This window comes from Crenobacter oryzisoli, assembly GCF_030385785.1.
GTDB classification, from domain to species: Bacteria; Pseudomonadota; Gammaproteobacteria; order Burkholderiales; family Chromobacteriaceae; genus Crenobacter_A; species Crenobacter_A oryzisoli.
On sequence record NZ_JAUEDK010000005.1, the window covers coordinates 111,666 to 169,173 of the forward strand.

General features: G+C 62.3%; 54 protein-coding genes (2 of these 54 only partly in view). 22 read left to right on the forward strand and 32 right to left on the reverse strand.

Going from position 1 to position 57,508, the window contains the following annotated elements:
* On the reverse strand, window positions 1–967 hold the beginning of the coding sequence (tssM, locus tag QU481_RS04460; protein WP_289828690.1) for a type VI secretion system membrane subunit TssM. 2,816 nt of this gene lie to the left of the window's left edge; only the first 967 of its 3,783 coding nucleotides appear in the window; its start codon is at window positions 965–967; its stop codon lies beyond the left edge, outside the window.
* Window positions 968–1,006: 39 nt separating this feature from the next.
* A complete protein-coding gene (locus QU481_RS04465) occupies window positions 1,007–1,876 on the reverse strand; it encodes a M15 family metallopeptidase (RefSeq protein WP_289828691.1) in 870 nt (289 codons plus the stop codon).
* Window positions 1,877–1,904: 28 nt separating this feature from the next.
* On the opposite strand from QU481_RS04465, the gene tssJ reads away from it, so the two are divergent.
* The 13 genes from tssJ (at window position 1,905) to tssA (ending at window position 17,784) form a co-directional block, all read left to right on the forward strand.
* Window positions 1,905–2,579: a type VI secretion system lipoprotein TssJ gene (gene tssJ, locus QU481_RS04470; RefSeq protein WP_289828692.1), complete on the forward strand. Its 675-nt coding sequence runs from the start codon at window positions 1,905–1,907 to the stop codon at window positions 2,577–2,579.
* Between the two features lie 91 nt (window positions 2,580–2,670).
* Window positions 2,671–4,020: a type VI secretion system baseplate subunit TssK gene (gene tssK, locus QU481_RS04475; RefSeq protein WP_289828693.1), complete on the forward strand. Its 1,350-nt coding sequence runs from the start codon at window positions 2,671–2,673 to the stop codon at window positions 4,018–4,020.
* A 7-nt stretch (window positions 4,021–4,027) separates the two neighbouring features.
* A complete protein-coding gene (gene icmH / locus QU481_RS04480; protein ID WP_289828694.1) occupies window positions 4,028–4,732 on the forward strand; it encodes a type IVB secretion system protein IcmH/DotU in 705 nt (234 codons plus the stop codon).
* The gene (gene tssE / locus QU481_RS04485; RefSeq protein WP_289828695.1) at window positions 4,732–5,217 is read left to right on the forward strand and encodes a type VI secretion system baseplate subunit TssE; all 486 of its coding nucleotides are present in this window, start codon (window positions 4,732–4,734) and stop codon (window positions 5,215–5,217) included. Before icmH ends, tssE begins: the two co-directional genes overlap by 1 nt.
* 25 nt (window positions 5,218–5,242) lie before the next feature.
* Window positions 5,243–8,128 carry a type VI secretion system Vgr family protein gene (locus QU481_RS04490; protein ID WP_289828696.1) on the forward strand — a complete coding sequence of 962 codons (2,886 nt, stop codon included), beginning with the start codon at window positions 5,243–5,245 and terminating at the stop codon, window positions 8,126–8,128.
* A gap of 21 nt (window positions 8,129–8,149) precedes the next feature.
* On the forward strand, window positions 8,150–8,788 hold the full coding sequence (locus tag QU481_RS04495; protein ID WP_289828697.1) for a hypothetical protein: 639 nt from the start codon (window positions 8,150–8,152) through the stop codon (window positions 8,786–8,788).
* Between the two features lie 8 nt (window positions 8,789–8,796).
* Window positions 8,797–9,234, forward strand: coding sequence for a hypothetical protein (locus tag QU481_RS04500; protein WP_289828698.1), 438 nt, complete (start codon window positions 8,797–8,799; stop codon window positions 9,232–9,234).
* A gap of 161 nt (window positions 9,235–9,395) precedes the next feature.
* Window positions 9,396–11,255 (forward strand): type VI secretion system baseplate subunit TssF, encoded by a 1,860-nt coding sequence (gene tssF, locus QU481_RS04505; protein ID WP_289828700.1) that lies wholly within the window; start codon window positions 9,396–9,398, stop codon window positions 11,253–11,255.
* Window positions 11,219–12,247: a type VI secretion system baseplate subunit TssG gene (gene tssG / locus QU481_RS04510; protein ID WP_289828701.1), complete on the forward strand. Its 1,029-nt coding sequence runs from the start codon at window positions 11,219–11,221 to the stop codon at window positions 12,245–12,247. Before tssF ends, tssG begins: the two co-directional genes overlap by 37 nt.
* A 35-nt stretch (window positions 12,248–12,282) precedes the next feature.
* Window positions 12,283–14,916, forward strand: a complete 2,634-nt coding sequence (gene tssH / locus QU481_RS04515; RefSeq protein WP_289828702.1) for a type VI secretion system ATPase TssH — start codon at window positions 12,283–12,285, stop codon at window positions 14,914–14,916.
* Window positions 14,917–14,929: 13 nt separating this feature from the next.
* Window positions 14,930–16,384: a hypothetical protein gene (locus QU481_RS04520; RefSeq protein WP_289828703.1), complete on the forward strand. Its 1,455-nt coding sequence runs from the start codon at window positions 14,930–14,932 to the stop codon at window positions 16,382–16,384.
* On the forward strand, window positions 16,381–16,644 hold the full coding sequence (locus QU481_RS04525) for a PAAR domain-containing protein (RefSeq protein WP_289828705.1): 264 nt from the start codon (window positions 16,381–16,383) through the stop codon (window positions 16,642–16,644). Before QU481_RS04520 ends, QU481_RS04525 begins: the two co-directional genes overlap by 4 nt.
* 45 nt (window positions 16,645–16,689) lie before the next feature.
* Window positions 16,690–17,784, forward strand: a complete 1,095-nt coding sequence (gene tssA / locus QU481_RS04530; RefSeq protein ID WP_289828706.1) for a type VI secretion system protein TssA — start codon at window positions 16,690–16,692, stop codon at window positions 17,782–17,784.
* Window positions 17,785–17,868: 84 nt separating this feature from the next.
* Here tssA and QU481_RS04535 read toward each other — a convergent pair whose 3' ends face one another.
* A complete protein-coding gene (locus tag QU481_RS04535; RefSeq protein WP_289828707.1) occupies window positions 17,869–18,897 on the reverse strand; it encodes an NADP-dependent oxidoreductase in 1,029 nt (342 codons plus the stop codon).
* Between the two features lie 93 nt (window positions 18,898–18,990).
* On the opposite strand from QU481_RS04535, the gene QU481_RS04540 reads away from it, so the two are divergent.
* Window positions 18,991–19,917: a LysR family transcriptional regulator gene (locus QU481_RS04540; RefSeq protein WP_289828709.1), complete on the forward strand. Its 927-nt coding sequence runs from the start codon at window positions 18,991–18,993 to the stop codon at window positions 19,915–19,917.
* A 281-nt stretch (window positions 19,918–20,198) separates the two neighbouring features.
* On the opposite strand, the gene QU481_RS04545 is transcribed toward QU481_RS04540, so the two are convergent.
* From QU481_RS04545 to QU481_RS04680, 28 genes are all read right to left on the reverse strand, one after another.
* A complete protein-coding gene (locus QU481_RS04545; RefSeq protein ID WP_289828710.1) occupies window positions 20,199–20,357 on the reverse strand; it encodes a hypothetical protein in 159 nt (52 codons plus the stop codon).
* A gap of 9 nt (window positions 20,358–20,366) precedes the next feature.
* Window positions 20,367–21,473 (reverse strand): S-(hydroxymethyl)glutathione dehydrogenase/class III alcohol dehydrogenase, encoded by a 1,107-nt coding sequence (locus tag QU481_RS04550; protein ID WP_289828711.1) that lies wholly within the window; start codon window positions 21,471–21,473, stop codon window positions 20,367–20,369.
* 143 nt (window positions 21,474–21,616) lie between these two features.
* Window positions 21,617–22,678, reverse strand: coding sequence for a GNVR domain-containing protein (locus QU481_RS04555; RefSeq protein WP_346432420.1), 1,062 nt, complete (start codon window positions 22,676–22,678; stop codon window positions 21,617–21,619).
* Window positions 22,679–22,849: 171 nt separating this feature from the next.
* Window positions 22,850–23,110, reverse strand: coding sequence for an acyl-CoA-binding protein (locus QU481_RS04560; protein WP_289828712.1), 261 nt, complete (start codon window positions 23,108–23,110; stop codon window positions 22,850–22,852).
* Between the two features lie 309 nt (window positions 23,111–23,419).
* On the reverse strand, window positions 23,420–24,160 hold the full coding sequence (locus QU481_RS04565) for a DsbC family protein (RefSeq protein WP_289828713.1): 741 nt from the start codon (window positions 24,158–24,160) through the stop codon (window positions 23,420–23,422).
* Between the two features lie 52 nt (window positions 24,161–24,212).
* Window positions 24,213–25,367: a UbiH/UbiF family hydroxylase gene (locus tag QU481_RS04570; RefSeq protein WP_289828714.1), complete on the reverse strand. Its 1,155-nt coding sequence runs from the start codon at window positions 25,365–25,367 to the stop codon at window positions 24,213–24,215.
* 21 nt (window positions 25,368–25,388) lie between these two features.
* Window positions 25,389–26,573 (reverse strand): FAD-dependent oxidoreductase, encoded by a 1,185-nt coding sequence (locus QU481_RS04575; RefSeq protein ID WP_289828715.1) that lies wholly within the window; start codon window positions 26,571–26,573, stop codon window positions 25,389–25,391.
* A 16-nt stretch (window positions 26,574–26,589) separates the two neighbouring features.
* Entirely contained in the window at window positions 26,590–27,882 is a 1,293-nt protein-coding gene (gene pepP / locus QU481_RS04580) for a Xaa-Pro aminopeptidase (protein WP_289828716.1), read from the reverse strand.
* A 293-nt stretch (window positions 27,883–28,175) separates the two neighbouring features.
* Window positions 28,176–28,385, reverse strand: coding sequence for a dioxygenase (locus QU481_RS04585; protein ID WP_289828717.1), 210 nt, complete (start codon window positions 28,383–28,385; stop codon window positions 28,176–28,178).
* 94 nt (window positions 28,386–28,479) lie between these two features.
* Entirely contained in the window at window positions 28,480–29,205 is a 726-nt protein-coding gene (locus tag QU481_RS04590; RefSeq protein ID WP_289828718.1) for a YebC/PmpR family DNA-binding transcriptional regulator, read from the reverse strand.
* Between the two features lie 88 nt (window positions 29,206–29,293).
* A complete protein-coding gene (gene fliR, locus QU481_RS04595) occupies window positions 29,294–30,076 on the reverse strand; it encodes a flagellar biosynthetic protein FliR (protein ID WP_289828719.1) in 783 nt (260 codons plus the stop codon).
* On the reverse strand, window positions 30,076–30,345 hold the full coding sequence (gene fliQ, locus QU481_RS04600; protein WP_289828720.1) for a flagellar biosynthesis protein FliQ: 270 nt from the start codon (window positions 30,343–30,345) through the stop codon (window positions 30,076–30,078). Before fliQ ends, fliR begins: the two co-directional genes overlap by 1 nt.
* Window positions 30,346–30,467: 122 nt before the next feature.
* Entirely contained in the window at window positions 30,468–31,211 is a 744-nt protein-coding gene (gene fliP, locus QU481_RS04605; protein WP_289828721.1) for a flagellar type III secretion system pore protein FliP, read from the reverse strand.
* A complete protein-coding gene (gene fliO / locus QU481_RS04610; RefSeq protein ID WP_289828722.1) occupies window positions 31,208–31,660 on the reverse strand; it encodes a flagellar biosynthetic protein FliO in 453 nt (150 codons plus the stop codon). Before fliO ends, fliP begins: the two co-directional genes overlap by 4 nt.
* Window positions 31,660–32,247 carry a flagellar motor switch protein FliN gene (gene fliN / locus QU481_RS04615; RefSeq protein ID WP_346432417.1) on the reverse strand — a complete coding sequence of 196 codons (588 nt, stop codon included), beginning with the start codon at window positions 32,245–32,247 and terminating at the stop codon, window positions 31,660–31,662. The genes fliO and fliN overlap by 1 nt, the downstream gene beginning before the upstream one ends.
* Window positions 32,240–33,250 (reverse strand): flagellar motor switch protein FliM, encoded by a 1,011-nt coding sequence (gene fliM, locus QU481_RS04620; protein ID WP_289828723.1) that lies wholly within the window; start codon window positions 33,248–33,250, stop codon window positions 32,240–32,242. The genes fliN and fliM overlap by 8 nt, the downstream gene beginning before the upstream one ends.
* Before the next feature lie 3 nt (window positions 33,251–33,253).
* A complete protein-coding gene (locus QU481_RS04625; protein ID WP_289828724.1) occupies window positions 33,254–33,769 on the reverse strand; it encodes a flagellar basal body-associated FliL family protein in 516 nt (171 codons plus the stop codon).
* 86 nt (window positions 33,770–33,855) lie between these two features.
* The gene (locus QU481_RS04630; protein WP_289828725.1) at window positions 33,856–34,983 is read right to left on the reverse strand and encodes a flagellar hook-length control protein FliK; all 1,128 of its coding nucleotides are present in this window, start codon (window positions 34,981–34,983) and stop codon (window positions 33,856–33,858) included.
* Between the two features lie 59 nt (window positions 34,984–35,042).
* Window positions 35,043–35,576: a flagellar export protein FliJ gene (fliJ, locus tag QU481_RS04635; protein WP_289828726.1), complete on the reverse strand. Its 534-nt coding sequence runs from the start codon at window positions 35,574–35,576 to the stop codon at window positions 35,043–35,045.
* Window positions 35,521–36,912, reverse strand: coding sequence for a flagellar protein export ATPase FliI (fliI, locus tag QU481_RS04640; RefSeq protein ID WP_289828727.1), 1,392 nt, complete (start codon window positions 36,910–36,912; stop codon window positions 35,521–35,523). Before fliI ends, fliJ begins: the two co-directional genes overlap by 56 nt.
* Window positions 36,896–37,696 (reverse strand): flagellar assembly protein FliH, encoded by an 801-nt coding sequence (locus QU481_RS04645; protein WP_289828728.1) that lies wholly within the window; start codon window positions 37,694–37,696, stop codon window positions 36,896–36,898. The genes fliI and QU481_RS04645 overlap by 17 nt, the downstream gene beginning before the upstream one ends.
* On the reverse strand, window positions 37,677–38,675 hold the full coding sequence (gene fliG, locus QU481_RS04650) for a flagellar motor switch protein FliG (protein WP_289828729.1): 999 nt from the start codon (window positions 38,673–38,675) through the stop codon (window positions 37,677–37,679). Before fliG ends, QU481_RS04645 begins: the two co-directional genes overlap by 20 nt.
* The gene (gene fliF, locus QU481_RS04655; protein ID WP_289828730.1) at window positions 38,668–40,398 is read right to left on the reverse strand and encodes a flagellar basal-body MS-ring/collar protein FliF; all 1,731 of its coding nucleotides are present in this window, start codon (window positions 40,396–40,398) and stop codon (window positions 38,668–38,670) included. Before fliF ends, fliG begins: the two co-directional genes overlap by 8 nt.
* 165 nt (window positions 40,399–40,563) lie before the next feature.
* Window positions 40,564–40,884, reverse strand: a complete 321-nt coding sequence (gene fliE, locus QU481_RS04660) for a flagellar hook-basal body complex protein FliE (protein ID WP_289828731.1) — start codon at window positions 40,882–40,884, stop codon at window positions 40,564–40,566.
* A complete protein-coding gene (locus QU481_RS04665) occupies window positions 40,881–42,248 on the reverse strand; it encodes a sigma-54-dependent transcriptional regulator (RefSeq protein ID WP_289828757.1) in 1,368 nt (455 codons plus the stop codon). Before QU481_RS04665 ends, fliE begins: the two co-directional genes overlap by 4 nt.
* Window positions 42,249–42,263: 15 nt before the next feature.
* Complete coding sequence (locus QU481_RS04670; protein WP_289828732.1) at window positions 42,264–42,950, reverse strand: CheB methylesterase domain-containing protein; 687 nt, start codon at window positions 42,948–42,950, stop codon at window positions 42,264–42,266.
* Window positions 42,947–47,032: an EAL domain-containing protein gene (locus tag QU481_RS04675; RefSeq protein ID WP_289828733.1), complete on the reverse strand. Its 4,086-nt coding sequence runs from the start codon at window positions 47,030–47,032 to the stop codon at window positions 42,947–42,949. The genes QU481_RS04670 and QU481_RS04675 overlap by 4 nt, the downstream gene beginning before the upstream one ends.
* Window positions 47,033–47,036: 4 nt before the next feature.
* Window positions 47,037–47,513, reverse strand: coding sequence for a low molecular weight protein-tyrosine-phosphatase (locus QU481_RS04680; protein ID WP_289828735.1), 477 nt, complete (start codon window positions 47,511–47,513; stop codon window positions 47,037–47,039).
* Window positions 47,514–47,904: 391 nt separating this feature from the next.
* Between QU481_RS04680 and QU481_RS04685 the strand changes: the two genes are divergently transcribed.
* From QU481_RS04685 to QU481_RS04710, 6 genes are all read left to right on the forward strand, one after another.
* Complete coding sequence (locus tag QU481_RS04685) at window positions 47,905–49,146, forward strand: DUF1615 domain-containing protein (protein WP_289828736.1); 1,242 nt, start codon at window positions 47,905–47,907, stop codon at window positions 49,144–49,146.
* Between the two features lie 91 nt (window positions 49,147–49,237).
* The gene (locus tag QU481_RS04690) at window positions 49,238–49,864 is read left to right on the forward strand and encodes a paraquat-inducible protein A (protein WP_289828737.1); all 627 of its coding nucleotides are present in this window, start codon (window positions 49,238–49,240) and stop codon (window positions 49,862–49,864) included.
* A complete protein-coding gene (locus QU481_RS04695) occupies window positions 49,849–50,481 on the forward strand; it encodes a paraquat-inducible protein A (RefSeq protein ID WP_289828738.1) in 633 nt (210 codons plus the stop codon). The genes QU481_RS04690 and QU481_RS04695 overlap by 16 nt, the downstream gene beginning before the upstream one ends.
* The gene (locus QU481_RS04700) at window positions 50,474–52,093 is read left to right on the forward strand and encodes a PqiB family protein (RefSeq protein ID WP_289828739.1); all 1,620 of its coding nucleotides are present in this window, start codon (window positions 50,474–50,476) and stop codon (window positions 52,091–52,093) included. Before QU481_RS04695 ends, QU481_RS04700 begins: the two co-directional genes overlap by 8 nt.
* Complete coding sequence (locus tag QU481_RS04705; protein ID WP_289828740.1) at window positions 52,090–52,680, forward strand: PqiC family protein; 591 nt, start codon at window positions 52,090–52,092, stop codon at window positions 52,678–52,680. The genes QU481_RS04700 and QU481_RS04705 overlap by 4 nt, the downstream gene beginning before the upstream one ends.
* A 30-nt stretch (window positions 52,681–52,710) precedes the next feature.
* Window positions 52,711–52,986 carry a hypothetical protein gene (locus QU481_RS04710; protein WP_289828741.1) on the forward strand — a complete coding sequence of 92 codons (276 nt, stop codon included), beginning with the start codon at window positions 52,711–52,713 and terminating at the stop codon, window positions 52,984–52,986.
* 207 nt (window positions 52,987–53,193) lie between these two features.
* On the opposite strand, the gene uvrB is transcribed toward QU481_RS04710, so the two are convergent.
* Complete coding sequence (uvrB, locus tag QU481_RS04715; RefSeq protein ID WP_289828742.1) at window positions 53,194–55,206, reverse strand: excinuclease ABC subunit UvrB; 2,013 nt, start codon at window positions 55,204–55,206, stop codon at window positions 53,194–53,196.
* Window positions 55,207–55,431: 225 nt separating this feature from the next.
* Between uvrB and QU481_RS04720 the strand changes: the two genes are divergently transcribed.
* Window positions 55,432–56,310 (forward strand): serine hydrolase, encoded by an 879-nt coding sequence (locus QU481_RS04720; RefSeq protein WP_289828743.1) that lies wholly within the window; start codon window positions 55,432–55,434, stop codon window positions 56,308–56,310.
* A 228-nt stretch (window positions 56,311–56,538) separates the two neighbouring features.
* Window positions 56,539–57,508: the 5' portion of an ArnT family glycosyltransferase gene (locus QU481_RS04725; protein ID WP_289828744.1), read on the forward strand. 746 nt of this gene lie beyond the right edge of the window; 970 of the gene's 1,716 nt are visible here — the first part of the coding sequence; the start codon lies at window positions 56,539–56,541; its stop codon lies off the right edge, out of view.

Sequence of the window (57,508 nt, forward strand, 5' to 3'; positions counted from 1 at the left end):
CCTGGCTGCCGCGGTACTGAACCAGCTTTTCCTCGCCGATCTGCACCAAGCCGCGGTACAGCAACTCGAACTGCTGGCCCGTTACGGTGGCGATGTCGAAACCCGCGCCTTGGTCGGCGCTGAAGGTTGCACCCCAGACTCCGGTGCGTGCTTCTTCGCTGAAGTCCTCGAAGAACTGGGCGAAACCGCCTAGCAGGTCGAGCTTGGTGAACACCAGATAGATGGGCACTTGCAGGCCGAAAGTGGCGCCGATCTCGTGGATGCGCTCGCGGATCTGGCGGGCGTAGAGGGCGAACCCCTCGCTATTGTGCTGCGACAGTTCCGGCAGGCTGATCGCCACCAGGATGCCGTTGACCGGCGCGCGCGAACGGTGCTTCTTGAGCAGCTTCAGGAACTCCAGCCACTCCACCCGGTCCTCGCTCTGCGTGGCATAACGCCCGGCGGTATCGAGCAGCACCCCCTCGGTGGAAAAGAACCAGTCGCAGTTGCGCGTTCCGCCGACACCCTGAATGCCGCTCTTGTCGCTGAATGGAAAGGTCAGGCCCGACTGCAGGATGGCGGAACTCTTCCCGGCTGCCGGATGGCCGATGATCATGTACCAGGGCAGCTCGTAAAGCGCCGCACTGCCGCGGGCCGTGCCGATCTTCGACTTTTTCAGCGTATCGATGGCCCCCAGCAGGCGCTGGCGCAGCAACGTGACTTCGGCCCGCTTCTCGGAGCTGGCATTGATCACCGCCTCGTCAGCTTGTTTACGCAGCATGCCCTCGATCAGACCGCCGGCTCGGCGCGCCAGCAACTGACCGACCAGCAGCGTCGCCACCCACAGCAGCATGACGCCAACGATCCAGCCAAGGCGTGCCTCGACCGAAGCCAGCCCGAGCCATGGCCCCAGAAACCAGATCAGTGCGATCAGGATCAGAAACCCTATCGCTGAAGCCATCTTGGCGTTACGCAGCCAACCTTTCATAACCTACAACCACCTTCCCTTGAAAAAGCCGTTCCCGCACTAGTTACGTGCCTGTGCCAACCGCCTGACCGAACCAGGCCGCTCAATGTGTCCGTAATCCTTGAAGCTCCAGCGCCCACCCCAGGTCAGGCCAGCCGCCTCAGCCTCTTCACCCAGGACCTGGTAGGCCTGCATCGCCCAGGGGTCGCGCTCAGAAATCACCACCCTACCGTTGCGAATCGGCGCCAAGTCGACCGCCAGTCCGTACTGGTGCTTGCTCTGCCCTCCCCGGGCCCGAGTCACATGGTTTCCCTGCTCGGCCAATGCGTCCTGCCGCTCCGGGCTTCGATACCCTTCCAGCAGCACCAGGGGATAGCCTCGCACCTTGCATTTCTCCAGCACGGCCAACACCTCCGGCACAAAAGTCGGGGTCAGCTTGCTCCAATCGCGGTCCGCTGAACTTAGGTTTGGTCGCTCAGTAATCGCATTGATGAAAGCCTCAGGAGGAAGCGGAGGCGGTGGCACCAGTTTTTCTTCCATCAGCGCCAGCTTGATGTGCTCACCTGCCACATAAGCCCTCGGCTCAAACGAAGTGCCACGGTGATAGCGGTTCAGCAGCAGCGTTGCAGTGACGATGCCGCCAACAGCCACCAGGGTCAGCACTGGCCAGAGGGCCTGGCGACGCATCCGAGCACTTTTTGTCCAAGTCGAGACAAGCAATCTCACCCAGCGTGAGAACAACCGCCCCCTGACCAAGTCCGCCCTTGAAAAACCTTGCTCGCCTGGGCTTTCCCTCTTTTTCAGGGAGTGGCTTAACGATCTTGACTGAACCGCCCCAGCCCCTCCTGCAAGGAAGAAGCGCCAGCCGACCCAGATCATCAGAAGCATGACCAGCAGGAAAATCAGAAAAACGTAATATTTATATTGCATTCAAATTTCTATCGCCACGACACCATCCATGCTGATAGCATTTTTAGCAAAGCTGGCAATTTTACACAAATTTCATATGACAATGTGCTTTAAGCTACAATCGCACCAAAAAATTTTTGAGACTTTCGATAGCAAACGGTTACGAGTCGGCTCAAAGAACCTATCAGCAATGGATCTCAAGAAGATTCGAAGCGCTTGCCACCGCATGGCCGCACTAATTTGCATGGCATTTTTTGCAGGCTGTGCAGGCCCCAAAGACGTCAACGTTGTCGGGGAAGCCGCACCAGGCATCAACAGGAATGCTCAAGGCCAGCCCCTGTCTGTACTGCTACGCATATACCAGCTGAAGTCGTCGCAGGCGTTCAGCTACATGACATTTGACAGTCTCGCTAGCGGCAAACCTGAGAGCGAGTTACTGGGAAACACATTGATCAGCATGAAGGAAATGTTGCTGCTGCCCGGCGGCAAGGTGACCCTGCCAGACACACTGCAGGAAGAGACTCAATACGTTGGTGTAGTCGGACTTTTCCGCAGACCCGATGCCCATCACTGGCGGTTTCTGGTCTCTGCGGATGACGTTCGCAGCAAGGGACTGACTTTCCGGGTCCAGGACTGCTACCTGCAGCCAATCAAGCCAAAAAAGCAGCCGATTCCAGGGCAGCCCTCCGTCGTCAAGGCCCAATGTGAGTCACCGTACCGGTGATAGAAGCCAGACGCCCCGTACGTCGGATGAACTCCAGTCCCTATCAATGTTTCAGCAGGCCTAGGGCCTGAATAGATTGAGTGCACACGCAATGCCAAAAGCAAGACGAATTCTTTGGGGAGAGGGTATGTTCCTCCGCCCCCAGCACTTCCAGCAACAGACCTTGTTCCAGGATCAGCGCCTTGCCAAGGCGCTACAAATCAGCATGCGGCATGGCTGGGGGGTCCAGGAACTCGCCATAGACGAAACGGCCCTGCGCAGCGGCCAATTACGGGTCAACGCCCTGGCTCTTCAGTTTCGCGATGGCACCCTCTATCAGGCCCCTGGCGAGGAGCCATTGCCCTTGGCAAGAGACCTGAACTCCTTGCCGCAGGCAGGCGTTAGCACCGTGCTCTATGCTTGCCTTCCCCAATTACAGCCCTACGGGGGCAATACCTACTCAGGGGAGGGCTCTCCAGCTCGGCCGACTCGCTACCGCAGCGCCCAAGCCGATGTTGCGGACCTGTACACCCAGGCTTTGGAAACAGACCTGACCACGCTGGAACTCGATGTCAGGCTGATGCTGGAACAGGAAAATCGTGACGGCTATGACGCGATCCCCCTGGCTAGGCTGGAGAAGGACGCGACAGGCCAATGGGCTGTCGCCGGCGACTATCTACCGCCGCTGATGAACATCGAAGCCTCGACGGAACTGGGGCTGATACTGCGTCGCCTACTGGACATCTTGCTGGTTAAGAGCCAAGCGCTGGCTGGCGTACAGCGCGAACGCGCCAAAGACGTGATGGGCTATGGCACGACCGACATCAGTTCGTTCTGGCTGCTCCATACCGTCAATCGTAACTTTGCCCGCCTGAACCACCTGGCACGCAGCACCCCATTGCACCCTGAAGAACTGTATATGGCGCTGGCGGAGTTCTGCGGTGAGCTACAGACATTCTCGACCGTCTATTCCCTGTCCGACATCCCCGCCTACCGGCACGATGCCTTGCAGGAAGTACTCCCTATACTGGACCGACAGATTCGCGAACTGCTTGAAACCGTCATTTCCGCACGTTACGCGATCATCCCACTGCACTCGCCCAAGCCGTCGTTCCATATCGGCAGGCTGGAAAGCGATCGCCTGCTCGACAACGTCGACTACTACCTGTCTGTCCAAACCGAGCAGCCGGCAGCCTATGTCATCGACAACGTACCGTTGAAACTGAAGATCGGCGCCCCGGACGATGTCGAAAAGATCCTGAACTCTGCGTTGCGCGGCGTGGCCGTGACCCATGCGCCACAAACCCCGTCGGCGATCCCGGTACGGGTCGGCAATCACTACTTCGCCCTGGAACCACACGGCGACATTTTCCAGCGCATGCTCCAGTCGCGCAGCGTCTGCATTTACGTACCCCAGACGCTGACCAACCTGTCGCTAGAACTGATCGCAATATTCCGCTGAGGCTCTCATGAACAACCAAGCCAGCACCTTGCAAGAAGATCACCCTCTCACCGTCACTACCCCGGCTGCCCCCACTCTGCGTGAACTGCTCGAAGACGGTATCTACCTGCTGTTCCTGCTCAAGGACGGCAATGCCCCGAGCAGTGCCGTGGAGTTCAACCGCCGTGTCGACCACTTCCTCGGCCAGTACGAACGCAACGCCCGCAACTTCGGCAAGGATGCCGCCGAAATCGGCCAGGCCAAATTCGCCTTCTGCGCCCTGATGGACGAGATCATCCTATCGTCGGAATTTGCGTTGCGAGACGAGTGGGAGCGCATGCCTTTGCAGTTGCGTTTGTTCGGCGAGCACCTGGCGGGCGAGAGCTTTTTCGACCGGCTTGAGCAACTGCGCTCGAACCCGGCGACGCATATCGAGGCACTCGAGGTGTTCTACACCTGCCTGCTGTTGGGTTTCCAAGGCAAGTTTCTGCTGGAGGGTGAGGAAAAACTCGGCTACCTGACCCGCCGTGTCGGCCAGGAAATCCAACAGGTACGCGGCGGCAAGGCGGAATTCGCCCCCAACTGGCAACTGCCGCAACGCTTCCAGGCCTTCGTGCGCCACGAGCTGCCAATGTGGTTGTACTTCGCCCTGCTCGCACTGGCCGGCACCGGCATTTTCATCACCTATCGCTGGCTGCTGGCCAAACAGGTCGGCGCCCTGTTCGGTGGTTGATGATGAACAGCGCACGCCGCCATGTTCAGGTCATGCCCTCGGTGCTGGATCGGCTGCTCGACGACGAGCCCGACCTCCCCCACGTCACCGAGTCCATGCTGTTCGACCTGAACCAGTTCAAACGCGCCCTGGCACGGGATCTGGAAGCGCTGCTGAACACTCGGACCATGGAGTTGGCCGAACTGTTCGAGGCGCACCCGCTCGCCAACTCGTCGGTGCTGCAGTACGGCATCCCCGACCTGAGCGGCATCAGTCTGCTGAACCCGGACGATCGCGAGTTGTTGCGTGAGCGGCTGCGCCGCGCGATCGAACTGCACGAGCCGCGGCTGTCCCGCGTGCGCGTCAACCTGGATGCGCCGCGCGAGCTGGAGCGGCACCTGCGCTTTCGCGTCGATGCCGTCCTGCGGGTGCATCCGCACAAGCCGCCCGTCACCTTCGATGCCACGTTGCAGCTGTCCTCGAATGTCTATCGAGTGCAAGGCTGACCGCTCCCCTTAATAGAGACACGACATGGATCTGAGCCCCCTGCTTGCGAGCTTCGCCGCCGCCTTCACCCAGGACGCCCGCCTGCTCACCCTGCAACTGGGCGACGGTGCCCGCTGGGCCGACAGCCTGCTGCCGCAGACCCTCAGCGGTGAGGAAGCGCTGTCCGAGGCCTACCGCTACCAACTCACCTGCCTGTCGCCCGACACCGAACTGGCGCTGAAGGACTTGCTCGGCCAGCCGGTGCGACTGGCGGTGCAGGGCGCCGACGGCGCCGAGGTGGTGCGCTGCGGGGTGGTGTCGTCGGCACAGGCGCTCGGCAGCGACGGCGGCTTCGCCCAGTACGGTCTGACCATCGAGCCGCCGCTGGCGCTACTGCGCCACCGCCGCACCAGCCGGGTGTTCCAGGACCAGACCGTCCCCGACATCGTCCGCCAGGTGCTGGCCGAACACCGGGCCGCCAACCCCGGCTTCGCGCGGGTGCAGCACTGGGACTTCCAGCTGTCCGGCGAGGCGCCGCTGCGCAGCTACTGCCTGCAGTACCGCGAATCCGACTACGACTTTATCGTCCGGCTGTTGCACGAGGAGGGCTACCACTGGCACTTCGTGCATGACGGCGACGAGGGCGTGACCGAGCGAGGTAGCGCAGCGTCGCGAGGGAAGATGCCGCAAGTGACGCTGGTGGTGGCCGACGACCCCTACCGGCTGCCGGCCGCCCCACTCACCCGGGTGCGCTTCCACCGCAGCGATGCCACCGAGGCCGAGGACGGCCTGACCGACTGGACCGGCAGCCGCCAGATCGTGCAGGGGCGGGTCAGCCTCGCCAGCTTCGACTACCAGCCGGTGACCACCCAGCACAGCGGCGACACCTCCTCCGTCGAACAGGGCGACGGCGGGGCCGCGCTGCAGGCCAGCCTGGAGGACTACGATCCGCAGGGGCTCTACTACGCCGCCGACACCGAGCAGCTCGGCCGCTACGCCCAGCTGCGCCAGCAGGCCCACGACGCCCAGGCCAAGTCGTTCGACGGCGCCGGCTCGGTGCGCGGCCTGCTGGCCGGCGCCTGGTTCCGCCTCGACGGCCACCCGGCCCACGACGCCGACCCGGCCGAGCAGCGCGAATTCGTTGTCACCCGGCAGACCTTCACCGCCCGCAACAACCTGCCGGGCGAGCTGACCCGTCAGCTGCGCGCCGTCGCGCCCGGGTTGTTCGCGAATGAAACCGCCGACGCCCCGGCACCGTTCCAGACCCGTTTCCAGGCGCAGCGGCGCGGCCTGCCGCTGCCGCCGGCCTATGCGCACTCCGCCCAGGCCAAACCCACCGCCCGCGGCGTGCAGACCGCCACCGTGGTCGGCCCGCGAGGCAGCGATGCCGGATCAGAACAAGCCGCAGAGGTGCACACCGACCAACACGGCCGCATCAAGGTGCAGTTCCACTGGCAGCGCCCCGACGAGCACCCGACTATCGGCGCCCACCTCGACGACAAATCGTCCTGCTGGCTGCGCGTTGCCATGCCCAGCGCCGGCGCCGGCTGGGGCCACCAGTTCATCACGCGTATTGGCCAGGAAGTGCTGGTCGACTTCATCGAGGGCGACATCGACCGCCCGGTGATTACCGGCGTGCTGTACAACGGCAGCCACCCCACCCCCGCCTTCAGCGGCGCCGGCAGCCTGCCGGCCAACAAGACGCTGTCCGGCATCCAGTCCAAGGAACACCAGGGAGGGGCCTACAACGAGCTGCTGTTCGACGACACCCCCGGCGAAGTGCGCGCCAAGCTGTCCAGCGAACACGGCAAGACCCAGCTCAACCAGGGCTACCTGATCCACCCGAGGAGCGACGGCAAGGGCCAGCCACGCGGCGACGGTTTCGAACTGCGCACCGATCAGCACGGCGCGATCCGCGCCGCGCACGGTCTGCTGCTGACCACCGAAGCGCAGCCCTCCGCCTCCGGCAAACAGCTGGCGCGCGAGCATGCGCAGAGCCAGCTCGACGCCGCCTTGAGTCTCAGCCAGAGCCTGGCCGAGACCGCCACCGGCCAGCTGGCCGACAGCATGGAGACCGGCCCAGAGCAAACCCAACCAGACAACAGCAAAGGCGCCAAGAAAACCGATGGCCACCTGCACCACCACGCCGAGGCGCTCAAAGCCTGGGAGGCCGGCAGCAACACCGATCAGGACGGCAAGACCGCCAAAGACTCACTCCCTCACGACGCTTCGCTACCTCGTTCGGTCGCCGGCCAGCAACCGCTGCTGGTGCTGTCCGCCCCGGCCGGCATCGCCAGCGTCACCGAGCAGAGCCAGAGCGTCGCCGCCGGCACCAACCTCGACCTGGTCGCCCAGCGCGACACCAACCAGACCTCGGGTCGGCGCTGGATCCACAACGTCGGCCAGCACCTGAGCCTGTTCGTGGCGGGGGTGAAGGACGCGATCAGCCTGAAACTCATCGCCGCGAAGGGGAAGGTGCAGGTCCAGGCGCAGAGTGACAGTGTGGAGATGACCGCAGATAAGGACGTCAATCTCACCGCCATCAAGGGGCAGCAACTGTTCAACGGCAAGAAGGAAGTCCTGCTGACCTGCGGTGGCGCTTATGTACGGATCAAGGATGGAAAGATAGAGCTGCATGCGCCGGGCAAGGTGAGTTTCAAGGGAGGTAGCCATGATTGGAACAGGGGAGAGTCGCTGAGCATGCCCTACAAATCCATGCTACCAAAGCCAAAGTATGATGAAAAACTGAAACTAATACATCAAAGCACTGAGAAACCTCTTTCCGGAAAATATAAAGTCAACCTTAAAAGCGGCCACTACTTCGAAGGAATACTAGACAAAAATGGCGAAACATCTCGCATCCTTACAGACGCTGAAGAAGAAATAGCCTCTGTCGAGATTATCCCCAATGAAATTTTCCGCATCCGTTAAACTGGCAAACAATTAAATTTTATGAAAATCAGTGTTAAACAATCAAAAACAAATACAACTGACGGCTCTGTAGTCGAAGTTTATCAAAAAACAGGAAGACCATTAACTGATGGGGAAGAAAAAATGGCCAAATCTGTTTTTGGATCGCTAATCGATTACAACATAATAATCATACATAAAGAGAAATACATCTCCGTTCAAAATGATCAGGTTGCCATGACCCCTTTCGGTGAGATATTTTTTGGTGAAACACACGTTGACGATTTTTCAAAAGGAAACATCGGGGTTAAAAAACACTTCATACATGAAATGGCTCATGTTTGGCAATACCAAAGCGGCAAGATAGTTGCGGCTCGTGGTTTAGCATTGTGCGTAGGAACTGGGCTATCCGATATGATGGAAGCTGCCACAAGAAATACGCCTATTGAAAAGATAACAGACACGATTAGATCTACCATCGACCCATACATCTACTCCCTCGACCCCAGAAAAAAAATAGAAGACTACAATCTAGAGTCTCAAGCAGAAATAATTGCCGATTATTTCTGCACAATTATACTCGAACAACCACTTTATAAAGGCCTCAACAAAGAAAATCACCATAAAGCATATTTATACGAAGAGGTACTATCTAAATTTCTCGAAAAAGCGTCCATATAGGGAAAACAATGAAAAAATGGTCACTTGCATATTTTGCAGCCATTGTTTTTACCACTTACCTAGCTCTTTATTTTTTTTGCTATCTCAACCCAGACAGAACAGTAACAATAAAGAAATATGGGCCAGACTTACTCTTTGAATATAACCACCAAAGAAACATCTACAGCGTTGAAATTGTCAAAAGGGTAGACGGGAGAACCATTTCATCCACACCAACAGTAGATAGAAATGGCGATCCAATGCAATTCAGAGAATCAGTGCGATTCTTTGTTAAGAATTTAGCATCACCCCTAAAAAACAACACCGTCTACGTAGCTATGCTTAGCAACAATGAGGAGAATATTGTGGTAGGTGTATTCTGCATAAAGAACAGTACTGTACTGAACATCAAAAGAGGATGGTTCCCGGAATCAGACGAACAATTCGCTAAAAGATGTTCTTCATAACAGAACAATCAAATCACCCCCAGCTAACACACCAAGCCGTCACAATTTCAACCGACCGAAATTCAATTTCCGTACAACCACCAAAAAAATCACATCAACTATTATTTCGATAATTGAGAAAATATACACACTCTATTTTCTAAGAAATTGACATTCACTAAATGCTCGAATCCCTCCTCCCCTATTACGAACGCGAACTCGGCTACCTGCGTGAGCTGTCCGGTGAGTTCGCTCGGCGCTATCCGAAGATAGCCGGCCGCCTGCAATTGGAAGGCGACCAGTGCGAGGACCCGCATACTGAGCGGCTGATCGAGTCGTTCGCGTTTCTTGCCGCGCGCATTCACAAGAAGCAGGACGACGAGTACCCGGAGATCGCCGGCAGCTTCCTCGACGTGCTGTACCCGCATTACCAGCGGCCGGTGCCCTCCTCCACCATCGTGCAGTTTGAATGCGACCCGCAGCGGCCGGAGATCGCCAAACGCTATCGGATCGATCGTGGCCAAGCGGTGCATGCGCCGGCGATGCAGGGGGTGGTGTGCAAGTTTCGCAGCAGCTATCCGGTGGACCTGTATCCGCTGTCACTGACACAGGCCAAGCTGGAGCTGACCAGCAGTTCGGCCTACCTGCACCGCATGGCGCCCGATGCGGCGGCGGTGCTGACGATGGAGTTCCACACCCACGGTGGGCTGCCTATCGGTGACATTGGCCTCGAGTCGCTGCGCTTCTTCCTCGACGGCGAGCCGGCACTGATGCACCTGCTGTACGAACTGCTGTTGTCCGACGTGCTGCGGGTGCAGGTGGGAGACGGCAGCGAGAACCCGGCCACCACGCGTGAGCTGCCGGGCAGTTGCATTCAGCCGGTGGGCTTCGGGCGCGACGAGGGGATGCTGGAATACGACGAGCGCTCGTTCCTCGGCTACCGGCTGCTGACCGAATACTTCTGCTATCCGGACAAGTTCCTGTTCGTCGACTTCCTGCGCCTAGGCGAGGTCGCGGCGCGGCTAGACGGAGAGCGGTTGGTGATCCGCTGCTTCCTCAAGGACTATCCGGACAGCGAGCGCCATGCCCGCCTGCTGGCGCAACTGCAGGCCCAGCACCTGAAACTCGGCTGCACGCCGATCGTGAACCTGTTCGTGCAACCGGGCGAACCGATCCGCGTCACCCATCAGAAGGCGAGCTACCGCGTACTGGCCGATGCGCGCAAGCAGCAGGCGTTCGAGACCATCCAGCTGCGCCGTGTGGTGCGGGTGGAAAAATCCGGCGACAGCGAGACCAGCGAGGAGATTCCGCCCTTCTACGCGATCCGGCACGGCAGCGAGCGCAAGGCGCCGCGCTTCTACTGGCATGCCAGCCGCGAGGATTCGCCGCGAGCGGACGACAAGGGCACCGACCTGGAGCTGCATCTGGTCGATCTGGATTTCGACCCAGTGCGCCCGGCGGCCGAGGTGCTGAGCCTTGAGCTGTTGTGCAGCAACCGCGATCTGCCGGAGCAGATTCCGTTCGGCGGCAGCCAGGCGACGCAGCGCACCGACTTCTCGCTGCCGGGCCACTCGGTAGTGAAGCGCGTCCGCCTACTGCGAAAGCCCGGTGCCAGCCAGCGCAGCCCGCTCAAGCGCGGCATGCAGTGGCGGCTGATCTCGCATCTGTCGCTCAACTACCTGTCGATCATCGACACCGGCAAGGCGGCGCTGCAGGAGATGCTGACGCTGTACAACCTGACCGATTCGCCGGTGAACGTGCGGCAGATCCAGGGCATCGTCGGCATCGCCAGCCAGGCCGCGGTGACGCGGGTGGCGGGCCGGGATTTCACCGGCTTCGTGCGCGGCACCGAGGTGGAGCTGACGCTGGACGAGGACTACTACGTCGGCGGCAGCGTCTATCTGTTTGCGGCGATCCTGGAACGCTTCTTCGCACTGTACTGCGCGCCGAACAGCTTTACCCGACTGCGCGTGCGCACCGTCCAACGCAACGAGGAGGTAGCCTCATGGCCAGCCCGAGCCGGCGAAGCCCTCGTGATCTGAGCGCGGAGCTACACGCCGACGCCAGCCAGTTCGGCTTCTTCCAGGCGGTGCGCCTGCTGGGCCTGGCTGCGCACAAGCGTGGCGAGCGCCGTGGCGCGCTACCGGCCAAGCTGCGTTTTCGCACGTTGGCGACGCTGTCGTTCCCGCCGAGCGAACTGGTGCGCTACCGCCCCGAGCTGCAGGAGACGCCGGCGGTAGCGCCCGTCGACGAGATGGCAGTCAGCTTCATCGGCATGACCGGCCCGTCCGGTGCCCTGCCCACCCATTACACCGAGCTACTGATCGAACGGCGCCAGCAGTACCGCGACACCAGCCTGCACGCCTTCCTCGACCTGTTCAGCCACCGCGCCACCGCGCTGTTCTACGGCGCCTGGCGCAAGTACCGCTACTGGATCGGCGTGGAAGCCGGCGAGCAAGACGGCTTCACCCGCAACCTGCTCGATCTGGGCGGCGTAGGCCTGTCGCAGCTGCGCGGCCAGCTGGGCGACGAGGTGGAGCTGGACGAGAACCTGTTCCTCTATTACGCCGGCCTGCTCAGCCAGAAACCGCTGTCGGCGCAGGCGCTGGAGACACTGGTCGAGGGGTTCTTCGGCGTGCGCGCTCGGCTGGAGCAGTTCGTCGGGCGCTGGATGAACGTGCCGGCCGACGAGCAGAGCCGGCTCGGCGGCCAGGCCTGCGAGCTGGGCGTGGCCGCCTTCGCCGGTGATCGCATTTGGGACCGCCAGACCAAGCTGCGTCTGACGCTGGGCCCACTGCGCAGCGCACAATTCGACGCGATGCAGCCGGGCGGCCCCGGCGCCGTCGCGCTGAAGGCACTGCTGCAATTCGCACTGGGCCACAGCCTGGCAGCCGACGTGACCCTGGTGCTGGACCGCATCGATGTGCCGCCGGCCCGCCTTGCCAACGACAACGGCCTGCGCCTGGGCGGCAACTGCTGGCTCGGCCCGCAGGCTAGCGACCCCGACGACATGCGCTACGAGCTGTTGCACTGACCCGTTACCGATTGAATCGAACTGGAAATCACCGAATGTCTATTCCGATCAAAGCGCTGATCGAGCGCCTGACCCCGACCGCCCGCCAAGCCATCGAACAGGCGGCCAGCCGCGCGCTGTCGCGCACCCATTTCGAAGTTGAGATTGAGCACGTGCTGCTGGCGCTGCTCGACCAGGACCACAATGCGGCACTGACCGCGCTGCAGGCGCTGGGCACCGACGTTGGCCGAATCGAACAGGAGCTGGAAGCGGCACTGGACGGCTTCCGCAGCGGTAACAACCGCAACCCAGTGTTGTCCGCCTGGCTGCCAAAGTGGCTGGAAAAGGCCTGGCTGCTGGCCAGCGCTGAAATGAACCAGGACACGGTATCGACGCTCGACCTGCTGCTGGCGCTGTGGCGTGACGAGGCGCTGCGTGGTGCGGTGCAAGCCAGCTCCGCCAGCCTGGTACGCCAGGACGCTGGCCGAATCCAGGGCGGTTATGCCGCGCTTCGCCAGCACGGCGGTGAGCCGGGCAATGTCGCACCGGACACCGATGCGGCGGCCGAGGCACCCGCCGCCCCGCAGGGCGAGGCCGGCCGCAAGCGCGGCAGCCCGGCGCTCGACAAGTACACCATCGACCTGACCGCCCAGGCCCGCGCCGGCAAGCTCGACTTGGTACTGGGTCGCGATGTCGAGATCCGCCAGATGATCGACATCCTGATGCGCCGCCGCCAGAACAACCCGATCCTGACCGGCGAACCGGGCGTGGGCAAGACCGCGGTGGTCGAGGGCCTGGCGCGCAAGATCGTCGAAGGCCAGGTACCGCCGGTGCTGGCCGGCGTCTGCTTGCGCACGCTGGACCTGGGCCTGCTGCAGGCCGGTGCCAGCGTGAAGGGCGAGTTCGAGAACCGGCTGCGCCAGGTGATCGACGAGGTGAAGGCCAGCCCGGTGCCGATCATCCTGTTCATCGACGAGGCACACACCCTGATCGGCGCCGGCGGCGCGGCCGGCCAGAACGATGCGGCCAACCTGCTGAAACCGGCGCTGGCGCGCGGCGAGCTGCGCACCATCGCCGCCACCACCTGGGCCGAGTACAAGAAGTACTTCGAGAAGGACGCCGCCCTCGCCCGCCGCTTCCAGGTGGTCAAGGTCGAGGAGCCGGCCCCCGAGGTGGCAGTGCAGATGGTGCGCGGCGTGACCGGCGCGATGGCCGAACACCACAAGGTGGAGATCCTCAACGAGGCGGTCGCCGCCGCGGTGCATCTGTCCAGCCGTTACATCACCGGCCGCCAACTGCCGGACAAGGCGATCAGCGTGCTCGACACCGCCTGCGCCCGCGTGGCGCTGTCGCGCGCCGGCAAGCCGGGCCCGATCGAAGACGTGTCGGTGCTGATCGCCAATATCGATCGCGAGATCGCCGCGCTGCAGCGCGAGGAAGGCCACGCCGAGCGCATCGCCGAACTGGAGGCGCGCCGCGTCGAGCTGCAGGCCGATCTGGACCAGCTGCACGCGGCCTGGGAGGCGCAGCAGAAGCTGGTCGACGAGATCGATGCGCTCAAGCAAGGCGACGCCAAGCCGGCCAAGGGCAAGAAGGCCAGCCCGCTGCAGAGCAGGCGCAAAGAGCTGCGCGCGCTGCAGAAGACCCAGCCGCTGGCGTTCGAGTGCGTGGACGAGAGCGTGATCGCCGACGTGATCTCGGGCTGGACCGGCATCCCGCTGGGCCGCATGGTCAGCAACGAGCTGGCGCAGGTGCAACGCCTGGCTGCGCTGTTGGCCGAACGGGTGATCGGCCAGGACCACGCGCTGGCGCAGATCGCCGAGCGGGTGCAGATCGCCAAGGCCAATCTGGAGGACCCGGGCAAGCCCAAGGGCGTGTTCCTGCTGGTGGGCCCGTCCGGTGTCGGCAAGACCGAGACCGCGCTGGCGTTGGCCGAATCGCTGTACGGTGGCGAGCGCAATCTGATCACCATCAATATGTCGGAATACCAGGAGGCGCACAGCGTGTCCGGCCTGAAGGGCTCGCCGCCGGGCTATGTCGGCTACGGCGAGGGCGGCGTGCTGACCGAAGCGGTGCGCCGCAAGCCGTACTCGGTGGTGCTGCTGGACGAGGTGGAAAAGGCGCATCCGGACGTGCTGGAGCTGTTCTTCCAGGTGTTCGACAAGGGCGTGCTGGAGGACAGCGAAGGTCGCGAGGTGGACTTCAAGAACACTATCATCCTGCTGACCTCGAACACCGGCACCGATCTGGTAATGCGAGCCTGCGAGCACGGCGTGACGGTGGAAGGCGAAACCCGCGAGCCGAGCGCCGAGGACCTGGTCGAGATCCTTCGGCCGACCTTGCAGAACACCTTCAAGCCGGCCTTCCTCGGCCGCCTGACCATCGTGCCCTACTTCCCGATCGGCGACGAAGTGCTGCGCCAGATCGTCGCGCTGAAGCTCGACAAGATCCGCCGCCGCATCGCCGCCAACCACGGCGCCCAGGTCGACTTCCCGGACGAGTTGGCCGAACAGCTGGCCAGCCGCTGCCTGGACGTGGACAGCGGTGCGCGCGATGCCGATGCCATCCTTACCCGCACGTTGCTGGCGCGCATCTCCAGCGATCTGCTGGCACGGATGGCCAGTGGCAAGCCGGTGAAGAAGATCGCCGTCGCGCTCAAGGGCGAGGAACTGAAAGTGCGCCTGAGCTGAGGAGCCGTCTGCCATGTGGAAACTACTGGGACTGTTCATCGCGCTGCTGATCGGCTGGTGGGGCACGCTGTGGCTGGGCCTGCCGCTGAGCTGGCAGCGCATCAGCCCGACCGCCCTGTTGGCGCTGCATCTGGCCCCGCCGGTGCTGCTGCTGGCCGCCTGGCGGCTGTGGCTGCGCTGGCGGGAAAAGCGCCAGGAGGAAGAGGCGCAGGCCGCCGAGACAAAGGCCGAGGCCGATCGCCAGGCCCAGCGCGACGCGGCCCGGGCACGACACCAGCAGGCGCTCGACGAGCGACGCGTCGGCGTCGCCTGCCGCTGGCTGTGGAGTCGCGCCCTGCCCGCCAAGGAAGCCCCCGCCTGGCTCGGCGAGGTGGTAGACGGCTGCAACTGGTCGGTGCTGGAAGCCGACGAGCTGGAGCCAGACGAGGTGCTGACCGCGCTGTCCCCACACCTGAGCGAGCTGTTCGCCGAGCTGTATGCCACCGCGCCGGGCACTGCCTGGCTGCCGCTCTATTTCGAGGCGATCCCGAGCCAGAGCGGCATCGAGCAGCTGGAAACGCTGCGCCAGCTGCAGCAGCAGGTCTTGGCCGAACAGCTGCCGGACGAGCGGCTACCGGCGCAGCGCGACTGCCGCTTCCTGCCCGGCACCGGGCCGCTGGCCAACCGCATCCAGCAAGTGCTGCAGCAGGATCCGGCGCTGCCGGGCCTGGTGGTGCTGGCGGCCGATGCACCGCTGGCGCTGCTGGACGAGGGGGACGACTGGGGCGAGCCGGCCCCGGCGGTGCAGCAGGCTCGTCGCTGGCAGGGCCAGCCCGGCGCCGCGATCAGCGCCCTGCTGTTCCTGCGCCAGAGCCTGCCCGACCCGGCTGAGCCGGAGGCGATCGATGCGGACCAGACCGACCCCTACCAGCCCTATTGGGAGAAACCGCTCACCGACCAGGGCGGCAGCTGGGGCGGCGTGCCGCCGCGCTGGCAAGCGTCCTTGGCCGAACTGCCGAGCCTGGCCGAGCTGCGCCTGGCCGAATCGACCGAGATCACCGAGCAGAAGGGCCTGGCCCGACAGATCCAGCCGCTGCTCGACAACGCGCTGGTCAACGCCACCCTGCTCGACTACCCGTTCAGCGAGGACGAGCGCGACCCGGCCGTCGACCAGGCGGAAACACTGGCCTGGCTGGTGCACAACAGCGGCGACGCCGATGTCGGCGGCCACCGGCTAGCGGCAGTGGCCACGGCGCTGAGCCACCACGCGGTGGAACTGAACCCGATCGACGAGGCCAGCAACAGCGTGCGCGAATGGGGCGATGTCGGCGCGGCTGCGCCGGTGTTGCTCTACAGCATCGCGGTGTCGCACAGCGCCCGGCTGGAGGCGCCCGCCGTGCTGGCCCACTTCGACCCGCAACACCTCAACCTCGGCTTGGTGCGCCCCGTCGCCGCGCCGCCGGAACCCGCAGAGGAGCAAGCCGCATGAAACCCGCCATCCGTTTGGGCGACCCGACCAGCCACGGCGGCAGCGTGGTCAGCGCCGCGTCCAGCACCACGCTGTTCGGCAAGCCGGTGGCCTGCGTGGGCGACAAGGTGTCCTGCCCGCAGCAGGGCCACAGCAACTGCACCATCGTCGAGGGCGACTCGACCTGGCTGGTCGGCGGCAAGCCGGTGGCGCTGGACGGCCACAAGACCAGCTGCGGCGCGGCGCTGATCTCGACGCTGCCCGAAGTCAGCAGCGGCTGAGCCCGTGGCTTCGCTCCTCCTATCACGACAGGCAAGCTTAGAACGATGGACAATCTAGAAGACAAATTCACCACCCTGATGTCGCCGATCTCGGCCGATCAACCGGCCGGCGCAGACCTGAATTACTCGCCGCTGTTCGACCAGATCCGCGAAGCGCGGCGTAGCGACGACCCGTCGCTGGCGCAAGGGGAATGGGAGCAGGAACTGAAGGTGGCCGAATGGCCCAAGGTGATCCGGCTGATCGAGGATGCCCTCGCTACCCAGAGCAAGGACCTACAGCTGGTGGTGTGGTACATAGAGGCGCTGTGCCACACCCGCGGCTTCGACGGCGTGTGCTTCGGCCTCGACATCCTCGACACCTGGCTCGAACACTATTGGGTCAACGGCTATCCGGAGTTCGACCCTCACGACCTGGACGAGCGCATCGGCAAGCTGGAATGGCTGAACAGCCAGCTGAGCCTGGCCTTGCACCGTGTGCCGCTGACTGCCCTGCATCACGGCGGCTATTGCTGGAACGACTGGCAGCAGTCGCGCGAGGTGGAAAACCTCGGCTTGAAGAACGCCGAGGCGCGTGAGAAGGCGATCGCCGAGGGCAAGCTGTCCGGTGAGCTGTTCGACAAGAGCGCCACCGCCTCGGGCGCGACCTGGTACCAGGAACTCGCCCAACTGATCGACAGCGCCCAGCATGCCTACCAACGGCTGGACAGCCGGGTGGTCGAGCGTTTCGGCGACGATGCGCCGAGCCTGTCCGAGCTGCGCAAGGCGCTGAGCGACTGCCAGGACGTGATCACCCGCCTGCTGCAACAGACCGGCGGCGCCAAGCCGGCGGCCGCCGCTGCCACAGCCCCAACCGACTCGAGCAAGAAAGCCGCCATGCCGTCCTCTCCAGTCGCCGCCGCCCATGCCGCCTCGACGCCAATCGCGTCCGGCCCGATCGCCAGCCGCACCGATGCGGTGCGGATGCTGGGCGAGGTGGCGCGCTATTTCCGCACCAACGAGCCGCACAGCCCGGTTGCGCTGTTAGCCGAACGGGCAGCACGCTGGGCCGAAATGAGCCTGGAGGACTGGCTGCAGCATGTGATCAAGGACGACTCGACGCTGCACCAGTTGCAGGAGCTGCTGGACGTGAAATCCAACTGAGCGGCCACCCGGACCGGGTCCACGACAAACGGCAGCCCCAGGGGCTGCCGTTTGTTATTCGGCCGACGTTGAAACTGTCCCGCCCTACGCCCGCACCAGCAGCTTGCCGAGGTTGCGTCCCTCGAACAGACTGCCCAGCGCCGCCGGCAGCTGCTCGAAGCCGTCGACGAGGGTTTCCTCGAACACGATCTCGCCGTTCTTCACCCAAGGCGCCACCTGGGCGACCATCTCCGGCATGCGGAGCAGGAAGTCGCGAGCCAGGATGCCTTGGATGGTGGCGCGCTGGAACAGCATATGCTGCAGGAAGCGCGGCGCCAGGTCCGGCGTGTCGAGGCCGCCGTCGTACTGGCTGATCGCCCCGCAGATCACGATGCGGGCGCGGCGCTTGATCAGCGGGATCACCGCGTCGGTGACGCGCCCGCCAACATTGTCGAAATACACATCCACCCCACCGCTGACGCGCTGGATCTCGGCGGCGAGGCCCTCGACATCGGCGAACGCCTTGTAGTCGACCGCAGCGTCGAGGCCCAGCCGTTCGGTCAGGAAGCGACACTTGTCGGCGCCGCCGGCGATGCCGACGACCTTGCAGCCGGCGCGCTTGCCGAATTGCGCCACCAGCGAGCCGACCGCCCCGGCCGCACCGGATACCACCAGCGTGTCGCCTGGGCGCGGCCGTCCGGCCTCCATCAACCCAAACCAGGCGGTGCGCCCCGGCATGCCCAGCACGCCCAGCGCGGTGGTCACCGGTGCCTGTGCCGGGTCCAGCTTGGTCAGCTCGTTGGCGTGGCACTTCGCGTAAAGCTGCCAGCCGTTATAGCCGTACACCCAGTCTCCCTCGGCGAATCGCTCGCTCGCCGACGCCACCACCCGGCCGACCACGCCCCCCTGCTGCACGATGTCGAGCGGGTGCGGCACGTCGTAGGTGTCGCGCTGGTGCTGCTGGATGCGCATATACGGATCGACACTAAAATAGTGCGCCTGGACGATCACTTCATTGTGGGCCAGCGCGGCGGAGAGCTGGCTCTCGCGCAGCTCGTAGTGCTCGGGGCCGACCCGGCCCTCCGGGCGTTTGACGTAGAACCACTGACGGTTGACAAAGGATGGCGCGTTCATGGACTGCTCCGGGATAGGAATATGGCCGCTATCGTGCTAGATTTTCATGAACTTTTGTTCAATCAATTTTCAATAAAACAGTCTCAAAAAGACATGATAGACCTGAGCTGCCTGCAACACTTTCTGGTGGTCGCCCGCCAGCCCAGCCTCGCCGCAGCGGCCGAGGAGTTGTGCCTGACACCGAGCGCGATCTCAAAGTCGCTGCGCCGACTCGAAACGCAACTGGCGACCACGCTGTTCGACCGCGAAGGCCGCGCACTGCGGCTGAACAGCGACGGCCAGCGGCTGCTAGAAAAAGCGGTACCCCTGCTGGCTGCCGCCTCCCAACTGCACGCCGACTTCGCAGGGGAACCGGATAGCTTCAAGTGCCGGCTGGTAGGGCCGGCATTGCTGCAACTGCGCTGGGGACAGCAGCTGGCCACACACCTTGCCGAGTGCCATCCACTGGCAGCGATAAGCTTCGATGTGATGGACGAATCCGCGGCACTGGCTGCGGTGCTGTCCGGCGACGCGGACCTGGCGCTGGTCACGTTGACCGAAGGGCGCCGGCCCGACGCGCGGCTGAGCACTCGCCCGCTTGGCGAGACCGAGTTCCGCGTCGCACTCGGCGCTCGCCACCCGCTGGCCGGAGCGGTGAGTGCCCCGCTCGCTACCGTGCTGCAGCACGACTTTGTTGCCCCTATCCACCCGCCGTTCGCGTCGCTCGACGGGGAACCCGCCACTGACGGTTGGCGTGATGACCTGTTTCCCCGGAAGATACGCTACCGCAGCGACGACGCGCTGTTGACCCGTGAACTGTTAGCCAACGGCCGAGCGCTCGCCTACCTGCCCGACTATCTGATCGCCTCGCTGGGCCTCGCTATCCTGTCGATCCCGGATTGCCCGTACCGCTGCCACCAGCAAGTGATGCTGGTGCGACGACGCCAGCCGGCGGCCAGCTGGATCGCTCCATTTGCCGATTCGGCCGCGTTTACCCCTGCGCCAGCGCTTGCGTGTGGTGGTGCAAATGGTCCTCGATGAAGCTCGCGACGAAGCAGTGCCGTGATCGTAGCCGGCATGATAATGCAGCATCAGGGCTGACCGGCCTCAAGGCAGGCATCCTCGAATAGCTCGGGCTTGAGATAAATGGCGGATCAGCTCGCAGGTATCGTGCTGAGTCCAACTGACCTTATCGTCGCCCAGATAAGCCACAAACGCCTTCTGTCCCCAAGGCCACCGAGTCGGGGCGACCAGTGCAACGCCCAATTCGGCGGCATAGCGCTGAGCACTGGCCTTGATCGCGAAAATCTCCTCGCTGCAGGTCAAGCCGGGGCGAGGTAGAACAGAGCCGGCACCACTCTCTGACGCGCCTGCGGCAGCAGGTAGACGGCAAAGTGCATCGGCAGGTCGATAATGGTCGAGTCGTGCAGCGAGAAACACTGCACACCGCCGAGGCAGCGGTGTTCACAGGGCAGTTTCATCCTACCTCCTCAGAACAGCACCACCGAACGGATCGACTCGCCGCGCTCCATCAAGTCGAAGCCGTCGTTGATCTGCGCGAGCGTCAGCCTATGGGTAATCAGCTCGTCGATGTGAATCTTGCCGTCCATATACCAGTCGACGATTTTCGGCACGTCGGTACGGCCGCGCGCACCGCCGAATGCAGTCCCCTTCCAGACGCGGCCGGTGACCAGTTGGAACGGCCGGGTGCTGATCTCCTCGCCGGCGCCAGCCACGCCGATCACGATCGACTGCCCCCAGCCCTTGTGACAACACTCCAGCGCTTGGCGCATCGTACTCACATTGCCGATGCACTCGAACGAATAGTCGGCACCGCCATCGGTCAGTTGCACGATCGTATCGACGACGTTGTCGACCTTGTTGGGGTCGATGAAGTCGGTCATGCCGAACTGCCTCGCGAGCGCTTCACGGCGCGGATTGATGTCTATCCCGATGATCCGGTCCGCGCCGACCATCCTGGCGCCCTGGATCACGTTCAGGCCGATGCCGCCGAGGCCGAACACCACCACGTTCGCCCCCGCCTCGACTTTGGCGGTGAACAGCACCGCGCCGATGCCGGTGGTCACGCCGCAACCGATGTAGCAGACCGTGTCGAATGGCGCGTCATCGCGAATCTTCGCCAGCGCGATCTCCGGCACCACGGTGTAGTTCGCGAAGGTCGACGTGCCCATATAGTGGAACAGCGGCCTGCCATCGATGGAGAAACGCGACGTGCCGTCCGGCATCACGCCGCGCCCCTGGGTGGCGCGGATCGCCTGGCACAGATTGGTCTTGCGCGACAGACAGAATTTGCACTGCCGGCATTCCGGTGTATAAAGCGGAATCACATGGTCGCCCGGTTTCAAGCTGCCCACGCCATCCCCCACTTCCAATACCACGCCGGCACCCTCGTGACCGAGAATCGCCGGGAACAGCCCCTCCGGGTCGGCGCCGGACAGGGTGTACCAGTCGGTGTGGCAGATGCCGGAGGCCTTCACCTCGACCAGCACCTCTCCGGTGCGCGGTCCTTCCAGGTCGACCTCTTCGATGGTCAACGGGGCGCCTGCCTGCCAGGCAACGGCAGCTTTGGTCTTCATGATCTGGACTCCTTAAGTGAACGGTACGCGCGTGGCCTTCGATACACTCGGCATCGCGACTGCGCCCTATCGGCTTTTCAGGACTCCAGACCAATAAAGCAAAACGGCAGGCGCTTTGCCTGCCGTTTTCTCGTTCACCTGATTTATTTTTGCCCGTTGGCCCGACGCATTAGGAGGCGCCAGCCACAGGCCTTGTCCAAGCCCTCTTTGGCAAAGGCGTACAGCGCGGCCAACATTCCGCCCGCCAGGAAAGCCAAGGCCACGATCAGCGCCCGCTTCGGTTTTTCCTTGTTCAGCGGCACATCCGCCTTGGCGACGATGCGGATCTCGTTGGCCTGCTGCGCCTTGGACAGCGCCAGAGACTCCTGCAGGCGCTGCTTCAGGCTCGCATAGAACACCATGTCGCTATACGCGGTGAGCAACTCCGGCGTCGCCCCCGTCCGCGACTTGACCGCCATGTCCTGACGCAGCAGATTGATCTGCTCCTGCAACTTGACAATTGGGCTGGACTGATCGGACAGCTTCGCGTCGTTGCTGTTGAAGAAGTCCTTGGCAGCCATTTCGGCTTGCATCTGTCCCAATGCAGATGCAATGGCCCGGTCCTGGCCGGATAGGCGGCTCGGCCAGTCAGGCGACATCGCCTTGAGCTTGCTTTCAGCCTCCTTGCGCTGCTGCTCAGTTATGGACATCCGGGCCTGCAGGTTTGCCTGGAAAGCCGCGCTCGGGCTCAGCCGGTTGTCGTGCGCGGCCTGGATGATCGTACTGGCGTAGCTGTCGGCCAGCGCCGCGGCCGTCTGCGGATCCCGGTCCAGCACTTGGATCTCTAACAGCTGGTCCTTGGTCAGACTGGTCTTGACGTTGTTGTCGAGCTCCAGTAGCGCATCCCGGCGATCACTGCTCTGGTAATGCTGCTGCAGTTTTAACTGGTCGAGAACGCTAGCGCGAACCTGGTCACTGCCGGCCAGTGTCAGCAAGGTGGGAGCCATATTGAGCCCCAGCGCCGGGTTTACCGGAGGAACAATCAACGTGGAAGATTGATACTGATTGGACAGTGCCAACGAGACACCTGCCGCGACAACCGCACAGGCCACCGGCAGGCCGAACACGACTTTCTTGTGTTTGAGAAGAACGGCCAAAATGTCGAACAGCGACAGTTCATCCTCTTCAACGGTGTGATTCTGCGTAACGGAAACGGAGTCAGTTATTCACTAAGACATTCAAACAGCAATTGGACAAGGACCGGCTTAGCGCCGCTAACAAGTCTTCCCTGCATTGCGTGTTCTACCCTACCGTACGCGACGTACAGGCTGCGGCAGGGCACCGGCCGGGACTACTATGCTGGATTTTGCTAGCTACTGCTAGGCCGACCCACTAAGTTACTTCCCAAGCAAACCGTTCACCACGTCGATATAGCGCTGCATCGCCTCATCGCTGCTGGTGCCCTTGAGCTTGTCCCAAGCATCGTACTTGGCACGGTTGATGAAGTCCATCATACCCGGGCGCTCGCCCTGCACGTCGCCCTCGGTAGCCTGCTTGTAGAAGGCATAGAGCTGCAACAGGGTCTGATTGTCGGGACGCTCGGCCAGCGTCTTGACGTTGGCTTGCGCTTCGGTAAACAGGGTGGTCAGGTCAGACATGGGAATTCCTTCGTGTAGATAGCGTTGTTGTTGTGAGTGCTTAGCCCGTTGGTCGGCCATGGCCGAGCGTCGCCGACTGTACCACGAAATGCCATTTGGGAAAGCAAGTAAGCCACTCTCAAAAACAACGCAAATGCATCTGCCCCTATCTTGCCTTGACGCCAATCGCTTGCTGCCACCCACCCTACCCATAATCCAGACATGCGAGAACGAATTCAGGGCAGCATTGGCCGAAATCCTGTTTCAGCCAACGACGCATCCTGACATGTCCTCAGCAGCAGACAAGCATGGCAGCCCCTCCAAGCCCCCTTACTTGGCGTTCAGCAGCTTCTCGATCTCGTCCTTGTCGATCGCACCCGGCACCATCTGGCCGTTGGCGAAGATCAGGGCCGGGGTACCATTGATCCCGAGCTTTTCGCCCAGCGCCAGGTTGCGCTCGATCGGCGTCGCGCAGTCGGCCGAACCACTCAGCTTCTTGCCCCCGCGCATCCAGCCGGCCCAGGCTGCAGTACGGTCCTTGCTGCACCATACCAGCTTCGACTTGTGCATCGCGTCCGGGTGCAGCGAGGTCAGCGGGAACAGGAAGGTGTAGATCGTCACGTTGTCGAGCTTGGCCAGGCTCTCGTTCTCGAGCTTGTGGCAGAACGGACAATCCGGGTCGGAGAACACCGCCAGTTTGCGCGCGCCGTTGCCGCGCACTTCCTTGAACGCGTCGTTCAGCGGCAGCGAGCTGAACGCTACCTTGCTGAGCTCGGCCATTTTCTTCTCCGTCAGGCTTTCACGCTTCTGCGTGTCGATCAGATCGCCGACGAACAGGTAATCCGCCTTGGCGTCGGTGTAGACGATCTGCTTGCCCTGCACCACTACCTCGTAGATGCCGGCCACCGGCGTCGGAGTGACGCTTTGCACTGGCCGGTTCGGGAAGCGCGCTTCAAAGGCCTTCTTCACCTCGGCCGGCTTGGTCGCCGGCGCATCGGCAGCCGGAGCCGAGCAAGCCACCAGCGGTACGAAACCGAGCGACAGGACCAGGGTGCGCAGCAACGTTTTCATTCACTATCCTTGTGTGGGTTGGCAACCGGCGTTCGACCGGCTGCGGGCAATATCAAAAACCAATCGCGTGACGCGCCAACTGGCGCTTGATCGGGGCGATCCGGCCGGTCATCGTCAGTCCGGTATTGCGCAACCAGGACAACCCCGGCACGCCCTTGCCGTTAAACAGCCGGAACAGACCATCGCAAGCCAACTGCATGGTACGCACGGCTTCGAGCCGGCTGCGGGCGTGGCGACGCAGCAGCATCCAGTCCCCCGGATCGGCCGCGTTGCGCAACAAATCGGCTAGGGCTGCGGCGTCCTGGAAGCCCAGGTTGACGCCCTGCCCGGCAAGCGGATGCACGGTATGCGCAGCGTCGCCGAGCAACACCACCCGTTCGGCGACTGTCGCCTCGGGGCGGATCATCCGCAATGGAAACGCGGCCGCCGGAGTGATCGCTGTGAAGCGGCCCAATTCGTGGCCGCCGGCGGCAGCGACCTTTACGGCCAGCTCTTCGGCAGACAGCGCCAGCAGCGCTTCGGGATCGCTAGTAGACCAGACCATCGACACCCGGTTCCCGGCCATCGGCAACCAGGCCAGGATGCTATCGCCGGTGAACCACTGGCGTGCGATATTGCCGTGCGGTCGTTCACATTCGAAATTCGCCACCACACCACTCTGACCGTAGGCGTCAATGCGCGCCGCAAGCCCCGCCTGCGCGCGCACCCAGGAATTCGCGCCGTCAGCGCCGACCAGAAGGCGCGTGCCCAGCACCCGGCCGTCGGCCAGGGTCAGCTCAGCACGGCTCGGCGTGGTCATCAGCGCCGTCGGCAACGCGCCGCAAATCCGCTCCACCTGGCTTTCAGCCAGTCTTTGCCAGATCGACGCGAGCAGCCAACGATTCTCGGCGATCCAGGCAAGCGCCTGTGCCCCCGCGTCGGATGCGGCGAAGCGGATGCGACCGCCAGCGTCGCCGGCGACGTCCATCTCCTCAATCGTGCCGAGCCGTTCCTCGCCGGGCCAGGCATCGAGCCTCTCCAGGAAACGCCTGTTGACCGGGCTGATCGCATAGAGGCGGGCGTCCCAGCCTTCGTCCAAATGACTGAATTCCGGCTCGTGCGCCTCGACCAGACCGACGCGCTGGCGGCTTTCGGCCAGTGCAAGCGCGAGGCTCGCGCCGACCAAGCCGCCGCCGACCACGATGATGTCAAACTGGGTATCGTTCATTCTGTGAGACCGAAACAGGATTCAACGCGCCGTACCAACGCCGAACACCAGATGGCCGGCGAAGCGGCGTCGTGCCGGCGGCAAGAGATCGAGCAGGTTCATGCCGGCCCCGCGCAGTAGCGACATCAGGGCCCCATTGCCGTCGAACAGGCTGACCAGGCCATGGGTGAAACCGACCACCGCTTGACTGTCGAGCCGGCGCAACCCGGCATAGCGGCGCAACACGCCAGCCTCCCCCGGATCGGCCGAAGCGGCGACCGCCTCGACCAGACCCAGCGCATCGCGCACCCCCAGGTTCAGCCCCTGCGCGGCAACCGGGTGCATCGTTTGTGCAGCATTGCCGATCAATGCGACACGGCCGCTGACGGTGCGGTTAACCTGCTTCAGAGTCAACGGGAACACCGCTCGGCCGCTCACGGCTAGCACCTTTCCGAAGCGGCCGGCCAATGCCTCGTCAAGCTGCTCAATCAGCTGTTCGGAAGGTTCATCGCGCAGCGCCTCGGCCTCGGTCGGGCTACGGGTCCAGACCAGCTTGAACGCCTCACCGTGCGGCAACAGCGCCAGCGGTCCGCGCGCAGAGAAGCGCTCATAAGCAACGCCGCCGTGCGGACGCTCGGTTCGCAGCTCGGCCAGCAGCGCCGACTGGTGATAATCGTGTACCCGGCGAGTTACACCGGGTAGTTGTTCGGCCAACTCGCCACCATCGGCGAGCACTGCCAACCGACAGGTCAGCGGCGTTGCAGCACCGTCTCGGCTCAGCGTCAGCCTCGCGAACGCGGCGAGCGTTGCGACCCGGGTCACTCTTGTGCGCCAGAGCACCGCGACGCCGGCAGCGGCCAGCGCCGCCTGGCAGGCCTCTGCCAGCGCAGGATAGTCGACCACTGCGCCAAGCTGAGGCAGATCCAGGTCGTCGCGCGACAACACGGTCCGCCCCCAGCTGCCCTGCTGCGACACGTGCACCGTGTCGATCGCGGTCAGCGCCGCGTAGGGTATCTGCACGCCAGCGTCGGCGAAGGCCACGAGGCTCGCCCACGACAGCGCGATCGCCCGCGCATCGGTCAGCTTCGCTTCAGGGTCGCGCGCCTCAATCAATGCTACCCTGCGGCCGGCCCGCGCCAGCCGCAGCGCGGTCAGCGCACCGACCGGGCCGCCACCGACAACGGCGATCTCAACATGTTCAGGCACGGTTTCGCTCGGCCGACTCATTGCATCTCCTGCGGGATTAGCGCGCCATCAGCGCTTCGATCTCGTCGATGCGCTTCGGCACGTCGGCGGTATACACTTCGCGGCCTTCGCGCGTCACTAGCACGTCGTCCTCGATGCGGATACCGATATTGTGGAATTCCGTTGGCACCTTGTCGGCCGGACGGATGTACAGGCCGGGCTCAACCGTGGTGCACATGCCCGGGGCAAAGCGGATGATCTCGCCATCCCGGTAGCGGCCACCGACGTCGTGCACGTCGAGGCCGATCCAGTGGCCGATGCCGTGCATGTAGAACTGCTTGTACGCCCCGGATTCGATGATGCCATCGACGCTGCCAGTCAGCAGTTTCAGGTCGAGCATGCCCTGAGCAAGAATGTGTAACGCGGTATCAGACGGCACGTTCCACGCCACGCCCGGCGCCACTGCATCGATCGCGGCGAGCTCGGCCGCCAACACCACCTCGTACACTGCTCGCTGCGGTCCGCTGAATTTGCCGTTTACTGGGAAGGTGCGGGTAATATCGCCCGCGTAGCCATTCAGCTCGCAGCCGGCGTCGATCAGCAGCAGCTCGCCGTCATTCAGCCTGGCGTTGTTGCCGACGTAGTGTAGGGTGCAGGCATTAGCGCCGCCAGCGACGATACTCTCGTACGCTGGGTAGCGTGCGCCATGGTGCACGAAGGTATGCAGAATCTCTGCCTCGACCTGGTATTCGTAAAGGCCCGGACGGGTCGCCTGCATTGCACGCACATGCGCCTCGGCGCTGATCTGGCCGGCGCGGCGCAAGATATCGATCTCGCCAACGTCCTTGATCAACCGCATGCCATCGATCAGCGGCAGCAGATCGTGATAGCGCACCGGTGCGGCGATCGCCTGGCGCTCGCGGGCACGCACCTGCTCCAGCCACCCACCGACTCGCGCATCGAACGCGGCATTGCGGCCGACCGCCCAGAACACGTCGTCGCGGTTGGCCAACAACTCCGGCAAGCGCTGGTCAAGCTCGGCTATCGGATACGCGGCATCGAAGCCGAACACCTCCCGCGCGCCCTCGGGGCCATGGCGGAAACCGTCCCAGATTTCCCGATCCAGATTCTTCTCGCGACAGAACAGGATGCTCTTACCTTGGTCTGCGTCCAGCACCAATACCGCTTCCGGCTCAGCGAAGCCGGTCAGGTAGACGAAATGGCTGTCGGCACGGTACGGGTAATGAGAGTCGGCGTTGCGGGTGACCTCCGGAGCAGTCGGCAGCACGGCGATACCGTTACCCATCAAGGCCAGCAGGCGGGAACGTCGATCGGTATGGGTCTGGAACATGGAATCCTCTTGGCTTTGCAGAGCGGGAGTGAGACCGTCGCTACACACATGAGCAGCGCTCGGGTCTCCTGCACCTGTGCCCCCGGCGTGACAGCGCAGGCCGCCCTGCCCTTGTTGTTATGGACAAGCCTTGCATTGGCTAGTTTACACCGCCCCGCGGCAGCACCGATACGCTGTCACTTGTGCTGCCACCCGCCCAATCCGGGCGTCAATTAGAGTGCCTCACCGTCACGATGAGTGACACCACAGCAGAGAACGCCATCGACTCGGCCAACGCTGGCCGAATGCTACCGTTACGGGTTCTGGCGCAGCCAGTCATGGCACAGCTTGGCGTAGCGCTCGAACTTTCCGCCACGCTTATGCAGTACCTTTTCCCACTCGATCACCTCCTCGCGTTCCGGAGCCTGATCGAGCGAACACTCCCAGAGCATGAACTCGACCAGAAACGCCACCTCATCGGGCTTGCCATTCCAGCAGACATCCAGCGCGTTATCGATCGCCATCGGGGTTACCTATTTCAAATCAATGAAAACGGGCCTACCCACAATGGGCAGGCCCGGTCGGCCGCGCCGGGAACCGGCCCGGCCAGGGTCTGACTCAATCCTCGAGCACCGCCGAGGTATAGACTTCCTGCACGTCGTCCAGGTCTTCCAACGCGTCGAGCAGCTTCTGCATACGCATCGCGTCGTCACCGGCCAGCACCGTTTCGTTCTGCGCGCGCATCGTCACCTCGCCGTCCTCGGCCTTGTAGCCGGCCGCCTCCAGCGCCACCTTCACATCGGCGAACTCGTACGGGCCGGTCAACACCTCCATCGAGCCGTCGTCATTGGTGAGCACATCCTCGGCACCCGCCTCCAGCGCGGCTTCCATCAGCGCGTCTTCGTCCACACCCGGCGCGAAGAGCAGATAACCCTCGTGCTTGAACTGGAACGCCACGCAGCCGTCGGTACCCAGGTTACCGCCGTACTTGCTGAACGCGTGGCGTACGTCGGCCACGGTCCGGGTCTTATTGTCGGTCAGGCAATCGACCATCACCGCCGCGCCACCGATGCCGTAACCCTCGTAGCGCAGTTCCAGGTAGTCGACGCCTTCCAGGTTGCCGGCACCACGGTCAACCGCGCGCTGGATGTTGTCCTTCGGCATGTTGGCGTCGAGCGCCTTGTCGATCGCCAGGCGCAAGCGCGGGTTGGCCGATGCATCACCGCCACCCAGTCGCGCGGCCACGGTGATTTCCTTAATCAGACGGGTAAAGATTTTGCCGCGCTTAGCGTCAGCGCGCTCCTTCTTGTGCTTGATGTTCGCCCATTTACTGTGGCCAGCCATAATCGCCTCGATAATGCTGCAAAGCGTGCCTTGGCACGCTTTGTCGTCAGTTCAACAACCGGAATTTTGCCCGCAGTGTAGCAGAAAGCTATGTGAGCTTCAGCAGGGTGTCGAGGAAGCCGAACGCATCGCGATACAGCGTCTCGATCGCCGGCACCATCAACGGCACTGCGACATACATCCCGATGAAACCGACCAGCAGCGTCAGTGGAAAGCCGAAACTGAAAATATTGAACTGCGGAGCGGCTCGCGTCATCACCCCAATCGCCAGGTTAGTGACCAACAGCGCTCCCACTACCGGTAACGACAGCCACAGCCCCCAGCTGACCATCTGCCCACCCCATTCGGCCAGCGTTTTCAAATCGGTCAGAGACAGCGTTGCACCGATCGGTATCGAGCGGAAGCTCTCGAGCAGTGTTTCAATCACCAGACGGTGACCGTCGAAGGTCAAGAACAGCAGGAAGGTGAACGTGGTCAGCAGACGCGACACCACCGGCACCGACGCCGCATGCTGCGGGTCAAAGAACATGGCGAAGCCCAGGCCCATCTGCGTCGCCATCAGCGAGCCAGCGATCTCTACCGCCGAGATCACCACCCGCATCACAAAACCGATCGTGATGCCAATCAGGAGCTGCTGAAACAGGATCAGTACGCCCTGGGCCGAGACCAGCGGCACCGCCGGCAACGATGGCAACAGCGGCGCCAGCATCAACGTCAAGAGCAGGGCGAAACCCGCCTTGAAACGGCGAGGAATCGATTTGGTGGAGAACAGTGGGTCAGTGACAAACAGACCGATGATTCGGGCAAACGGCCAAACGAACACGCTGACCAGAGCATTGATCTGTCCATCGGTAATCGTGACGACCGCCATCAGCCGATCACGTGCGGAATGCTCTGGAACAGCCGCGTGGTGTAGTCGGTCAGCGTGTTGAGAATCCACGGCCCAGCCAGCACCAGCACCAGAAACAGCGCCAACAGCTTCGGGATGAAGGTCAGCGTCATCTCGTTGATCTGCGTCGCCGCTTGCAGAATGCTGACCAGCAGACCGACCAGCAGCGATGCGGCCAGTACCGGCGCAGCCACCAAGATCATCACATAGAGCGCGTTCTGCACAATATTGACGACAACTTCCGGACCCATCACTACTCCTCACACGACGCTTCCAGCGTCTTTCTCATCAAGCAATTCTACTACCGTCACGCTACCACACCATTCTCGACCGCCCCGTCGCCTGACTAATATATCCGCGACTAACTGCCGGCTCAGCCGGTATAGAAACTCTGTACCAGCGAGCCCATCAAGAGCGTCCAGCCGTCGACCAACACGAACAACATGATCTTGAACGGCAATGAGATGATCACCGGCGACACCATCATCATCCCCATCGCCATCAACACACTGGCCACCACCAGATCGATGATCAGGAAGGGGATGAACACCATGAAACCGATCTGAAACGCCGTCTTCAGTTCACTGGTCACGAAGGCCGGGATCAGAGTCTTCAGCGACACGTCGGCCGGCGTCGCCGGCTTCGCCGACTGCGACACCTCGATGAAGAACTGCAGATCCTTCTGGCGGGTCTGCTTGAGCATGAATTCCTTCATCGGCCCGCTACCGACATCGAGCGCCTGCTGGAAACTGATCTTGTCCTCGGAGAATGGCACCCAGGCCTTGTTGTACACCTGATCGAGCGTCGGCCCCATCACGAAGATGGTCAGAAACAGCGCCAACCCCACCAGCACCTGGTTCGGTGGCGACTGGCCTGTGCCGAGTGCTTGTCTGAGCAGCGATAGCACAATCACGATGCGGGTAAACGCTGTCATCAGCAGCAGCATCGACGGGATGAAGCCGAGCGCCGTCATGAACAGCAACATCTGCAGCGTCAGCGAGTACTGCTGGCCGCCACCGCTGGCAGGTGCACTGTTGAACAAAGGCAGACCGGCCGCTTGAGCCAGACCGGTCGCGCTCAACAGCGCGCCGGCGATAAACAGGGAACGGAACTTCACTTCTTCGATGAACCGCTATCAGACGAATCGGCAGAGGAACGCCGACCGGCGGCAAGCGCCGATTTCAGGAAACGGGCGAACGGCGGCTCATTGCCGCCGGTCGGGGGCAGATCGGCAGGGCGTGGCTCGCGGGACAGCAAGGTCACCTGCTGACCGGAGACGCCGAGCACCAGCCAGTCGCCGGAGAACTCGACGATCACCACCCGCTCGCGCGGCCCGACCATCACCGCGCTCACCACCTTGAGGTGCTGCGTTATGCCGAACGCACCGCCCTGCAGGCGGCGCACAGCCCAGGCGAGCGCCAGCACCGCGCCGATCACTAGCACCAATGCCAGCACGACCTGCACCACCCCCATAACGGGCGACGGCAGCTGTGGGGCTGCCGTCACTGCCGCCCGGACCGTGCCACAAAGCAGCAGACCGGAGGCCAACAAGGCGAACCGCAGCACTATTTCTGCAGCCGGCGAATCCGCTCGGCCGGGGTGATGATATCGGTCAGACGAATGCCGAACTTGTCGTTAACCACTACCACCTCCCCCTGCGCGATCAGGCAACCATTCACCAGCACGTCCATCGGCTCGCCGGCCAAGCCCTCGAGTTCGACCACCGAACCCTGTGCCAGCTGCAGCAAGTTGCGGATGGCGATCTTGGTACGGCCGAGTTCAACGGTAATCTGCACCGGAATGTCGAGAATCATGTCGAGATTCTGCGCATCGCCCAGACCAACGGCGGCACCGACCGCCTGGCCGAAGTCCTGGAACAGATTGGTCGCCGGCGTCACCTGCGGCGCGGCCCCCCCCGGGACGGATACACTCTCCTCCTGCTCAACGAGTGCTGCGGCCCAATCATCCATCGTGCTCGCCCCACTGGCCGCGCTTAACGAAGCTAAATCGTCGGTCAACCCGGCAGGCACTGTCTCCTGCTCGGCCAGCGCAGCTGACCAGTCGTCCATCGAAATTGCGTTGGCATCGGCCGGCAAAGATGCCTGCTCACCGGAGGCCTGGTCTTCCATCTTCAGCAAATCTTGATCAGCCACTGCTGTTGTCTCCCATGCCCAGCTCACCCATTTCCTGGGCGTTGGCAAGAATGTTTTCTACCTTGAGCGCCATGCGCCCATTCTGTATGCCGTAACGGCACTCCAGCACCGGAATGCCGGACACGTCGGCCACGATGGTCTCCGGAATATCCAGCGTGACCACATCGCCTTCCTTGAGATTCAGAATCTGTTTGAGCGTCACTTCGGCGTGGCCCAGCGTCGCCACCAGCTCGACCTCGGCCGCCTGCACCTGATGGCGCATTAAATTGACCCAGCGATTGTCCACCTCAGTGCGGTCAGCCTGCATCATGCTCGACAACACATCGCGCAGGGGCTCAATCATCGAATACGGCAAACAGATGTGGAAATCACCCCCACCTGCACCCAACTCGATGTGGAAGGTCATGGACACCACGACTTCGGTCGGCGTAGCCACATTGGCGAACTGCGTATTCATCTCCGTGCGCACGAAGTGGAAATCGAGCGGATAGACCGGCTGCCACGCTTTCTTGTACTCGGTGAACACCACGTCGAGCAGGCGCTGGATGATGCGCTGCTCGGTCGGCGTGAAGTCCCGCCCTTCCACGCGCACATGGTAGCGCCCGTCCGAGCCGAACAGGTTGTCGACCACCAGAAACACCAAGTCCGGGTCGAAGATGAACAGGCCGGTGCCGCGCAGCGGCTTGACCTGCACCAGATTCAGGCTGGTCGGCACCACCAGATTGCGGATGAATTCGCTGTATTTCTGCACACGAACCGGCCCTACCGAAATCTCGGTATTGCGGCGCATGAAGTTGAACAGACCGAGACGCAGATTGCGCGCGAAGCGTTCGTTCAGGATCTCAAGCGATGGCATCCGACCGCGCACGATCCGCTCTTGGCGACCGATGTCGTAAACGCGTATGTCGGCCTGGTCTCCAGTACTTGCGCTTGAAACCTCTTCACCGGTAACGCCGCGCAGCAGCGCGTCGACCTCTTCCTGAGAGAGGATATCGTCAGCCATAAGTTACTGAGCCTGAATGATGAACGAGGTAAACAGCACGCTTTCTACCGGCTCTTCGCCGCCAGCACCGTCCATCGACTCGTTAATGATCTTCTTGACCTGGGCCTTCAACTTGACCTTGCCGTCCGGCGTCGACAACTCCTCGGCGGTTTTCGACGACAGGAGCAGGATCAGCCCGCTGCGAATCTTCGGCATATAGTCAACGAACGCTTTCTGCGCATCGTTATTGGCCAACTGGGCCTGCATCTCTACCTGCAGCAACATACCGTCCTTGCCGGCCAAGTTGACGACGAAAGTGTCCATCTTCTGAAAGATGGGGGGGCCGCTCTTCGCTTTCTTCTGCTCGGCAGAAGCGGCCACACCTTGTTGGGCTGGGTTGCCGTTGATCAGCACATATGCCAGACCGCCGATCGCGCCGATCAGAAGGACCAGCAGCGCGATCACCACGATCATCAGTTTCTGGTTTCCGCCGAACTTACCCGCCTCTTTCAGGTTACTTTTCTCATCTGCTATTGCCATGTGTCTTATCGTCCGAGCAAAAGGTATCGTTAATCTAATCGGTTATTTTCGACATTTCATTACAAATGAAATGTCGAAAATTCTTCTTATGCAAAAGTGCTCAAGATACCGCGCGCGGTCTTGATCGCCGCCAGCGTATCCGGTTCATCGCTGACGCCGTCGTCCGAACGTCGGCCGCGTTGCTGCTGCCCGAACGCTTGGCGCTGATTGCCGGATTGACCGCTCGACACCTGCGCATCAGATAGCTGGATGCCATTGCCGGCCAGCATCGATGCCAGCCGTGGCAGGCTATTCTCCACCGCCTCGCGCGCCTGCGGCGTTGCAGCGTTGAACACAACCTGGGCCTGGTTCTGGTCGATCTTCAGCGACACCTCAATCGGCCCCAAGTGCGGCGGATTGAGCGAAATGTGCGCCTCGTCCGACTTCAGATTCACCATTGTCATCATCTGATGGCCGAGCGCCTGCGACCAGTTGCTGTCGGACAGATGGGTGCTGATTGATAGCGGCAACGGCGGGGCGACATTAGCCACCAGCACCGGCGGCGCACCGGTAGGACGGGCCAAGGCAGCGGCATCGGCCAGCAACGCGTGAGCATTGACCGGCGCCCCCGACGAGGCGGCAGCATCGTTCAGCGCGTTCTGGAAGGTTTCCAGCTTGCTCGACATCGCTTTGTTGGCTTCACCACTAGCCGGCGTGGCCTGGGTAGCATTTGCCAAGGACATGGTCAGCGGTGTCACCCCAGTTTCCACCGTGGGCAGCCCCTGACGCTGCAGGCTCTGCTGCGCCGCAGCCTGGTCGGCATTCGGCAGAACGCCGGTCAACCCTGCCTGGCTGCCGGCCGATACGGTCGCGCCCACGATGTTTGCAGCTGTCGCGGCGTTGCCCGCCGCACCGGTTGTCGGAGCCGGAGCGGCTTTACCCGTCGGATTTACCACCGGCGGCACAAACACAGGGATCGCCAGCAGCGCGCCCGGATCGACCGCAGCCATCTTGGCTGGATCCTCCTCGGACGGCTCGTGACTCGTCCCCTTGCCGTCGCCCAGCGCAGCACCGAGCTTATCGCCCTGTGCTCCGCCCGACAGACCTGCGACTGCGGTACTCAGCTGGCTGCCCAACAGCGCCGCAAACAGATCGCCCGGCGAGTCGCTACCGGCGCCGGTGGTACTACCGGGCGTAACCGGTACGGTGGTCGAGGCTTGTACACGGATCGTCATGGTTATTCTTTCGCATTGAGTGACGCTCTATCCCATGCAGATAGTGGCCCGATTATCGACTAAGACGCCTCATCCTGGGTGACATTCTGTCGATCCCAGAACTGTCGGGTAGCAAATTCGTCTGATATTTTCTGTTGGCGCCGGCCTTCGGCCAGCTGCCATAGCATTTTTTCTCTTTCAAGCAGCTTCTCGAAAGCCTTCTCTCGCTTTCTCGCATCCTGCCAGCCCTGCCGCTCCAGCAAAAAGCGTTGCATCGCCCGATCAACCTCGCCTTGCTGGGTGTCAACCGCCTCGTTGAGCCGCAGCAGAAAACGCTGAAAGTCCTGCCACAACACCGGCGCGATGCCCTGCGCCCCTTGCATCAGGCTGCGGCCGCGGTATTCCTCGCGGAACTCGTCAAGCTGGTGCAGCCGTTCTTCCGCCGCCTTCAGCCGTCCCTGCGCCTGACGCATCCGCTCTGCGGCCGCCTGCTGGTTTTCGCTGGCCAGTCTCAACAGCAGCGCGTACTGGCTCTTGAACATACTTTTCCCTATGTCTTCAATGCAAGGCCGCAGCCAGCTGCTCAAGGCTGGACGAATAATCGTGCGCCTCATGCATCGCCTGATTCAGGAAGCCGGCCATCGGTAGCTGACGGCGCATCGCCTCATCCAACACCGGGTCGGAACCAAGCACATAGGCGCCGACGCTGATCAAATCGCGACTGCGCTGGTAACGCGAATACAACTGCTTGAAATGCCGCGCGAGCCCGACCTGCTCCTGCGTCACCACGTCGACCATCACCCGGCTGATCGACTGCTCGATATCGATGGCAGGATAGTGGCCGGCCTCGGCCAGCTGCCGAGACAACACGAAGTGACCGTCAAGAATCGCCCGCGCCGAATCGGCAATCGGGTCCTGCTGGTCATCGCCCTCCGACAATACCGTGTAGAACGCAGTGATCGACCCGCCCCCTTCCTGCGCGTTACCGGCACGCTCGATCAACTGCGGCAACTTGGCAAACACCGACGGCGGGTAACCGCGCGTCACCGGCGGCTCACCGATAGCCAGAGCGATCTCACGCTGTGCCATCGCGTAGCGGGTCACCGAGTCCATCAGCAGCAGTACCTGCTTGCCCTCGGCTCGGAAATATTCGGCCAGCGCGGTTGCATAGGCCGCGCCGTGCAGGCGCATCAACGGCGGCATGTCTGCCGGCGCCGCGACAACGACCGAACGGGCACGACCTTCAGCGCCGAGGATGTTATCGATGAAGTCCTTAACTTCACGTCCCCGCTCGCCAATCAGGCCAACCACCACCACGTCCGCCTTGGTAAAGCGCGCCATCATACCCAACAGCACCGACTTACCGACACCGGAACCAGCAAACAAGCCAAGACGCTGCCCGCGACCAACTGTCAACAGGCCGTTGATCGCCTTTACGCCGACGTCGAGCACTTTCTCAACCGGTGCACGGTCTAGCGGATTCATTGGTGCAGCGTACAGCGGCGCATAAGCATTCGGATGGATAGGTCCCTGCTCGTCGAGCGGCCGCCCCAAGGAGTCGAGCACCCGGCCGAGCAAATTGTCGCCTACGGGCACCATACGGCCGCTTTGAGCGCTATGCCCCTGCTCAGCCAGACGTTGACCGAAGCGCGGTGGATGGCTGCTCACCACCGGTACCACAGGGATGCCTGGCACCAAGCCGTAGACGTTGGAAAGCGGCATCAGGAACACCTTGTCGCCGGCAAAGCCGACCACCTCGGCGTCGACCCTCTGCTCCTCCGACAGCAGAACCTGGCAAGCGCTGCCCACCGGCAGTTTGAGACCGGTGGCCTCCATCACCATGCCGGTAACGCGGGTCAGGCGGCCGCTCGCCTGCCAGAGCGGTGCCCGACGAGCTGCCTCGGCACAATCGGCCAGATATTGGCGCTGACGCTCAATCAACCCGCTCATTAACCGACTCCAACGAGGTAAGACCTAGCGACGCTGCCAAGGCCTCTCGGCGGCGAGCCAGCGTCAGATCCAACCTGGCCCCATCCGAATCGATCAGGCAACCGCCCCTCTCAAGCAGAGGATCTTCCACCCACTGCCACACGGTCTGCGGGGCCTCACGCTCAAGGAAGCGGCGTACCACCGCCAAGTCGGCCGGATTGACGCGCAATCGCGCGGCCTTCAGGCTCGGAGGCAAAGCCAGCAGCGCGTCGCGCAACAACGGTTCGAGCACGGTCGGATTGGTCGCGATTTCGTTACCGACCAGCTTTCCCGCCAGCATCAGCGCCAGTTGCAACACATCACTGGCCAATACCGGCTCGATCCGAGCAATCTCCTCTTCGAACGACTCGGTCAGCCGGGCCAACGGCTCCCAAGCTTCGGCAAATTGCTTCCGGACGGCGGTCATCCCGGCCTCGTGGCCAACGGCCTCCCCGGCTTCCTGCCCTGCGGTCAACCCAGCCTGGTGACCGGCCTCATAGCCAGCCTGCCAAGCTTCCTGATGGATCGCTTCCAGCTCTGCCGCGGTAGGGTAGTTCAACGCTGGCTCGGCCATCTCCTCGATCATCTCTACGGCCTGCACGTCCTCTACAACGGACGGCTCGCCCGCAGGTACCTCCTCCCCCACTGGAGCTGGCGTCGCCGGTAAGGTCGGTTGCTCCCCCAAGTCGGCAAAGCGCCAAGGTGACCAAGCCGATTCCGGCAATGTCGCACCATTGAGAATGGTGTTATTCGACGAAGCCTTCATCACCGCCCTTACCGCCTAGTACGATCTGCCCCTCGTCGGCGAGCTGGCGCACGATCTTGAGGATTTCCTTCTGCTCGGCCTCGACCTCGGTCAACTTGACCGGTCCCTTCGCCTCGAGGTCTTCGCGCAGCATCTCGGCCGCACGCTGCGACATATTCTTGAAGATCTTCTCGCGCAGATTGGCACTGGTGCCTTTCAGGGCGATCACCAGCGACTCGGACTGCACCTCGCGCAGGATAATCTGGACCGAACGGTTGTCGATATCCATCAGGTTTTCGAACACGAACATCTTGTCCTGGATACGTAGCGCCAGCTCCGGATCGTATTCGCGGATGTAGTTAAGCGCCGACACTTCGACATTCGACCCCATGAAGTTGAGGATCTCGGCAGTAAGCTCCACACCACCGGCCGCGCTCTTCTTGGTACGGTCCGAGCCGGACAGCAACTGAGTGAGTACGTCGTTGAGTTCGCGAATCGCATTCGGCTGAACCCCTTCCAACGTCGCGGTGCGAATCAATACCTCGTTGCGCAAGCGTTCGGAGAAACACTCCAAGATGGCGCTCGACATGTCAGGCTCGAGGTGCACCAAGATAGTGGCGATGATCTGCGGGTGCTCATTGCGGATCAGGTCGGCCGCCGACGCCGGGTCCATCCATTTCAGGCTCTCGATACCGCTGTTGTCGGCCCCTTGCATGACTTTGTCGAGCAGAGTACCGGCCTTGTCGGAACCGAGCGCTTCAGTCAGCACATTGCGCAGGTAATCGTCAGACGCGTCAATACTGATGCGCTGTCCACATTGTTCACGGAACAGATTGACCGCATTGTCTAATTCCTCGTAACTGACATTGTCGATCGCGCTCATGATCTGCGACAGTTTCTGCACCTCTTTCGGACCGAGGTACTTGAACACTTCCACCGCCTGGGCCTGCCCCAGACCAAACAGCAATACCGCGCTGCGACGGATACCGGCATCACTCATCGGCGCTGATCCATTCTTTGATTACCTGGGCCGCCATACGCGGGTCGGCCTTCACCAACTCGCGGGCATGTTCGAGGTTGCTGCTGTACTGGCGATGCATCCTCTCGCGACCATCGCCATTGCCGGCAGTCGAGGCTTCGTTATCGTCAACCACAGCAATGAGCGAACCGGCAGAGCCCGCCTGACCTTCTCCATCCACCGCTGGGCCGCCCGCACCAGCCAGCGCCGGCTCAAGAGCGGCAGGGCGCACCACATCACGCATGATCGGACGAATTACACCGAGAATCAGATAGAGCAATGCGAGGCCGAGCAGGCCGTACTTGGCCAGTTCCCAGACATTGGCCGACATGAAGTCGATCACCTTATCTTTCATTGTGGCAGGCCCTTCGATGCCGGCGAAGGCCGCATTTACCACGTTCAGGCTGTCGCCGCGGTCCTGACTGTAGCCGATTGCCTGGCGAGCCAGATTGGTGATCTGCTCTACCTCCTTGGCCGTCAACGCAGTCGGCTTGAGTTCGCCGCCGCGATCCGGCAACAGGCGGTAGTTGACCACCACCGCCGCCGACAGGCGCTTGACGTTGCCCTTAGGCTGCGTGATGTGCTGGACCGTTTTGTCGACTTCGTAGTTGGTAGTGATCTCACGGTCCAGCGTACCGGTGGCTCCCATCGGCTGGCCGGACAGCGTCACGGAGCCAGGAGCAGTACCTGGAGGCAGAGAGATCGGCGCAGACGCCGCGGACGGTGGCTGGTTGGTCAGCGCCCCAGGCACCCCGCCCGGCAGTGGATTAGCGTTAGCAAGCTTTTCGACGATCTGCTGGCTGCGAGTCGCCGACGGGTTCGGCGACGAGTTGGGACGATAGGTCTCCGAGGTCTGCTCCACTTCGGAGAAATCGACCTGAGCGGTTACCTGCGCATGCACATTACCTTTGCCGAAAATCGGGTTGAGGATCGTTTCGATGCGCTTAGAATAATCGGTCTCCAAATCGCGAACAAAGCTGCGCTGACGCTGATCGAGGCCGGAAGCATTGTTCAGATCGGGCAGACTGGACAGCAGATTGCCGTCCTGATCGACCACGGAAACGTCCTTCAGCGACAAGCCAGGCACAGAACTCGACACCAGATGCAGAATGCCGGAGACCTGCGCCGCATCGAGCATCCGACCTGGGTACAGGTCGAGCATTACCGATGCGGTGGGTGACTGCGCGTCGCGCACGAATACGCTTTGCTTCGGGATCGCTAAATGAACCCGTGCAGACTTGACCGACGACACCGATTCGATGGTGCGACCGAGCTCCCCCTCGATCGACCGCTGATAGTTCACCTGCTCGGCAAACTGGCTGATGCCGAACTTCTGGTTGTCCATCAACTCAAATCCGACACCGCCCGCCTTCGGCAATCCCTGGCTCGCCAGCTTCAACCTGACGTCATAAACCTTGTCCGCCGGCACCGAGATGACGCCACCATCGCTGAGCTGATAGGGAATGTTCTGCTGCTGGAGCACGGACGTGATCTGACCGCCGTCATGATCCGACAGATTGGCGAACAATACCTTGTAGGACGGTGTACGGTTGAGTAGCACCAACCCGATCACGACCGACAAAATGGCTGCCACGGCACCAGCAAACAGGAGTTTGCGGTTCAGCGGCAATGCTTTGAAGCGATCAACCACTCGGTTGATCTGGGTCCGCCATGCGGGCGTAGCATTATCGACCTGATCTGACATTCTGATGAATTTGTAATTATTGAGTAACAGCACCCTACGCCAAGAGGATACCCCCTCCCCCGGCGCAACCACCAAGCCTATGTCACTTGCTTAGACGGCAGATATAATACACGCTGATTGTAAATTTTGTGTTTATTTTAAACAGCGTGCGATGTAATTATTATTTCAGACCTGCGTATTCATAATTTCCTGGTATGCCGATACCAGCTTGTTGCGTGCTTGCACCATGGTCTGGAATGACAAACTCGCCTTCTGCATCGCTACCATTACATCCTGCAGGTTCACCCCTTCATCGCCCAACTCGAAGCGTTTTTGCAGGTCTTCCGAGGTTTTCTGCGCCGAGTTGACCTGGTCCAACGTCGTCTTGAGTACGTCAGAGAACGCGACTTGCGGGGTGTCGGTAGCTTTGGCTGGCTGCTTGCCAGCCGCCAGTGCCGCGCCGGCGCGCAGCTCGGAGAGCAGCATATCGATGTTTTGTGACGTCATTGCACTTCCCCACTCCATTCGACCACCGGGCAGCCGGCAGCCTCTTCATCGCGATATCGCGCCAATTTGTAACGCAGCGTCCGCTCGCTCATCCCCAAGCGTTCGGCAGCCAACCTTTTGACACCGCCGGCAGCGGCCAGCGCGTCGAGAATGTGTCGCTTTTCTAGCGACTTGATATCCAACGCCTCGCTTTCAACTGGAGGCGGCGACGGTGCGGCCAGCACAGGCACTGGCTTGGACAGCACACCAAGCATCAGATCGGCGGCAAGAATTTCTGAGCCAGAAGCAAGGATAACCGCTCGCTGAATGACATTTTCAAGCTCGCGGATATTGCCTTGCCAGTCATGGACTGTCAAACAACGTTCAGCTTCAGACGAAAAGGCCAATACTCCGCGCCCAGCTCTCGCTTCATGCCGCCTAAGCATGCTGCGCGCCAATGGCATGATGTCTTCGCGACGATCGGCCAACGCTGGCACGCTCAGTGGGAACACATTGAGCCGGAAATACAGGTCTTCGCGGAACCGACCAGCCGCCACCTCGATACGCATGTCGCGGTTGGTGGTAGCCAGCACGCGTATATCAAGCTTGATCAGGCGAGCTCCCCCAACCCGTTCGACCTCCCGCTCCTGCAGCACCCGTAACAGCTTAGCCTGCAATGCCAATGGCATCTCGCTAATTTCATCCAGTAATAGCGAACCGCCTTGCGCTTGCTCGAATTTTCCAGGCTGCGAGGCACTGGCACCGGTAAACGCCCCTTTTTCGTAGCCGAACAAGGTCGACTCAAGCAGGTTATCGGGAATCGCCGCACAATTGATCGCGACGAATGGTCCTGCAGCACGCAGCGAATGGCGATGAATGAAACGCGCCAGCACTTCCTTGCCGGTACCGCTCGGCCCGTCGATCAAGACGGTGGCATCGGATTGCGCCACCCGCTCGGCCAACGCAAACAGTTGGCGCATACATGGTGCAGCTGCAATCACAGAATCACCGTGCTGCACCCCACGTAAACGGTACTTTTCCACCTCGGCGATCAACTGCATCGGCTCGAACGGTTTAAGCAGATAGTGAGACGCACCGGCGCGCAGCAACTCGATCGCCCGTTCAATCACGCCATAAGCGGTCATTAGGATAAACGGCAGACCAGGATAACGGCGGCGCACCTCGTCGAACAGCGCATAACCATCCATCGGCGCCATCTGCGCATCGGAGATCACCAGACCGACCGGCTCGGCGGCGAGGCAGCGCAGCGCCGCCGAGCCGTCAGCCGCTTCGAGAACCGGATAGCCGGACAGGGTTAGCGTGTCGACCAGCGCCTCACGCAAACCAGCATCGTCTTCCACCACCAGAATGGGCAAGGAGTTCATCACGAGCAATTCACTTCACAATGACAGGGCCGCCGGGCGCTGCCCGACCATCGCCACCAGTCGAGCGGCAATCGCATTAAGCGGCAAGGTTTCGTCGGCGGCACCCAGCGCAATTGCCTCCTTGGGCATGCCGAATACCACGCACGATGCTTCGTCCTGCGCGATGGTACGTGCGCCGGCCCGCTTCAACTCCAAGAGGCCGTTTGCACCATCGCGCCCCATGCCGGTCAATATGACCCCGATTGCATGCGGGCCGGCACCGTTGGCACCAGAGCGGAACAAGACGTCAACCGATGGCCGATGGCGATTGACCGGCGAGCCGGCATTGAGCTCGGCCTGGTAGCCGGCTGATGCGACCGTCTTGAGCAGTAGGTGCGAGTGACCCGGGGCGATGTACACCACGCCAGGACGTAGGTGCTCGCCCGCTTCTGCCTCCTTAACCCTCAGCGCACACTGTGCATCGAGACGGCTGGCAAACGAAGCGGTGAACATCTCCGGCATGTGCTGGGTGACCAAGATAGGCGGCATCTGCAGCGGCAGCGCCGACAACAGCACGCGCAGAGCCTCGGTGCCGCCGGTCGAGGCGCCGATCAGGATCACCGTTTGGCGGCTCCCACCCTGGCGGTAGGGCTGGCTGGGAAGGATCGCGTCGGCCGACAGGCTAGGCGCAACTGGAAACGGTGAAAACGGAGCATTGCTCATGCACGTTCGTCCAGGAAGGTTAGCAATGCAGGCAGCGGCAGCGGCTCGGCCAGCCAGTACCCCTGACCGACGTCACATGACATGCTGCGCAACATGGCCGCCTGCTCGGCGGTTTCGATCCCCTCGGCAACCACCTTGAGACGCAAGCCATGCGCCAGATCGATCATTGCCCGAGTGATCAAGGCGTCGTCGTCGCGCACCGGTAGTTCGGCGACGAAGGAACGGTCGATCTTGACCTTGTGGAATGGGAACTGGCGCAGATAGCTGAGACTGGAGTAGCCGACGCCGAAGTCGTCAAGCACCAGGCCGACTCCGGTCTCACGCAACTGCGCCAGCAATTGCAACACCCGCTCGCTATTGCTGAGCAGCATGGTTTCTGTCACTTCGACGTCGATCGAACCGGCAGGAAGACCGCTCGCGCGCACCCGCTCACAGATTACGTCGATGACCTCGGCACGGAACTGGCTGACAGACAGATTGACCACGACTGGCACCCCTCGCCCCTCGGTCTGCAAGCGCGCCGCTAGCTTCAACGCCTCTTCGACCACCCACAGGCTGATCGGCACGATCATCCCAGTCTCCTCGGCGATCGGGATGAAACGGTCCGGCGACACCTGACCGAGCACCGGATGGCGCCAGCGCAGCAGCGCTTCGATCGAGTCGACCCGACCGGTTGCCAACTCCAGTTGCGGCTGAAACCGCAAGTACAGTTGCTGTTGCGGTAGCGCCTGTCGCAGCGCGATTTCCAAAGCCAGATACTCGGCGGCACGCTGTCTCATCTCCGGCTGGAAGAAGCAATAGGTATCGCGTCCATCGGCCTTGGCCTGATAGAGCGCTGCATCGGCGTGCTTGAGCAGCGTCTCGGCCTCGTCGCCATCCTGCGGATAAAAGCTGACTCCGATGCTCGGCGACACCTGCATCATCAAACCAAAGCCGATGTCGGTCGGCTTGGATACCGCCCGGTGCAACCGTCCTAACACCGGCTCGACCGCCTCCGGTGTCGCCAACGATTCGAGCAGGATCACGAACTCGTCCCCCCCGTAGCGGCATACCAGCCCGTCGCTCCCGACCACTGCCTGAAGCCGATTGGCGACGGCGCGCAGTATTTGGTCCCCCGCCGAATGACCGTGCGTGTCGTTGATGTTCTTGAAGCGGTCGAGATCGACAAACAGCAGGGCAAATCGCCTCCCCGCCAAATGGGAACGTTCTATCGTCTGCGCCAGCGCTTCTTCCAGCACAACTCGATTAGGCAAGCCGGTCAGGAAGTCGTAACGTGCCATATGCTCGATCTGCGCTTCGGCACGTTTGCGCTCGGAAAAATCGGTGATCACCGCGATGTAGTGCGACAGCACACCGTGGCTGTCGCGCACACAAGACAGCGTGCCCCACAGCGCCAGATCGCGGCCACGACCCAGATGGCCGACCAACTCGCCTGACCAACCGTCCGGCCCGGCGGCCCGCTGCCACACATCGAGCGCGCTCGGCTCGCTCATCAGTGCATCCGGATGCAAACCGAGCAAACGTTCGACAGGACGACCGAACAATCGGCAGCTGGCCGGGTTGGCCGACACAACGGTCAGGCCGGCGTCCATCACCAACACGCCATCGTTGCAGTGCTCGAACACCAACGCCGACAGTTTCAGTTCAGCGCTGGCGCGCTTCTCGGCGGTGACGTCCTGCACCGCGCCGACCAAACGACGCTCGCTCTCTCCAAACGAACGCACCTCGCCGCGAAAGCGCACGTGGCGCACTGCACCATCGCGTTGCAGTCGCAGATCGAGTGCAAGGGCCCCGCTGTCGGCGAACGCCTGCATGACCGCCTCGGTCAATCGAGCGCGACCGTCGTCGGGCAGCGCATCGAACAAGCCGGTCAACCCCATGCCCGCTTCCGGCCAAGGCAGGCCGAGCGCGGCGGCGACGCCGTCGGTAGCGTGCACTCTTTCCAGCCGATGATCGGCCTCCCACCCCCCGATCACCGCCACCCGCTGCACCTCGCGCAGCAGCTCGCTGTCGCGGGCACGGCAGGTCACATCGCGTATCGCCAGCATCAGGCCGGCCGGTTGGTCTGGTGTGGCGGCAAGGCGCTCCAGACGCACATCGAACACGCCGGGGCCAGCATTCGGTAGCGGCAGCCAACGCTGAAAATGCACGCGGGGCGCGTTGCCGATCCGGGCCAACAGGAAATCGGCCAAGTCATCGCCCAGGCAGTCGCCGAGTGAGCGCTGCAGTACGGCGGCGCGAGGTTGGCCGAACAGTTCGAGCATTGCGTCATTGGCGATCTGCAGCCGCCCGTCGTTGCAGAAAAATGCGATTGCGTCGGAAGTGGCCGCGATCATCTGCCTGTACCGCCCCAGGTCGGCATGCAGCCGGTGTTGCTCCGTCACATCGGATAGGGTACCGATCATCCGTCGAGTGCCGTTCTCGGAGCCCAGCACGCGACCGCGTACCCTCACCCACAGCCAGCCGCGCTCGCAATACAGCCGGTATTCAGCATCGAAACGCTCGGAATGGGCATCGATGTGCTGCTGAATCAGCTGATTAACCCTACCCAAATCGTCAGGGTGGATACGCCGGCGCCATTCCTCCAACAGCGCCCGTCCGGTTTTGCCGGCTCCGATACCAAGGAAGGCACACCAGCGCTCGGGCATGCCGACCTCGCCTGTATCGATGTTGATGTCGAATACCAGATCACCAGCACATTCCAGCGCAAGCCGCCAGCGCACCTCGCTTTCGCTCAGGGCGACCTCGGCGGCTCGCTGACGGGTCATGTCGCTGAACGAACAGATAACCGCAAACGGCGTCGGCTCCTCATCTCGGAACAGCGGCCGGGTATTGACCGAGATCCAGCAGCGCCGACCATCTGGACGCCGCAACCCCAGCAATTCGTCGCTGATTGGCCTACCGTCGCGCAGCGTTCGCCGATGTGGGAATGCCTCAAACGAAAGTGGACTGCCATCACCGTCAACCGCTTGCCAGTCGACCATTTTGGATGATGACGCATACAGTTCAGGACTTGGCAGGCCGAGAATCGCTTCAGCAGAGGGGTTGCTCAGCAGCACCTCGTGGTCACGTGATATCACCAGCAGCCCTTCGGCCAGGCTGTCGAGCACCGCCTGCAGCCGTCCTTCGCTCTGTTGCAGGTGCTGTGTCACTGCCAGATGCTCGCGTTCGCTGCGCTGTGCGGCCAACAGGGCGCTACAGGTATTGACCAAGGGCATCAAGCCGGTGACCAAGTCGGCGGCGAAGCCGCCCTGCCGGTTGGCCACACCGAGCATGCCGATCATCACTCCACGATGGTAGAGCGGCAGGCCGAGGTAATTGTCGAAGACGGGGTGGCCTGGCGGCGTGCCTCCCGAACGCGGATCGTTGGCCGGGTCATTGGCGATCACCGGCTTGCCGCTCGTCAGCGTCGCACCGAACAGGGTATCGAGATTGCGAAACAGCATGCCGCCGCTTCGGTGCTGCATGTAGAGCGCACGGCTCTCCGCATCCCAGCCGATTTCGCTGATCACATGTACCTTCAGATACGGCGTACCGTCAGGCTCGCGCAACACCTCGCCGATAAAGCCGTACTCACTACCGGCCTCGGACAGCAACAGATCCAGCAGTAAGCTGAATAACTGGTGCGGATCATCCTTCTGAATGAAACGGGTGTGAATCTGGGTCAGTTTCTGCAGCAACACTCTGTTGCGCTCGAACTCGGCGTAATGCTGCTGGTTCGCCGATGCATCATCGAGCAAGAGCAGCAGGTAGTCGATCCGTCCGGCGACATCGCATAGTGGCAACAACCGCCCAGCCAGCCAGCATCCTCCATCGAGCAGCCGCTCGAACGACCAACTACCCTGGCGAGTCAGAATGTCGAGTAGCGCAGCGTCGCCCGGGTAGCTAGCCGGCGTGATCAGGTCGGCCAAAGTGCGGCCGATCGGCTCGACCTCGCTTGCCAATAACTTATCGAGCTGCGCATTAGCATGGCGCACCACGAGTCCCGCCGAGCGGGCATCGCAGAGCGCAAACCCACCATTTAAGCGGGCAAACTGCTGCCGGTACCGAATCAGCGCCGGATCAGCGAATACCGTCTCCATCTCGTCAGCGCACTCCGGCCTCGGCACGCCAGCGCGCAATCCAGGCGTCACAGGCCGCCTCTAGCAGATCGAGTACATGCTCGAATCCGTCGGGGCCGCCATAGTAGGGGTCGGGTACCGGCTGACCGGGGGGATCGAGCGAGTCGAGCATCAGCGCCAGCCGAGCTCTATCACCAGGGCGAACCATCGTCTTGAGTTCGACGAGATGGACGACGTCGGCAGCCAGAATGAGGTCGAAATGTTTGAAGTCGTCTCGGCAGACCTGCCGGGCAATCTGTCCCGATAGATCGTAACCGCGCTTTAGCGCGGCGGCGGTCGAACGCACATCGGGCGCCTCACCGACGTGATAGCCGTGAGTACCCGCCGAATCAACGGTGATTTCCGCAGCCAGGCCCGCCGCGGCCAGTTTGGCGCGCAGAATCGCTTCGGCAGTCGGTGAACGGCAGATATTGCCGGTGCAGCAAAAAAGGATTGCGATCATCTATTGATTCTTCCGCCTTTTGACACATCGACCGCCCATTGTGCCGGCCTTGCCGTCGCATCCTGTTCAGTCTGGTCAAATTTCGAGCGCGAATATGTTAGCAGCGTAGCGGCCTTCACGCCGATTCTGCAGTAAATCTTTTAGCATCGGTTCGGAATTCGGTCCTCCTGCGGAGCAAAGGACGGCGCAAGGACGGCGCAGCGAACACCGTAGATATCGATGAACAAGGTTTTCAGCCAAACACAGTCCCAACTTGCCCTATGCGGGTCATAAACGGAAGCCTGAAACATTGTCATTGCGATGATGACACTCTTGCTGCGTTGCGTCATGCCCCTTGTCGTTAACGCGACAGCCGCCTACTCTTGCGTTCTTTATCGTTTTGGGATGCCCCGTGTCCTATCGCTCACTGCTTGTCGCCCCGCTGCTGGCCAGTCTGCTGGTTGCCTGTGCCACCCGTCAGCCCCCCGCCCCGATCACTCCTCCCGTGCCAGAGCCAGCCGCCTCCGAACCGTTCTCGGTCCCGATGCCGCCGGAAGGGCTGGATATTGTGCCATCCCCCCCTCCGCCCAGCGTGGCCAAGCCAGCCACCGCACCACCGGCCTGGCGCGACGAGAAACAGGGACGCGTGCTGCTCAACCAGTTGCTGCCCCACTACGCCGACGACCGCAAGGGCTGGCTCACCGATATCATGGGCGCGTTTACCGCGCTGAAGATTCCGTATACCCCGGAATATTTCTGCGCGGTGATTGCGGTGGCCGACCAGGAGTCCAACCTGCAGTCTGACCCGACCATGGCTCGTCTGCCGCAGATCGTCTGGGGCGAGATCCAGAAGCGCGCCGACAAGTACCATATCCCGATGGTGGTAGTGGAGACCGCCCTGCGCAAAACCTCGCCGGACGGTCGCACCTATAAGGAGCGCATCGACACGCTGCGCACCAAGCGCCAGATGAACGCGCTGTACGAAGACATGGTGCGCGAGTTGCCGTTCAGCCAGACTGCCTTCGAGCACAAGAACCCGATCCGCGACGGCGGGCCGATGCAGGTAAGCGTGGCGTTCGCCGAGTCGCATGTGAAGGTGTGGCCGTTCCCATATCAGTTGAAGACCAGCCTGCGCGATGAAGTGTTCACCCGACGCGGCAGCGTCTACTTCGGCACCGCCATCCTGCTGCAGTACCCGGCGCCGTACACCAAGATGATCTACCGCTTCGCCGACTTCAACGCCGGACGCTACGCCAGCCGCAATGCTGCCTTCCAGGCGGCGGTCGCGCGGCTGACCGGCCGCAAGCTGGCGCTGGACGGTGACCTGCTGCTGTACAACCCGGACCGGACGGTTTCCAGCCAGGTCAGCGGCACCCAGAATGCCGTGCAGTCCTTGGGACGCCGGCTGGGCATGGGCAATGGTGAGCTCCTGCGCGACCTGAAGTTGGAGAAGACGTCGGGCTTCGCCCAGACGCCGCTCTACCAGAAGCTGTTCGCGCTGGCCGACCAGGCCGCCGGCGAGCGGGTAAGCCGCGAGCGGATTCCGCAGATCGAACTGATCAGCCCGAAATTCACCCGTACCCTGACCACCGAATGGTTCGCCAACCGAGTGAACGGCCGCTACGAAAGCTGCATGGCCCGCGCGCCGTCTTGAGCCGCCCCCTCGGCACCGGCCGCCGCGTTCGGCAACGCGGCGGCTTTGCCTTTATAGTGTCGGTTGTATCCCGTTCGGATGAAGTAATGCGATGGTCGAATCCCCCCCGGATCACCCGCTGATCGCCTGTCATGATTGTGACCTGGTCTATCAGGAAACCGCCCTGCCGCCGGGCGGCGAGGCCCGCTGCACGCGCTGCGGCGCGCTACTGTACCGCGACACCCCCGCCTGCGTGCAGCACTCGCTGGCCTATTGCAGCGCGGCCCTGCTGGTCTTTCTGCTAGTGAACACCTTTCCGATCCTGGAACTGGAAACCCAGGGCATCCACCGCAATGCCACCCTGTTCGGCACCGCATTGACGCTGTATCAGGAGAACATGGCCCCGGTCGCCGCCCTGGTCGCCCTAACCACGCTGCTGGCCCCCGCGCTGGAACTATCCATCCTGTGCTACCTGCTGCTGCTCCTGAATCTGAAACGCCGCCCCCCCGGCTTTGCCGAACTGATGCGGCTGCTGCAGCTGGTGCGCCCCTGGGGCATGGTCGAGGTGTTCCTGATCGGCGTGCTGGTGTCACTAGTCAAACTCGCCCACATGGCCCATGTGCTGCCGGGGCTGGGATTGTGGTCGTTCGGCGCGCTGATCCTGCTGATGGCCGCCAGTGCCGGCGCCTTCGAGCCGCACGAGATCTGGAGACAGTACGAGCAGTGTCCAAACCGTTGACCGCCACCCAGATGGGCCTGGTGCAGTGCCAAGGCTGTGGCCTGCTCTGCCAAGCGCCCCCGCCCGAACAGGATGGTTTCTGTCCACGCTGTCACGCGCCGCTGCATGCACGCCGTCCCGGCAGCCTACAGCGCGCCTGGGCGCTCCTGATCGCCGCGACAATTCTGTTCTTTCCGGCCAACCTGCTGCCGATCATGCTGACCACATCACTGGGGCGCACTCAAAAAGACACGATCATGAGTGGCGTGGTATACCTGTGGGTTACCGGGTCCTGGCCCTTGGCGCTGGTGGTGTTCGTCGCGAGCATTCTGGTACCGTTTGCCAAGATTCTGGCGCTGTTCCTGCTGCTAGTCACCATTCAGCTGCGCTCGGACTGGGCGCCTTTGCAGCGCACCCGGCTCTACCGGCTCCTGGAGCTGGTAGGCCCCTGGTCGATGCTCGATATCTACGTACTGGGACTGCTCGTCTCGCTGGTCCAGTTGCAATCGCTCGCTACCGTCATCCTGCCAGGACCTGCTGCGCTGGCATTTGCCGGCGTAGTGGTGCTATCGATGCTGTCCGCAATGAACCTCGATCCCAGGATGATCTGGGACCCGATCGGAGAAACAAGTGACTGAGCCTGTCTCGTCCAACCCGCCCCCGGCCCCCGACTTGCGTCCGCGCCGTCGCTGGAGCCCGTCGCTGGTCTGGCTGATCCCGGCCATCGCTGCCGTGATTGCAGGCTACTTGGCCGTACATGCCGTATTGTCGCGCGGCCCGACCATCACGATCGCCTTCAAGAGCGCCGAAGGCCTGGAAGCTGGCAAGACCAAGATCAAGTACAAGGATGTCGACGTCGGCGAGGTCACCGCGATCACGCTCAGCTCGGATCGCAAGCACATCATCGCCACCGCGCAGCTGTCGCGCGACATAGAGCAGTATCTGGTCGACGACAGCCGTTTCTGGGTGGTGCGCCCGCGCATTGCCGGCGGCACCGTGTCGGGGCTCAGCACCCTGCTGTCAGGTGCCTATATCGGTTTCGACGTCGGCCACTCACAGCAGGAACGCCTCAACTTCATCGGGCTCGATGTCCCCCCGATCATCACCGGCGACCAGCCCGGCCGACAGTTCAAGTTGTTCGCCGATGACCTGGGCTCGCTCGACGTCGGCGCGCCGATTTACTACCGCCGCATCGCGGTAGGCCGGGTGGTCGGCTACAAGCTCGACCCGAGCGGACACAATGTCATCGTGTCGGTGTTCGTTGAGGCGCCCTATGACAAGTTCGTCACCCAGCAGACCCGTTTCTGGAACGCCAGCGGCGTCGATCTCAAGGTGGATGCCAACGGCGTCAAACTGAACACCCAGTCGATCGCCAGCATCGTGCTAGGCGGCATTGCCTTCGAGACGCCGGAAAGCGACGAAGAAATGGAACAGGCCAGCCCGAATACCACCTTTACGCTGGCCCACGATCACGAGCAGGCAATGCGCACCCCGGACCGCATCGTGCGCATCGTACTGTTCCGCTTTCACCAGTCGCTGCGCGGGCTCTCCGTGGGAGCGCCAGTCGACTTTCGCGGCATCGCACTTGGCGAGGTCACTCGCATCGGTGTCGAGTACAACAAGGATCACCACAATCTCGACATGCTGGTGCAGGCGCACATTTACCCGAGCCGGCTGCGCAGCCTGTCGCGTCAGAGCCTAGTCGCTCAGGAAAACGATGCGCGACTGCGGCGCATCGCCGAGCGCGGCCTGCACGCGCAGCTGCGGTCGGCCAATCTGTTGACCGGCCAGCTTTATGTCGCACTCGATTTCTTCCCTGGCGTCCAGCCGGCAAAGCTGACCGAACGGAACGGCGTGCTGGAGCTGCCGACCATGCCGGGCGACCTGGAAGAGCTGCAGGCAACGCTCAAACGCATTGCCGCCCGCCTCGACAAGGTGCCGCTCGACACCATTGGCAAGCAGCTGCAGCAGAACCTGACGGCGCTCAACAAAGCGCTCGACGAGACTACCGGGCTGATGAAGCAGCTGAATGGCCAGGTCGCCCCCGAGGCACAGAAGACGCTGCAACAGCTCAATCAGACGCTGCAGTCAGCCCAGCGTACGCTGTCCCCCGACTCACCGGCCCAGCAGGACGTGCGCACGGCCGCGCAGGAGGTCAGCAAGGCGGCGCAGAGCTTCCGTGCCCTAAGCGACTATCTGGAACGCCACCCCGAAGCGCTGATCCGGGGCAAACAGGGGGATAAGCCATGATCGCGCGCCTAATGCTGGCGGCCGGCTTCGCGGCGCTGTTGGCCGGCTGCGGCTCGCCTTCAGCCCAGTTCTATCAGCTTCATGCGCTGGCGCCAGCCGGCGCCTCCTCCCCTGACGAACGTAGCCTGCTGGTCGGCCCGGTGACGGTGCCGGCCGCACACGACCGACCCCAGCTGGTGATCGACGCCGGCGACAGCCGCCTGACCCTGCTCGAACAGCAACGCTGGGCCGGCACGGTGCAGCGCAATCTGGCCGAGGCGCTGGCCGGCAATCTTCGCAGTGAGCTGGGCCTTTCCCGCGTCTACGTGTTCCCGGTGGTAGGCATGCCCGAACCTGACCGCCAGTTGCTGCTGGATTTGCAGGCCATCGACAACCGTCCCGGTCGCTCGGTGCACTTGGCCGGCACCTGGACCGTGGTCGCACGCGGCAAGACGGTGGCCGCGGGCCCGGTGGACGTCGAACAGCCGGTGTCCGGTAGCGGCTACCCTGCGTTGATCACCGCCCAAGAGCAGGCACTGCTGACGATCAGTCGCCAGATTGCCGCCGCTATCCGAGCTGCGAGTCCGAACATGCCCAGGCAACCTTGATATCGATACAAGACAAGATCGAGAACGGCCATGCCGATCGCCAATGCGCTACAACAGCAACAAGAGAAGCTGAGTCTGTCAGCAAGAGGCTATGGCGATGGCCCCATCCTGCAGGAGCCCTATCGCTGCAAGGAATTCAAGGTGGGATTACGCCTCGAGGCTAGCCGACTGATTTCGCCTTTTCTCGGTGCGCAAAGGCCGGAGACTCTCTCCGACCGCTTTCTCGTTTCAACCATTTGTGGCAATGGTATGGGGCGAAGCGCTTCTCGAGCAGCATGGTATTTCCGCCCACCCGGACCGCAATGACACTGACCGGTACTGGTGAGTTGACATCGACAAGCTAAAGCCTGAGCACTTGGAAAGCATCTTGGCGGGACTGCGAACTCGCGTCGCCCATTTGCGAGGCTAAAGTAAGCCGATATGCCCGTGGTCCTCGGAGCCCCCCTAGAGACCGTAGTTAAGCCACGCTGAGAAACATGTCCCGGCTTACCGTCTAAGCCGGGCCGCAGGCAATCACACGCCGCCAATAAAGGCGCGCTCCTTCAGCGTCTTCAACTGATCGCGCAGCTGTGCGGCGCGTTCGAACTCCAGATTGCGCGCCGCCTCCAGCATTTCTTTCTCCAGCTTCTTGATCTCCTTGGCCAGCGCCTTCTCGTCCATCTCCTCGACGCGGGCGATATCGAGGCGAGCCTTTTCCTTGGCCTCGCCGCCGTACACGCCGTCGATGATGTCCTTGATGCGCTTCTCCACCCCCTTCGGGGTGATGCCGTGCTCAAGGTTGAACGCCATCTGCTTGGCGCGGCGCCGTTCGGTCTCGTCGATGGCGCGGCGCATCGAGTCGGTGATCCGGTCGGCGTAGAGCAGCGCCTTGCCTTCCAGATGGCGGGCGGCGCGGCCGATGGTCTGGATCAAGCTGCGCTCCGAGCGCAGGAAGCCTTCCTTGTCGGCGTCGAGGATCGCCACCAGGCTGACTTCGGGGATGTCCAGGCCCTCGCGCAGCAGGTTGATGCCAATCAGCACGTCGAACATCCCCAGGCGCAGGTCGCGGATGATCTCCACCCGCTCCACCGTGTCGATGTCGCTGTGCAGGTAACGCACCTTCACGCCGTGCTCGGTGTAGTAGTCGGCGAGCTGCTCGGCCATGCGTTTGGTCAGCGTGGTGACCAGCACGCGCTGGTTGTGCTCGATGCGGTTGCGGATCTCCGACAGCAGATCGTCGACCTGAGTACCCACCGGGCGAATCTCGATTTCCGGGTCGACGAGACCGGTCGGGCGCACCACCTGCTCCACCACCTGGCCTGCATGCTCCTGCTCGTAGGTGGCCGGGGTCGCCGACACGAAGATGGTCTGCGGCATCATCCGCTCGAACTCGTGGAACTTCAGCGGCCGGTTGTCCACCGCCGAGGGCAGGCGGAAGCCGTAGTCGACCAGGTTTTCCTTACGCGCTCGGTCGCCCTTGTACATCGCGCCCACCTGCGGAATCGTCACGTGCGATTCGTCGATGAACATCAACGCGTCCTTGGGCAGGTAGTCGATCAAGGTCGGCGGCGGGTCGCCCGGGGCGCGGCCGGAGAAATGCCGCGAGTAGTTCTCGATGCCCTTGCAGAAGCCCATCTCATACAGCATTTCCAGGTCGAAGCGGGTACGCTGCTCGATGCGCTGCGCCTCGACCAGCTTGCCCTCCTTCTGGAACCACTCGATGCGTTCGGCCAGCTCCAGCTTGATCTTCTCGCAGGCCTTCAATACGGTGTCGCGCGGCGTCACGTAGTGGCTGGACGGGAACACCGTGTAGCGGCCGACGCGCTGACGAGTCACCCCTGTCAACGGATCGAACAGGGTAAGCGTTTCCACTTCATCGTCGAACAGGGAAATGCGGATCGCGGTCTCGGCGCTTTCGGCCGGGAAGATGTCGATCACGTCGCCGCGCACCCGGAAGGTGCCGCGGGCGAAATCGAGATCGTTGCGGTCGTACTGCATGGTGGCAAGCCGGCCGATGATGTCGCGCTGCGGGAGCTTTTCGCCCTCCTTCAGGTGCAGGATCATTTGGTGGTAGTCGGACGGATCGCCGATACCGTAGATCGCCGACACGGTCGCAACGATCACGCAGTCCTTGCGTTCGAGGATGGACTTGGTCGCCGATAGGCGCATCTGCTCGATGTGCTCATTGATGCTCGAGTCCTTCTCGATGAACAGGTCGCGGCTGGGGACGTAGGCCTCCGGCTGGTAGTAGTCGTAATAGGAGACGAAGTACTCCACCGCGTTTTCCGGGAAGAATTCGCGCATCTCGCTATAGAGCTGAGCCGCCAGGGTTTTGTTGTGCGCCATCACGATGGCCGGTCGGCCGGTGGTGGCGATGACATTGGCCATCGTGTAGGTCTTGCCGGAACCGGTGACGCCGAGCAGGGTCTGGTAGGACAGTCCGTCGGCCAGCCCCTGGATCAGTCGGGCAATCGCGGTCGGCTGGTCACCTGCCGGCGGAAACGGCTGGTGCAGTCTGAACGGGCTATCGGGATAGGTAACGAGCATGAGCAGTCTTGAAAGGGCTGGCGGCGGATGAGATGAAAGGATAAAAGTCATTTTACGCGAGCCTGTCGCACCATGCGACGCCGAAGACGCTTTTTACCAACCACGACATTAAATCCTTGTTTACAATGCGGTACGAATCAACCAAAGAGCGAGAGAGGGCCGCCGTTTTTGCGCGTTTCTGCCACGGCCCTACTCGCTCTAATCTGTTTAACGGAGAGTGACCCTATGCTCAGACTCGCAGCCCGTTGGCTGGTGTCCGCGGCATTGTGCGGCGCAGCTACCTTGGTGGCTCCTTACGCGCTCGCGCAACCGGTGCAAGTAGCCAGCCAGATGCTGGCCGAAACCGCCCCTCGCCTGAGTTCCAGTTCGGTCTTGGTGCTCAATGGCCAGAACGGTGAGCCGCTGTACCAGAAGAACATCAATCAACGCATGCCGATCGCCTCGATCAGCAAGCTGATGACCGCGATGGTCATCCTCGACTCCGGCGTGTCGCTGGATGAGCCGATTACGGTCACCGATGCCGAGATCGACCGACTGAAGAACACCCACTCACGCTTGGCGATCGGCACCACGATGACCCGCCGCGAGTTGCTGCTCCTGGCGCTGATGTCGTCGGAGAACCGCGCCGCTCACGCGCTGGCTCGTTCCTACCCGGCCGGTCTGCAGGCCTTTATTGCCAAGATGAACCAGAAGGCGGCCAGCCTCGGTATGCGTGACACGGTGTTCTACGACCCGACCGGACTCGATGTGCGCAACACCTCCACTGCCGCCGATCTCGCGCAGATGGTGAAGGCGGCCTACCAGTATCCACTGATCCGCCAGGACACCACCACCGTCGAGCACGAGGCCACGATCGTTCACGGCCGCCAGCTGCACTATAAGAACAGCAACGCGCTGGTGCGTCAGGGCGAATGGGACATCGCCCTGCAAAAGACCGGCTATATCCAGGAAGCCGGCCGCTGCATGGTGATGTACGCGAACGTCGGCACCAAGCCGCTGATCATCGTGCTGCTGGCTGCCGGCGGCAGCGCTGCCCGCGTGAACGATGCCAAGTCGCTGAAAAACTGGCTGGAGGCGCACCCGTCGTACTGGCTGGCTGGCTGAGTTCGGTCGGCCCGGATCATGAATGAAACGCCGCCTTCGGGTGGCGTTTTTTGTTCGCCGCAGTCAAAACACAACGTATTAGTTTGTAAATAAACGAAGGCATCACTAATTACTTCTGTATTAACGCTAACTTTGTAAAGTTATCGTAAAGAAATAGACAGTGGAGCCTGTTTTACTTAATGCATCCGGATTAGAATCCGCATTTCTTCTGAAAGAAATTGAAAATGCATGAGTAGTAAAGCCCTGTCATCAGCGGCTCAGGCACAACCGCTTGCATCCTCTCCGGCCTCGCTTGCCACCATTCTGCTGGTAGCCATGTTGGTCTACGCGCTTCCGGGCACGCTCGGCCATACCCCCTGGAAACAGGACGAGGCATACAGCTTCGGCATCATCCAGCATATGCTGGAGAGCGGCCAACTGCTGGTGCCGACCAATGCCGGCCAGCCTTTCATGGAAAAGCCGCCGCTCTACTACTGGACCGCGACGGCCTTTGCCGCCGTGCTGCAGCGCTGGCTGCCGCTCTACGATGCGGCACGGCTTGCCAGCACCTTCTACGTCGGCGTGGCCGGCGTGTTCGTCGCGCTGTTCGCCCAGATCTCGTTCCGTGCCCCTAGCGTGTTATCGCGCCGGGTGCTGATTACCGTAGCGCTCTATGCCAGCACCGTCGGCATGGTGAAGCACGCCCACGACCTGTTCACCGACATGTCGCTGTGCGCCGGCACCGCCATCGCACTGTACGGGCTGCAGCGCTTGGCCTGCCAGGCTGGCGGCACGCGCCACGACGCACTGTGGCTGGGCCTGGGCGTCGGCATTGCAGCGCTGTCGAAGGGCGTGTTCATCCCGTCGGTGTTCGCCGCAACTGCCGTGCTCTTGCCGCTGGCGGTGCGCCCCTGCCGCAATCGCCGCTACTACGCCCGGCTGGTACTGGCCGGTCTGGTCGCGCTGCCGCTGGCAGTGAGCTGGCCGGTCGCGCTGTACCTGCACTCTCCGGCCCTGTTCGATGTGTGGTTCTGGCAGAACAACGTTGGGCGCTACGTCGGCTACTCGGTGCCGCAACTGGGCTCCGCCGCCAACCACACCCGGGTGATCGAGGCCTTCCTGTTCTTTGCCTTCCCGGCCGGCATATTGGCGCTGAGCTATATGCTGCGCGGCGGCTGGCGCAAACTTGGCCGCGCCGAGATCGCGCTACCGCTGCTGT

What these genes read in the sequence shown, in the direction of transcription:
- fliQ (WP_289828720.1), bottom strand. Translation starts at nt 30,345, where the DNA reads ATGGGTCCGGAAGTTGTCGTCAATATTGTGCAGAACGCGCTCTATGTG.
- fliE (WP_289828731.1), bottom strand. Translation starts at nt 40,884, where the DNA reads ATGACGTCACAAAACATCGATATGCTGCTCTCCGAGCTGCGCGCCGGC.
- QU481_RS04465 (WP_289828691.1), bottom strand. Translation starts at nt 1,876, where the DNA reads ATGCAATATAAATATTACGTTTTTCTGATTTTCCTGCTGGTCATGCTT.
- QU481_RS04575 (WP_289828715.1), bottom strand. Translation starts at nt 26,573, where the DNA reads ATGAGTCGGCCGAGCGAAACCGTGCCTGAACATGTTGAGATCGCCGTT.
- fliR (WP_289828719.1), bottom strand. Translation starts at nt 30,076, where the DNA reads ATGGCGGTCGTCACGATTACCGATGGACAGATCAATGCTCTGGTCAGC.
- tssE (WP_289828695.1), top strand. Translation starts at nt 4,732, where the DNA reads ATGATGAACAGCGCACGCCGCCATGTTCAGGTCATGCCCTCGGTGCTG.
- QU481_RS04705 (WP_289828740.1), top strand. Translation starts at nt 52,090, where the DNA reads ATGATCGCGCGCCTAATGCTGGCGGCCGGCTTCGCGGCGCTGTTGGCC.
- QU481_RS04525 (WP_289828705.1), top strand. Translation starts at nt 16,381, where the DNA reads ATGAAACCCGCCATCCGTTTGGGCGACCCGACCAGCCACGGCGGCAGC.
- QU481_RS04550 (WP_289828711.1), bottom strand. Translation starts at nt 21,473, where the DNA reads ATGAAGACCAAAGCTGCCGTTGCCTGGCAGGCAGGCGCCCCGTTGACC.
- QU481_RS04630 (WP_289828725.1), bottom strand. Translation starts at nt 34,983, where the DNA reads ATGACGATCCGTGTACAAGCCTCGACCACCGTACCGGTTACGCCCGGT.
- QU481_RS04500 (WP_289828698.1), top strand. Translation starts at nt 8,797, where the DNA reads ATGAAAAAATGGTCACTTGCATATTTTGCAGCCATTGTTTTTACCACT.
- QU481_RS04590 (WP_289828718.1), bottom strand. Translation starts at nt 29,205, where the DNA reads ATGGCTGGCCACAGTAAATGGGCGAACATCAAGCACAAGAAGGAGCGC.
- fliG (WP_289828729.1), bottom strand. Translation starts at nt 38,675, where the DNA reads ATGAGTGATGCCGGTATCCGTCGCAGCGCGGTATTGCTGTTTGGTCTG.
- tssJ (WP_289828692.1), top strand. Translation starts at nt 1,905, where the DNA reads ATGCTGATAGCATTTTTAGCAAAGCTGGCAATTTTACACAAATTTCAT.
- tssG (WP_289828701.1), top strand. Translation starts at nt 11,219, where the DNA reads ATGGCCAGCCCGAGCCGGCGAAGCCCTCGTGATCTGAGCGCGGAGCTA.
- QU481_RS04520 (WP_289828703.1), top strand. Translation starts at nt 14,930, where the DNA reads ATGTGGAAACTACTGGGACTGTTCATCGCGCTGCTGATCGGCTGGTGG.
- QU481_RS04495 (WP_289828697.1), top strand. Translation starts at nt 8,150, where the DNA reads ATGAAAATCAGTGTTAAACAATCAAAAACAAATACAACTGACGGCTCT.
- fliI (WP_289828727.1), bottom strand. Translation starts at nt 36,912, where the DNA reads ATGAGCGGGTTGATTGAGCGTCAGCGCCAATATCTGGCCGATTGTGCC.
- fliJ (WP_289828726.1), bottom strand. Translation starts at nt 35,576, where the DNA reads ATGAGGCGCACGATTATTCGTCCAGCCTTGAGCAGCTGGCTGCGGCCT.
- QU481_RS04625 (WP_289828724.1), bottom strand. Translation starts at nt 33,769, where the DNA reads ATGGCAATAGCAGATGAGAAAAGTAACCTGAAAGAGGCGGGTAAGTTC.
- fliM (WP_289828723.1), bottom strand. Translation starts at nt 33,250, where the DNA reads ATGGCTGACGATATCCTCTCTCAGGAAGAGGTCGACGCGCTGCTGCGC.
- QU481_RS04545 (WP_289828710.1), bottom strand. Translation starts at nt 20,357, where the DNA reads ATGAAACTGCCCTGTGAACACCGCTGCCTCGGCGGTGTGCAGTGTTTC.
- tssK (WP_289828693.1), top strand. Translation starts at nt 2,671, where the DNA reads ATGCCAAAAGCAAGACGAATTCTTTGGGGAGAGGGTATGTTCCTCCGC.
- QU481_RS04540 (WP_289828709.1), top strand. Translation starts at nt 18,991, where the DNA reads ATGATAGACCTGAGCTGCCTGCAACACTTTCTGGTGGTCGCCCGCCAG.
- QU481_RS04565 (WP_289828713.1), bottom strand. Translation starts at nt 24,160, where the DNA reads ATGAAAACGTTGCTGCGCACCCTGGTCCTGTCGCTCGGTTTCGTACCG.
- fliF (WP_289828730.1), bottom strand. Translation starts at nt 40,398, where the DNA reads ATGTCAGATCAGGTCGATAATGCTACGCCCGCATGGCGGACCCAGATC.
- QU481_RS04720 (WP_289828743.1), top strand. Translation starts at nt 55,432, where the DNA reads ATGCTCAGACTCGCAGCCCGTTGGCTGGTGTCCGCGGCATTGTGCGGC.
- QU481_RS04665 (WP_289828757.1), bottom strand. Translation starts at nt 42,248, where the DNA reads ATGAACTCCTTGCCCATTCTGGTGGTGGAAGACGATGCTGGTTTGCGT.
- QU481_RS04690 (WP_289828737.1), top strand. Translation starts at nt 49,238, where the DNA reads ATGGTCGAATCCCCCCCGGATCACCCGCTGATCGCCTGTCATGATTGT.
- QU481_RS04645 (WP_289828728.1), bottom strand. Translation starts at nt 37,696, where the DNA reads ATGAAGGCTTCGTCGAATAACACCATTCTCAATGGTGCGACATTGCCG.
- tssA (WP_289828706.1), top strand. Translation starts at nt 16,690, where the DNA reads ATGGACAATCTAGAAGACAAATTCACCACCCTGATGTCGCCGATCTCG.
- tssF (WP_289828700.1), top strand. Translation starts at nt 9,396, where the DNA reads ATGCTCGAATCCCTCCTCCCCTATTACGAACGCGAACTCGGCTACCTG.
- QU481_RS04710 (WP_289828741.1), top strand. Translation starts at nt 52,711, where the DNA reads ATGCCGATCGCCAATGCGCTACAACAGCAACAAGAGAAGCTGAGTCTG.
- QU481_RS04680 (WP_289828735.1), bottom strand. Translation starts at nt 47,513, where the DNA reads ATGATCGCAATCCTTTTTTGCTGCACCGGCAATATCTGCCGTTCACCG.
- icmH (WP_289828694.1), top strand. Translation starts at nt 4,028, where the DNA reads ATGAACAACCAAGCCAGCACCTTGCAAGAAGATCACCCTCTCACCGTC.
- pepP (WP_289828716.1), bottom strand. Translation starts at nt 27,882, where the DNA reads ATGTTCCAGACCCATACCGATCGACGTTCCCGCCTGCTGGCCTTGATG.
- QU481_RS04535 (WP_289828707.1), bottom strand. Translation starts at nt 18,897, where the DNA reads ATGAACGCGCCATCCTTTGTCAACCGTCAGTGGTTCTACGTCAAACGC.
- QU481_RS04490 (WP_289828696.1), top strand. Translation starts at nt 5,243, where the DNA reads ATGGATCTGAGCCCCCTGCTTGCGAGCTTCGCCGCCGCCTTCACCCAG.
- QU481_RS04675 (WP_289828733.1), bottom strand. Translation starts at nt 47,032, where the DNA reads ATGGAGACGGTATTCGCTGATCCGGCGCTGATTCGGTACCGGCAGCAG.
- QU481_RS04670 (WP_289828732.1), bottom strand. Translation starts at nt 42,950, where the DNA reads ATGAGCAATGCTCCGTTTTCACCGTTTCCAGTTGCGCCTAGCCTGTCG.
- QU481_RS04560 (WP_289828712.1), bottom strand. Translation starts at nt 23,110, where the DNA reads ATGTCTGACCTGACCACCCTGTTTACCGAAGCGCAAGCCAACGTCAAG.
- tssH (WP_289828702.1), top strand. Translation starts at nt 12,283, where the DNA reads ATGTCTATTCCGATCAAAGCGCTGATCGAGCGCCTGACCCCGACCGCC.
- QU481_RS04585 (WP_289828717.1), bottom strand. Translation starts at nt 28,385, where the DNA reads ATGGCGATCGATAACGCGCTGGATGTCTGCTGGAATGGCAAGCCCGAT.
- QU481_RS04570 (WP_289828714.1), bottom strand. Translation starts at nt 25,367, where the DNA reads ATGAACGATACCCAGTTTGACATCATCGTGGTCGGCGGCGGCTTGGTC.
- uvrB (WP_289828742.1), bottom strand. Translation starts at nt 55,206, where the DNA reads ATGCTCGTTACCTATCCCGATAGCCCGTTCAGACTGCACCAGCCGTTT.